This window comes from Streptomyces sp. NPDC056169 (assembly GCF_042268445.1).
Classification (GTDB): domain Bacteria; phylum Actinomycetota; class Actinomycetes; order Streptomycetales; family Streptomycetaceae; genus Streptomyces.
In genome coordinates this window covers 1-56,418 of the sequence record NZ_JBHJUO010000030.1, presented here as the reverse complement: position 1 = coordinate 56,418, position 56,418 = coordinate 1, and the positions used below count along the sequence as shown (strand labels likewise).

Below are 56,418 nucleotides of genomic sequence, written 5' to 3'. Positions count from 1 at the left end.
AGAGACCGCCCTGCGTCCGAAGTGCCGTGCTTCGTGGTCCAGTTGTGACACCTGGATGCGCAGGCCCGCACGTCCTCGGCTGACGTGGTCCAGGGTGGCGATCGCCTTGGATATGTGGAACGGCTCGGTGTGGGTGGCGGTCACGGTCGGGACCAGGCCGATGTGCCGGGTCAGCGGTGCGACGCGGGCGGCGGTGAGTACCGCGTCCAGCCGCCCGCGGACCTGGTCCGTGCGCCCGTCGGGTCCGTCCGCCGAGGACGACTGGAGGGCGAGGGCGTCCTCGAAGGTGACGAAGTCGAGCAGTCCGGCTTCGGCCTCGGTCACGACGTCGGACCAGTAGCGGGCCGTGAAGAGCTCGCCGGGCCGGGCACCCGGCTCGCGCCAGGCGGCAGGGTGCCAGCCCGCGCCGTCGAGCGCGACGGCGAGGTGCAGCGGTTCGGAAGACGCTGATGTGCGTCCGGATTCGGGCGGGGATGCGGACATGTCGAATTACGCCTTCCTGATCGGCCGTGCGAAAAGGAGGCCGATGCGCGTCGCGAATGTAAGGGCGTATGAGAGGAAGAGAAAGGGGCCCTCACCAGTATCTTTTCGAAACGCTACGCCCGAGAGCGGCGCCATACAATGACCGGAATATTAAGAGGACTTGGCAGCGGTGTTGCCGGGCGCGCGGACCGCCGTGAAGGACGGGCGGCGGCGCAGGGTGAAGCCGATCGACTCGTACAGTCGGATCGCCGTCGTGTTGCTCGCGGAGGTGTGGAGGAACGGGACGTCGCCGCGCTCCCGGATGCCCGCGGCGACGGCGCGGACCAGCCGTGTCGCCAGCCCCCTGCCCCGGTGTTCGGGATGGGTGCACACCGCGCTGATCTCGGTCCAGCCGGGCGGCCGCAGCCGCTCCCCGGCCATCGCGATCAGCCTGCCCTGATGCCGGATGCCGAGGTACGTGCCCAGCTCGACGGTGCGGGGCAGGAACGGACCGGGCTTCGTGAGCTCGATCAGACCGAGGATCTCGGGTACGTCGCCGGGTCCGAGCCGCACCGCCTCGGGGGCGGGTTCGGCGCGCAGCGAGGTGTCGACCAGCTGGACGCCGAGGACCGAGCCGACGGCCTCCCATCCGTCGGGCGGGGCCGGCACGCCGGAGAGCGTGGCGATGCCACCGTCGCCGACCAGCCTGTGCAGGTCGGCCCAGGAGTCCGGGTCGGCCGGGTCCGCGAGGGCGGCGAACGGCGAGACGTCCGACGGATAGCGGGCGGCCCGGGAGGGGAAGAGGCCGGTCTCGGGGCGGGCCGCCTGCTCGGCGAAGGCGGCGTGCGGGCCGGACAGCGAGGCCCAGGCTGGATTGTCCAGGACGTGCGGGGACACGAGGGCACCCAGGCTCGTACTCGTACTCGGACCTGCGTTCGTGGTCATGCTGCGGGGCTCTCCGTCCATGGGGCGGCCGGGGGGCCGGGGATTCCGGAGTGGTTACCGGCTGGCCCGCGGGTCGACCTCCGAGGTGATGACGGCCTCGTCGGACAGGTTCCGGGCGGCTGCGCGCACCGGCCGTTCCTGTCCAGATGAAGAGGCCGCTGATGTCGTTATCCGCGACGTAAGCTAGGCAGCCCGGAGAAGGGCTGTCAACGGGCCTGATATCGGTATTCGCGAAAGCGTGCGGCAATTTCATACGCCGTACACACAACGCCTTCCGGTGAAATAAACCGGGCCGCCGTTCACGCCACGGGAGCCGGTCGTCGCCGCGGCCACGAAGCCGCTGCCGCCTGCGCCCGCAGGGTGGCGACTCCCCCTGCCCCCGTTCTCTTGTTCGTGGCTCCGCACGGGGGCAACGAGGCGGCGGTCGCCGCCGGGATCGGTGTCGTTGCAGCCGGCGATGCGCATCATCGCCCTTCCGGCCTAGGCTCCCTCTCATGGGACTTCCTGTGCGCACCGACGACGGCAGGCTCCTGGTGGCCGAGGAATGGGGCGATCCTTCGGGTACCCCGGTGCTTCTCCTCCACGGGACGCCCGGTACCCGTCTCGGCACCCTGCTCCCCGGGCTCGCCGCGCAGCACCCCGGCTTCCGGTTCCTCGCCTACGACCGTCCCGGCTACGGGGAGTCCCGGCGCGCCCCGGGCCGCCGGGTCGCCGACGCGGCCGGGGATGCGGCAGCCGTCGCCGATGCCTTCGGCGTCGAGCGGTTCGCGGTGGTCGGCCGGTCCGGCGGGGGCCCGCACGCGCTGGCGTGCGCGGCGCTGCTGCCGGATCGGGTCCGGGCGGCCGCCGTACTGGTCGGGCTCGCCCCGCCGGACGCGGACGGTCTCGACTGGCACGCGGGCATGACCCCGTTCAACGTGCACGAGTACGGCCTGGCCCGCGCCCATCTGGACGGGCGGGACCCCGGTGGGCTCGAACGGGACCTGGCCGCCCGGGCCGTCGCCATCCGGCGGGACCCGGCACGCCTCCTCGACGACCTGCGTGCCGATCTCTCCCCCCATGACCTCCCGGTCGTCGAGGACCCCCGGGTGCGCGCGGTGCTGCTGCGCACCTATCAGGAGGCCCTGCGGGGCTCGCACCACGGCTGGCTCGACGACTGCCTGGCCTTCGTCCGCCCGTGGGGCTTCGACGTCTCCTCCGTCACTTCGCCCGTGCTGCTGTGGCACGGCCTCGACGACGCCTTCTCACCCGTGGCGCACACCCGTTGGCTGGCCGGCCGGATCCCCGGCGCCGAGCCCGTCCTCGTACCGGACGCCGGTCATTTCGCCGCCCAGTTGGCGCTGCCCGACGTGCTGCGCTGGCTGGACGGTCAGGGCGCGGGGCGCTGATACGAGGTCGAGCGGGCGCCCTTCAAGGCGTCGAGGATCCGCTCGTGGCTGTCCCCGACGACATCGCCGACGCGGACCCTGATGTGGAGCGCCTCGACCTCGTCGACGAAGCGCTGGGAGAAGGCGCCGAGCATCGTCGTCTCGTAGGAGCCGGTGCCCACCAGGGGAAATCTCCCCATGACGACCAGCTGAAAGTCCTCCCCGACGGTGAGCCCGGCCCCGGTCAGCACCTCCGCCACGCCTTGGACGTCGGTCCACGGGGCGGCGGGCTGCGGGTCCTCGCCGCGCAGGACGGCACGGCACTCGTAGGCCTCGACCACCACGGTGTGCGAGCCTCCGTTGAGCAGTCCGACCTGCCATTCGAGTACGCCGCCCCGCAAGTGCCCGGTCGTCCAGTCGGCGCGCCAACCCAGCATCGGCCGTACGGTGCGGGCGTACTGGGCCCTGGCGAGGACCGCGCCGGCCGCGACCGCGAGCAGACTGCCGAGCGGCTCCATGTCGAGCAGCTCCAGCCGCCACGGCCATTCGGCCTGGGCCGCCGCCGTCATGTTGGCCCGGACGACCTCCCAGCCGAGCACCGCCGTCAGGAGGACGAGCAGCACGATCGGCACCGTGAAGAGCAACGGGCTGCGTCGCACCCGCCGTTGAGCATCCGCCTCGATCGTCGGCCCACCCCGCCTGAACCTGCCCACGGCCACTCCCCCGGTTCTCGCACAACGGTCCCCCGGCCGCGCGTACGGCCCGGGGGGCCTCGACCGGCTCATGGTGCCCGAACCGGGGCGCGGCCGACTAGGGACTTGTCAGGCCGATCGACCGGAGGATCTGCCGTTCGTACGGCACTGAACCTCTCCGACCTCGCGAGATCCCGCTCCCTGGGCGTCCCGTAAGGCCGGCGCGAGCCGGATCCTTCGCGCACCCCTCACCGACCAGGACTTGGCCAGACCGTGGTCGGAAACGGATGCCTGCGCCTGAGCCAACGCCAGCTCCTCACCGGCCAGGACCCGCTGCGCCGCTGCGCTCGTGGATGCCCGTGTCAGTGACCGACCCGCCGGAAGCAGCGGCAGCATCGGTCTACGGGACGGGGCCTCGATGTTCTCGGGGCCGGGTCGGCTGAAACCTTTCGGCCGTCTCTTCCGTCCCCCTCTCCGGGAGAGCGTAGAGAACCGGCGAGGAGTGGCAGCACATGGGGCTGAAGGGCAAGTACACCGCGCACATAGCCGTGGCGGCATCGGCGGTCGCGATCAGCCTGGCGGCGTGGGGAGCCACCGCGCTGACGGGCACCGAGGCCGCCGCCCGGATCGGGGCGGGCTCGGAGGGGCGGACGAAGGAGCCGGCACCGGGACCGCCGCCGGTGTCGAAGGTGAGGATGCCCGAGGGGATCGCCCATGCCGCCGAGGCGGGCGGGAAGGCCGTGAACATCACCATCGACGACGGGCCCGACCCGCAGTGGACGCCCAAGGTGCTGGACGTCCTCAAGGAACACGACGTCAAGGCGGTCTTCTGCATGGTCGGGCCGCGGGCGAAGGAGTTCCCCGACCTGGTCAAGCGGGTCGTCGCGGACGGGCACCGCCTCTGCGACCACACCACGTCCCACGACACCACGATGGACAAGAAGTCCGTCGCGTACCAGCAGCAGCAGATCCTGGACGCGAAGAAGATGATCGAGGACGCCGCCGGAGGAGCGAAGGTGGAGTACTACCGGGCGCCGGGCGGTGCGTTCACCCCCGACAGCCGGCGCATCGCCGCAGAGGCGGGGATGCGGCCGCTGGGGTGGAACGTGGACACCAAGGACTTCGAGAGGCCCGGCACGAGCGCCATCGTCGGCACGGTCAAGAACGAGCTGTCCAACGGGCCGACGATCCTCTTCCACGACGGCGGCGGCGACCGGGGTCAGACCGTCGAGGCCCTCAAGCAGGTTCTGCCATGGCTCAAGGAGCAAGGACGCACCTTCAGCTTCCCCGTGCGAACCACCCCCTGAGGATCTGTCTGCCGACAGGTGTGCAACCGGCCGCAGGCCACCGGCACCCGGCGACCGGCACCCGGCGCCTGGCACCCGGTCATCGGCGGCCCGACAGCGGACGGCGGGCGGAGACCGTCGTCGAGTCGCCGCCCCGGCCGTCCGCCGTCATCAGCTGCCGCCGGACGTCAGCCCCTGTCGCCCACCTCGATCACCTCGCTCCTATTCCTGGGTCGGTGTGCGCGGCACCACGAACCCGGGCTCGTCACCAGACCGCCTGGGGGCGGGCAGGGCACGTCGGTCAAGCTTGCCGTTGGCACTGATCGGCCGGCTGTCCAGAGTCAGCACCTGGTCGGGGACCATGTGCCCGGGCGCTCGGTCACCGAGCCACCCCCTGAAACGATCAGATACGCAACCCGCTCGCCGCGATGGCCGGGGCGGTCGAGATGATCGCTCCTCAGGGGCGGCAAGTCGGGGCTGCAAGTCAGAGGCTGCGAGCGGTGATGTCGCCGTACGCGGCGGTGGCCTGGATGCTCAGGCCGGGAGTGCCGTCGTTCGTCAGGGAGTTGCTGATGCGGCCGTATGCGGTGCCTGCATCCAGGGAGGCGGAGACGCCGGCGGCGGCGCCGACCGAGATGTCGCCCTTCTGGGTGCTCAGGGTGACCGTGCCGCTCACCACTTCGGCGATGCGGATGTCGCCCCGCGCGGTGCTGATCTCCGCGGAGCCGCCCAGCCGGCCGACCTCGACGTCGCCGTCGGTCGCGGTGAGGCGGAGGCTCGCGGCCTCGTCGATCTTGATCTCGCGGTACGCGCCCTCGAAGGTCACGTCGCCGAGCCGCCCGACGGCGCGGAGTTCGGCGGCGGCCTCCGCCTCGACGCGGGAGCCGGCGGGCAGTTGGACCGTCACCTCGATGGATCCGGTGTTGCCGAGGATCCCGTTCCTCGTCTTCGGGACCTCGATCCGCAGGACACCGTCGGTGTAGGTGACTTCGGTCTGCTCGGCCGTGTTCACGTCGCGGCTCTTTGTGAGGGCGATTTCCGCGGAGGTGTCGTCCCGGCGGAGGCAGACGTGTCCCTCCACCGACTCGACTTCACGAAAGCCCAGATGGATGGTGAAGAACCGGCAGGAAGCGCCCACGTCCTCCACAGTCAACGCCCCCTTGGTAGCGACGACGTTCATGCACTGAGCATCCGTTGTGGACGAGTTGATCATCAATAGTCGATCATGCAACGCTGGTTAAGCCAGGGGTTGACGAACAAGCGGGGGCGTGGGGGCGCGTGGAGCTGCGCGATATCGAGATCTTCCTGACGTTGTCGGAGGAGCTGCACTTCGGCAGGACCGCCGAGCGGCTGCACGTGTCGGCGGCGCGGATCAGCCAGGCGATCAAAAAGCAGGAACGGTCGATCGGGGCGGAGCTCTTCGAGCGGACCAGCCGCCAGGTCCGGCTCACGCCGGTGGGCGAACAGCTGCTGGGCGATCTACGGCCGGTGTTCCAGAGCCTGAAGGCGAGCGTGGACCGGGCCCGGCTCACCGCCCAGGGCAAGAGGGACATCCTGCGGATCGGTCTCATGGTCACCAACGGCCACGAGCTGAAGCCCTTCTGGGATGCCTTCCGCTCGCAGCACCCGCAGTGGGGCCTGCGGCTCAGCCACAACGGCTACATGGACCCGTTCGCCCCGGTGCGCAACGGCGAGATAGACCTGCTGCTGTCCTGGCTCCCGGTGGAAGAGCCCGACCTGACCGTGGGACCGGTCCTCTTCGTTGAGCCCAGGATCGCCCTGGTGGCCACCGACCACCGGCTTGCCGGCCGCTCGTCGGTGCCCCTGGAAGTGTTCGCGGACCACGGTGTCGTGGGGCCGGATGGCTTTCAGCCCGAGTACTTCCAGGAAATCTTCGTTCCCTCATCAGCGCCCAGCGGTCGTGCCATCGAACGGAAGATCCAGGTCTCGACGCTGGACCAGTTGTACACGCACGTTGCGGACGGGGAAGTCATCCACCTCCTGGGCAACCAGGTCACCCGCTTCTACGTCCGCCCCGACGTCACGTACATCCCCGTCCGTGACATGCCCCTCCTGCGGTGGGGGCTGGTCTGGCGGTCGGACAACGACAGCCCGATGGTCCGGTCGTTCGTCCGCATCGCCCGCGAACTCGGGACGATGTCCTTGTGAGGGGCCATCCGGCCGGCGTTATGCACACCCCTCGGCCGGGGCAGCCCTACGACCACCTAACGAAGCACTGAGCCTTTCCAACCTCAGGTTGAGGCGTGGTGCAGGGCGAGCCGCGGTCAGGTACTCGCCGACATGGCCGCCGCCCCCGACCGGCCCCGACTGACCGGACCGGCCGACGCCGAAGCCGACGCCCGCCTCACGCCCTGGCCCAGCACGCCGTCTTTGGCGGCCAGGTCGTCACCGGCGAAGCCCGCCTGCGCCGCATCATCGCCCGCCAGGACCCTCCTCTCCCCCGGCCGCTTCCTGACCTGGGGCTACTACCCCGACCGCGCCCTGTGCCGCACCCCGGCCAACTCAGCGGACACCCCAGCCATGGACGACTGCCATCCCCTGGCTGCCTCAACACCGCACTGACGCCCGACAACCACCGCGCCCTCACAGAGCACCTGGCAGAACTGACGGCATCCACCGCCAACGGCGACCGCCTCGCCCCCTACCTCCGCCGCCGGCTCACCGAACAGCGCACCGCAACCGAAGGCTTCCTCACCCGCCACACCTCGGAGACCAGCCCGTGAAACGCCCGCTGTCAGATGCCGACAGATCGGTCAACGGCGCACCTGATAGCGCAGGTGAAGCACCCGGTTGCCCTGAATCACCACGTCAGGATCCTCCAACAGCTGCTGCGCGTGGACCGACCCGAAGTAGCACTTGCCGGACCCGAACACGACGGGTACGACGTCCATGCGCACCTCGTCGAGCAGCCCCGCGGCAAGCACCTGGCCACCGACGTCGCCGGCGGCGACCTCGACCAAGCGGTCACCCGCAAGCTCCTGCGCCTTGGCCATGGCTGCCTCGACGCCGTTCACGAAGTGAAACGGCGCCTCGAGGTCCCAGCCCTCGGGCTCCGGCCGGTGCGTCACGACGACCACGTGGTCGATCCCGCCCGGCGGCTTCCCGTCCCAGCCGTCCGTCAGGTCGAAGACGTGGCGACCGACGATGGTGACTCCGATCCGGTCCCAGTACGGCCGGGTGTAGTCGTAGGACGTCTGCGACACCCTCAGCTCGCCGCTCTCGTCCAACGGGACGTCACCGCTGGACAACCAGTCGAACAGCGGACCGGGCTGGTCATTCTCGTCCGCGATGAAGCCGTCCACCGACACCGAGCCGTACATGACCACCTTGCCCACGGGGCTCTCCTCTGCTTTGGGATCCCCCAAATTAGCGTGTCGTGAGCTGTCGCTCATATAAGAAATCAATCGGCCGGCGGCGACCGGCCGTCCAGCGCGTGGCCGGGATGTTCGCGCAGGAACCGTCGCCGGGCTTCGATGTACCGGATCGGCGTGAGTCCGGTGAACGCCCGGAATTCGTGGCCGAAGTCGGCCTGGTCGAAGTAGCCCGCACCACCGGTGAGGTCGCCCCAGTCGATCGGTCCGGCGGGGTTGATCGCGAACACGGTGGCGGCGAAGCGGTGGGTGCGAGCCAGCCGATTCGGCGTGACGCGCTCGGCCATTCGGAGGATCGGCCGGCGACTCGGCGTCCGCGCGAGCGCGATGCGCAACGGCGAGGAGCCCGCTGGCCGGGCCGGACGTTCCGGCGGCCTGAGGACAACTTCGGCGGCGAAACGGCCCGCCAGATCGTCACACAGGCCTGGAAGGAGCTCGCCGAGAAGGGCGTGACCGGGGGCCTGTTACTGCCCGCGATCATCGAGGTCCACGCCAAGCAGGGTAGGCGTCTGCGCGCCGAGCCGATCGCGCAGCTCTACGCCCAGTGTCTCGTCCACCACGTCGGCGAGTACCCCCGGCTCGAGGGCCGGCTCGTCACGTGGATTTCCGGTATGGACTCCCCGACCGCATGGACGCCGCCGTGCACGCCCTCACCGAACTTGCCGACCCCGCAGCCGTGCCGGCCTGGACCGGTTCGTACGACGACCAGCATCTCGCTGGCCGCCGCTGAAACCGGGTCAGGCAAGCATCCACCAGTAGTGGTCTCGCTGGCTCCCGCACGTGTGGATGATCGCCTGCGCTGCGTCGGACATGCTGCCGTCCAGGATTGCCAGGCATTTCTGGCTGTTCAGGTTGGCCATCCAGTTGACCTGGTTGCCCGGCGCGTACCTGAAGTACCAGTACTGATCTTTGTAGAGCCCGCAGGGGTACTGCGTCACCCGTGAGAAGTCCGCCGTCCCCGCCGAGTCCACTGACCGGAGGCACAGGTGAGACTCCGCGTCCCCCGGTCGTGGTGTCGGTGCCGCCGCCGAAGGGTGAGGTGGTGAGACTCGGACGGCGGTCGTGCCGGGCGGTCAGTGGGCGTCGGCGGCCTTGGGGGTCGGCATCAGCGCGTCCCAGAGGGGCCGTGGATTCACCTCGGGTGCGGGCTCTGAACTTCTGCACCCGCACAATGAGTGCGCCTCGTGCGCAGCGCCGTCGTGCGTCCACTCCGCGCCTGCGATGGCGGCACCGCCCGACAGGTTGGGCCCCCCACCCCACCTCGCACAAATGGCACTGTTCGAGCCCGAGGCAGATGACCTCCGCCAGCCGCATTGCCTCGTAGGGCGTGTGTCGGAAGTGCTCTAGGTTGGCTGATGTGAGCACGCGGGGGCGGAGTTACCGATATGTCGGACCGGTCGAGCTGAAGGCTGCGGTCCGGCCTGGCAGCGGCGGGTTCCGGATCCGCTCGGCCGCTGAATTCGGCGACTGGATCGCTGGGCGATCGGCGGCGGAGCTGGCCGAGCCGTTCACCTTCGTGGTCGGCGCGGACGGTGCGCTTCGGCTGGCGCCGCGGCGGAGCGAGCACGTGGCCTGTGCCGGCGGAGCCATGGTTTTGAGTGCTGGCGAGATCGGTTTCGTGCGAGAGGCGGACCGGTGGGCTGTGAGCGAGGTCAGCAACCAGTCCACCGGGTACTGCCCCGACATCGGCTCCTGGTCGGAAGTCGCTCGCGCTCTGGACGACGTAGGGCTCGAACGGCCCTCCGGCTTCACCCATGAGGTGGTGTTCCGGCGGTGTCCTGGTTGCCAGGAGCACAACATCGTGCGCGAGGACGACTTCGTCTGCGTCTTCTGCGGCAGCGATCTGCCGGAGACGTGGAACGTGGATCCCACCGTGTGAAGGCCGAGAGTCACAGCCACTCGTTGATGGCCGCGTCGAGGACGGTCGCCCCGTAGCGGGCGGCGAGCTCGTCGTATCGCGTGGCGACAGCGCGGTTCCTCTTGAGGCGGTTGATCCCGCACTCGACCGCATGACGCTCGCGGTAGTCGACCGGGTCGAAGTGCGGTGGTCGGCCACCGCGGGAGCCGAGCTTTCTGCGGTTGTGCGCCTGGTCCGCCTTGTCGGGGATGGTGCAGAGGATTCCACGTCGGCGCAGGTAGGCATGTTCTTGCGGGAGGCGTACGCCTTGACCGCGCGGCCCCGGTTGGGGCGGACGCGTGGCCGGCCCGGCCCGATGCGGGGCACGCGGACCTTTCCCAGTACGGGCTCGAACTGCGGCGAGTCGCCGCGCTGCCCGGCCGTGACCACGATCGACATGGGCTTCTGACCTTGTTCGACAGCCAGGTGCAGCTTGGTCGTGAACCCGCCGCGCGAGCGCCCCAGTCCGTGATCTCCGGGCTCGGTGAACACACTGCCCGGTGGTTCCTTCTGCCCCGGTCAGGGCCTGGAGCCGGGTGCGGATGTGGTGCCAGGTGCCGTCCCGCTTCCACCGGCGGAACAGGTCGTAAACCCGGCCCCACGGCCCGTACTCGACGGGCACGTACCGCCACGGGAACACCGGTCCGGAGGGACCCTCTACTGGCGTTGGCCGGAGTTCGAAAAGGGAGAGGTCTTCTTGATCGAGCCAGGGCCGGACGGACACCGTTCGATCTTCATGATCCGCAGTATCTGGCCACGGAGATCTGCCGTGCTGACTTCGAGGCGGTATGGCTGCGAGTTCAACGCGAGCCCGTTGGTTGATCAGTCCCCGCGCTTTCCGCGCCGTCACGGGGAAACATCGGTGTATCGGCCGGCCGGGCAGGGCCCTCCTGGGGCTGGAGGGTTTCGGCCGTGGCGACGACGATCAGGATGTCCTCGTGCGACCAACGGCGCGTTCCGGTCTTCGGCGGGTTGAGGAGCGGGATCCGGGAGCCGCCGGGGCGGTAGCCGAGGGCGGTGGCGCCCTGCCGTCCGGCGGCCTCCACGAGCGTGGCGAAGGGCGCTTCGGTCCCGGCGGGGACGTAGTCGGTGGCGGGGCGGAGGCGGACCGCGTTGCCTTCCGGGGAGAAGAGCTCGTCGAAGGCCGCCGCGAGTTCGACGGTCTGCGAGACCTGGGCCATGAGCAGGCCGACGAGCCGTCCGCCGACCACGAGGTCCGTGTGCGGGCCGGCCGGGGCGAGGGGGCGGTGCTGGGCGTCCGTCAGTTCGGCGATGGTGGGGTTCCGGCGGCCCGACTCGCGCTCGGCGGCGCCGAGCTGGAGGAGGGTGACAAGGGTGTGTTCGTCGGGGTCGGGGTGGCCGTCGGGGCCGCCGAGGACGAGGACGCGGTGTCCTGGGTCAAGGGCGGGGAGGGTCTTCTCACGGACCGTCTCCCAGCCGTTGCGGGCGAGACCGTCGACGATCTCGGGGCCGCGCCGGTTCCAGCCGAGGACGAAGACGCGGCGGGGGGCGGTGCGCATGTCGTCGGCGGTCGCGGGCTTCGCGGACGAGGGGGGCGGGAGCGGTGTTGCCTGGGGCGCGGTCCAGGTCGGTGGGGTCTCGTCCTCGGCCAGGACGACGACGGCGTCGCCGGGGCCGAGGGCTGTCTGCGGCGGCGGGTTGAGGAGCGGCGAGCCGTCCGGGCGCACGAGGCCCACCACGCACCCGTCCGCGCAGGCCGCCCGCAGCTCGGCGAAGGTCCGGCCGCCGAGCCCGGGGACACGGTGGACGTGCAGCTCGGCGCCGGCGAAGTCGAGCAGGTCCTCCAGGACGCGCGACAGTCCGGGTTCGAGGACGCACTGGACGAGGGTCCGGGCCGCGATGCCGTCGACGTCGAGGACGACCGCGCCGGGCCCGGCGGCGAGCCGGGCGGTGGTGACGTACCGGGTCTGCCGGACCGCCGCCACGACACGTACCGGGCTTGCATCACCGACCACGGCTCGCAGCGCGAGCAGCGTCTTGACGACCTGGGTGTCCGCCTCGGGGGTGTCCGGCGGCAGCACCACGACCGCCCCGGCGGCGGCCGGACTGACGCGGGCGAGCGCCGCCGGATCGGCGGGCCGGCCCCGGCGACAGAGCAGCCGGACACGTCGGCCGCCGACGGCGGTGACAGCCGCCCGCAACTCCCGCTCCATGTCGAACTTGTCACGGTCCGCGAGAACCACGACCGCACCGTGCCGCCGCTGGGCATGAGCGGCGAGCAACTCGGCGACAAGCGTCGGAGTCTGCTCGGACCAACCGAGGACCAGTGAGTGGCCGCGCTCCACTACCGTCGACTGGCCGCGCTGGAGCTCGGTCAGCCGGTCGGTGATCGCGGTGGAGACGAGGCCGACGAGGGTCGAGACGTAGAGCAGGGAGACGAGGGCCAGCAGGACGGAGAGGACCATCCGCAGTGGCGGGCCGACCTCGCCGCCGAGCCGGAGGGTCTGGCCGACGGTCCGCCAGACGGTCGCCACCTTGCCCTGGACGGTCTCGGGCGAGCGGCTGTCGGTCCAGACGAGGAGGGCGCTCGCCGGTGCCACCACGGCCAGGCAGACTAGCGCGAGCCAGCCCGCGACCGTGGTCATGCCCTTCACCACGGTCCGGTCCACCCAGTACCGCGTCCGGTCCCGCAGCGACGGCGCGGGCCGGTGGCGGGGCGGGGCGGGGGTAGGAGGCGGGGCCGGGACGGCTGCCGGACGGGACGGCCGCTGGGGCGGGACCGTGTATTCGAGCTCTTTGCGCACGTCAGCAGGGTGACGGCGGCACCGGGGCGAAACGCCGTCGACGGGCGCCGTTCATCCTTTCGGGCAGGCGGCCGGGAGTCAGGCGTTCGACCCGCAGGCGCCACCTCGCTCCTCCGTGCGCCCGGGGCGCCGGGTCGGGCCGTGGTTCCGTAGGCGGGGAGGTACGAGGCTCCGCCGAGGCTGAGGCTGAGGCCGAGGCCGAGGCCGAGGCCGAGGACGGTGCCGGGGCCCGTTCGGCGGCGGCGATGGGGCTATATGGAACACACAGATCGAGACCAGGTACACGCGCTCCTGCACGGCAAAACTGCCGACACCGGCCTGCCACATGAGTGACTACAGGGCACCTGCCTCGCAGTGGACCTGCCACCCGTCGCGGACGAGGCGCCCTTCGTCGAGGCATGGGAACCCCTTGCCCAGGCCGGCGCCCTCCACTGGGAGATCGGCTCCTGACCGAAAGATCATTCCGCTGAGAGTTCGACGGACTGCGCTCGTCGAGCAATGTCGGCCCGTCCTCGCGGGCGAAAGGACGGAAGCCGTTCAGGATCTGCCGGCTGAACGCCGCATGAGCCTCATCCAGAGGTGTCGCAAGTGGGAACGGGCGTAGCGGAGCCACCTGGCCGCCGAGGTGTGGAGACGCCTTCGGCAGGTCGTCGGTCTTCATATAGGTGTGGTCGCGAGGGTGACCAACTCTGGCTTCACACACTGATGTGGGACGCCTTCGTCCCATACGCGCAGCCGATGCCGAGGAACCGGTCGCCTAACATCCCGTGTCATGGCGATGTTCGTGCACTTGACCTCAGCGGCGAACGCGCCGCGCATCCGGCGGTCCGGGATTCGGGCGGCCGGCCACGGACAGGGCAGCGCGCGGGGGGTCTACTGCTTCCCGGTCCTGCCGTCGTACACCCTCACCCACCAATGGCTGCGCGAGCTGGCCCGCTTCGGCAGCCGGGGCGGGCTTGTGGCAGTCCACGTACGACTCGACGACGCCCAGGACGTGCTGGTCGGACGCTATACCGACCGGGCGCAGCATGCCCAGACCACCGTTTCCGCGTCAGAGGCAGTACGGCGGATCGCGGCACTGGAGGACCCGCGCGGGTGGGAGGTGTTCGTCCCCCGGGCGATCCGGCCGCGTGAAGTACACCGGGTCCGCACCGCGCCGCAGGTGGCGGGCTGGCGATACCTGCCGGACGCACACGGTGTGCGCCCCTGCACCTGTTTCGGGTGCCGTGTGCGCGGCGGATACGGGGCGCGGCGCCTGCGCGAGCGGTTGCCGCACCCGCTGGATGGTCCGCCGCCGCCCGTCAAGGTGCTGCTCAGCCGGGTCGCGGCCGATGACCCCGGGGACCCGGCCGCGCTGCGGGAGGTACTGCACTGGTTCGGAATGCGTCGGCGCGGCCCGCTCGCCCAGTTGAGCCGCCTCGCCGCCCACCCCGACCCCGGGGTGCGGGAGGAGCTGGTGTGGGCGGTCGCCCGCTGGTCCACCCCAGGGGTCACTGAGCTGCTGGACGGCCTCGCCGACGACCCGCACTCAGACGTCCGGGAGGCAGTGGAAGCAGCCCGAGATCCACAGTGATCGCCGACCCCCGGGAATGAGCAGATCGTCTAGGCGGTGCCGGTCGTGCCGGTCGTGCCGGTCGTGCCCGTCGTGCCCGTCGTGCCCGTCGGCGGAGCCTGCTGGTAGAGCGCCACCAATACGCCGTGCACGGGCTGGTCCTCTGCGTTCTCCTCGGCTTCGTCGACCAGTTGGGTGAGGGTCTCGCCGAGTTCTCTCGCCTTCGCGGGGCTGAGACGCAGGTGGCGCAGTGTCAGGTGGGTCTCGGCGGGAGAGCGGCCCAGCTCGTGGGCGACCGCGGCGAGCATCGCGGCGGTGCCTGCCGCTTGGGGTTCGGCGACGACCATCTGGCGGGCCGTGCGCTGGTGGTACTGCTCGGTGCCGCCGCGGACCTGGCGGGTCTCGGCGATGTGGACGAGCCCGGCTTCGCGGAGCACTTTGAGGTGGTGGGCCACGTTGCCCTTCTTCGCGTCGAGCTGCGCCGCGAGTTGGCTGGTGGTGGCAGGCCGGTGGCCCAGGGCGAAGAGCAGCCGCTGACGCAACGGGTGGGCGAGTGCCGCGAACTGCTCAGGCGCACCGATCTCCAGGACGTCCTCAGGGGGTGGCAGGTAGGGAGGCTGATCACGCATACCGAAAGTGTCTAAACTCTTTGACGCTTCCGCAAGGGTAATGCTCTACTCCCTGTCATGACGACTTCAACGAAGCTTCCGCCGGCCCCTGTTATCGACGAGACAGCCCGGCTCCTGAACGAGCACTACGTCTTCCCCGAGATAGCCGAGCAGCTCTCCGGCCTGCTGCAACGACGCCTCGCCGAGGGCGCGTACGACGTCGACGGCGCCGAGGAGCTCGCCCGTCTGGTCACCGCGGACCTGCAGTCCGTCAACGGCGACCGACACCTGAGGCTGAAGCACCACGCCGACCCGGTGTCCCCGAAGCAGGGCGCGGCCACCCTGGACGCCATGCGCCGGGACTTCGACACCTCGCTGGGCGGTGCGCCCCGGGTGCAGTTGCTCGACGGCGGGGTCGCCGTGGTGGAGCTGGCGCCGATGCTGTTCCCGCTGGAGTGGGCCGCCGAACCGCTGGGCGCCGCGCTCACCGTGGCCTCCCGCGCCCAGGCGCTGATCGTGGACCTTCGCACCAACCGGGGCGGCGACCCGGACACGGTCGCCTTCGTCTGCAGTTACCTCCTGGACGAGCGCACCCATCTCAACACCATGCACTGGCGCAGCGACGAGCGCGTTGAGCAGTCCTGGAGCCTGCCGCTCGTTCCCGGCGCGCGGTTCGGTGGCAGCAAGCCGTTGTACGTGCTGTCCAGCAGCAGCACCTTCTCTGCCGCTGAAGAGCTGGCGTACAACCTCCAGCAGCTCGGCCGCGCCGTAGTCGTCGGCGAGCCCAGCCGCGGCGGCGCACACCCGTGCAGGGGCTGGACGGTGCACCCGCACCTGGAAGCCACCATCCCCGTCGGCCGCGCCATCAACCCCGTCTCCGGCACGAACTGGGAGGGCACCGGCGTGCAGCCGGACATCCCTTGCGCTGCCGCTGACTCCCTCGACCACGCGCACACGCTGGCCCTCGCCCGCCTGGCGGGCTGACCCGGTCCGGCTCATCGACAGCACTGCGCGCAGCGCCTCCCCCTGGCCCCGTCAGCGGCTGACTTCGGCGGCGAGGGCCCCGGCTCTCCGGCGGCGAGGTGGCCGGCCCCGGCGTTGTGGTCCGCGCGGGTGGCGCGGCCCGTCGGGGGCGACGGGGCGCTACACCGTGTTGAAGAGGATCTTGTGCTTGGTGGGGAAGAAGGGGTCGGCCCGTGTGAGTTTGGCCTGGACGCTCGCGCCCAGGTCGAGCGTGGCGCCGGACGTGATCTTGCCCATCACGGCGGGTTCCGCCAGGTACACGGTGCCTTCCTTCGGTTTGTTGTCCTCCGCGTCGGTGTTGATGACCAGGCCGCCGAAGACCTCGCCCACCCGGTTCTTGAGAACCGCGGCCTCCGCCAGGTCCACCGCGCGCCGGTCCGCCACCTTCCCCTTCCCCCGCGCCATGTCGCACGGCAGGCAGTACAGGGCGTCGAGCACCCAGTTCGGCGGGGCCTGGCCGGTGCACGCGGCCACGCACAGTTCGCCCGTGTACCGGTCGATCAGGCGCCGCAACGGGGCCGTGCAATAGGTGTACGGGGCCGCGATCGCCGCGTGGAGCGTGTGCTCCGGGACGTGGTGGTCGCGGAAGGTGGTGTACTCCGCCTTGAGCAGCATGGCGGTGGCCTCGCTGAGGAAGGCCATGTGCTTGTGGTCAGCCGGATCGAGGGAGTTGACCAGTGCGGCGTACGAGACGCCGGGCTTCCAGTCGATACCCACGTGCTGTGCGATGTCGTGCACGCGCCGGACCACGTCCTGGTCGGCCTGTTCCTTCTGGGTCCGCAGGATCCCGGTACCGCTCTCCAGCATGATTCGGGCCGCGGCCATTCCGGTCATGAGGGAGATCTGCTCGTTCCAGCCCTCCACGGGCAGTGCCGCCACGTAGCCCAGCCGGAACGATCCGCCCGCCAGGGTGACCTCCTGGTCCGGCAGGTTCACCGCGACCCCGCCGCGCGCGGCCTCGACCGCTTCCCGCAACTTGCCGATCTCGCGCAGCAGGGCGACGGACTCCTCGGCCGTACCGGCCTCGATGTCCTGCTGGACCCCCTGGTAGCTGAGCTTGGCCCGACTGCAGACCTTGGCCCGGCTAACAGTCGAGTCGGTCACGTTGCCGTCGGCGTCGAGGTCGTGCTGCCACAGCAGGGCGGGGACGACCTGGTCCGGAAGCAGGCTGGCCGGCCCCTCGGAGATCGAGGGCGGGTAGAGGGGCACCTTGAGGTCGGGGAAGTACAGCGTCTCGATCCGGTCGTGAGCCTCGGCGTCGAGCGCGCTACCCGCCTTGACGAAGGCGGCCACGTCGGCGATGGCGTAGTGCACGCGGTACCCGCCACCGGGCCGCCGCTCCAGGTACATGGCCTGGTCGAGGTCCTTCGAGGTCGGCGGGTCGATCGTGAACAACGGCAGGTGGGTGGCGTCCTTGTCGGGCAGTTGGAGCCCGGTTTTGGCGTCCTCCGCCGCTTCCAGCACATGCGCGGGAAATTCCGTAGGGGTCTTCAGCTCTGCCCGGAGCTGCTGCAGTGCCTTGAGCAGGGCGTCCTGGGCCTCGCGGGACATGTGCATCTGGCGGCGTCGCATGTCGCGAGCGTAAGGCGGCGACCACGGGGTGGCTCAGTGAGCGGGTCCGGGCGGGGGAAGGAGCAGCGGCCCAGGGAGGTCGTCCCCTGCGGACGCGGGGAGCGGCATCGGCCGGACGGCTCTGCGGCAGAGGTGACACCATGCGGCGTCATGGCAGATGACAACACCAGTGCGTTTCAGGCGGGCCAGACGGGCCTCATCGTCCGGATCCCGGAGGCGGAGCCGGCCGTCGGGCGGTGGCGTGAACGGCTCGACCCCTCGGCCCCGGCCGGGGTCCCCGCCCACATCACCGTGCTCTTCCCGTTCCTCGACGAGAGCCGAACAGACGCGCTTGTCCACTCCGCACTCGCGGACGTACTCGGCCGCCACCAGGCCTTCGACCTGCGGTTCGAGAGATGCGGGCGGCTCCCGGAAGTCCTGTATCTCGTCCCCGAGCCTGACACACGGCTGAGGCAGCTCACGGAGGCGATCGCTGACCGCTGGCCTGAGGCTCCGCCGTACGGCGGCCGGTTCGCCGAGATCGTGCCGCACCTGACCATCGCTCAAGGACAGGACGACGCCGTCCTGGCGGAGATCGAGGCCGACCTCGCCGACAGGCTTCCGTTCACGTCTCGCGTCTCGTCGGTTGAACTCATCGTGTACGACGGCACGAAGTGGCACGTACGGGCGTCGTTCGCGCTCGGAGAGTGAAGCAGGCCATGAGGCTTGGCTGTCCGCTGGTCCGCTGTCCCTCGGGCGGCGGACCAGCGTGGGGCCAGTCGGCCGGCTGCACACCAGGGGCCGAGGACGCAGTCTCCTGAGCCCCCGCGCGGCCCCGGATCGCGGTCGCGGTCGCCCGGCAGGGCGATCCCTCAGGGCGATCCCTCAGGGCGATCAAAACCGACGCCGTTCCTTTACGCGAACGCGTTGCAAGTCAACTATCGCCGAATCCCGATCGGGAGATGCATAAAGGATTCATATAAATCCGCTATGCTTCAGGCATGAGTCTCCGAGACGCCGCGCACGGCGCTTCCGATGCCATCGGGTCAGCCCTCTACGGTCTGGCCACCAGGGCCGTGAGACGCCTTCCCCGCGACATGAGCCTGACGTCCGCCGCCACCTTGGCCACCCTGGACAAGACCGGCCCGCGACGGATCACCGATCTGGCGGTGGCCGAGGGCGTCACCCAGCCCGCGATGACCGTCCTGGTGCGGGTGATGGAGGAATCCGGGCTGGTCGTGCGGAAGGGCGATCCGTCCGACAAGCGGGTCACGCTGGTGTGCCTGACCGAGGCCGGCGCGTCGTACGTCCGGACGCGACGCCAGGCGGGCGTCGACGCGTACGCGCGGTTGATCGACGAACTCACCGGTGACGAGGTCGAGGCCTTGGCAGCAGCCCTTCCGGCGCTGCTGCATCTGGCGGAGCTCGAAAGCCACGCCCGAGAGGAGTCGGACCGGTGACCGCGGCCCAGGCTCGTGACCAGCCCATGAGCACTGCCCTGATACGTTCCGAGGCACGTCTGCTGGTCCCCGCCCTGGTGTTCATCGCCCTGGTCGTGGCGGCGGTCGCCAGCCTCGGGACACCGCTCATCACCAGCGTGGCGACCACGTTCCACGTCTCCCTCGACAGCGCGCAGTGGACGCTGACCATCGCCCTGCTCAGCGGCGCCGTCGCCACGCCCGTCCTCGGCCGGCTCGGAGCCGGTCCGCACCGGCGGGCCACGATTCTCGCCACGCTGGCGATCGTCGTCGTCGGCAGCGCGCTCACCGTGCTGCCGCTGTCGTTCGCCTGGCTGCTCGTGGGCAGAGCGGCCCAAGGCGTCGGACTCGGTCTCACGGCGCTGATGATGGGCGTGGCCCGCGACCATCTTCCCGAGGAGCGCAGCGCGGCCACGATCGCCCTGATCTCAGTGGTCTCCATCATCGGAGCCGGCGTCGGCTACCCGCTGGCCGCGCTGCTCGCCGAGTTCGGCGGACTGCGGGCCGCCTACGGCCTCGGCCTGCTCGTCACCGCCATCGCCTTCGTGACCGCGTGGCGCTCCATGCCCGCAGCTCCCGAAGGCCGCTCCGCTCACGTGAACGTGGCCGGTGCGCTCGTCCTTGCGGGTGGACTGCTCCTCGTCCTGTTCCTGGCCGGCGAGAGGAGCCTGTGGAGCCGACACCTCGCCGTGGCGGTGACCCTTGCCGTCGCCGCCGTACTCCTGCTCTGCGTCTGGACGGTTTCCGAACTGCGAACCAAGACGCCCCTGGTCGACGTCCGGGCGGTTCGGCACCCGGCGGTCGCCGGGGCGAACATCGCCATGTTCGTCGGCGGGAGCGGCATGTACCTCCTGCTCACGCTCATCACCCGCTACGCGCAGACGCCGCACAGCGCCGGCTACGGCTTCGGACTGACCACCTTCGTGGCGGGGCTGGTCCTCATCCCGTTCTCCGTGCTGGGGTTCGTCGCCGGCAAGCTCACGCCGCGGGTCCGCGAACGGATCGACGGCCCCGTGCTCCTGGCCGGCAGCGCCGCCATCGTCGGCGGCGGGTTCGTCCTGTTCGCCACCGCCCGGTCCAACCTGGCCGAACTGCTCTCGGCCATGGGTGTGCTGGGCTTCGGCGTCGGCAGCTTCTCGGCCGCCATGCCCGGCGTCATCCTGGCCGTCACCCCCAAGAGCGAGACGTCGAGCGCCATGAGCTTCAACTACGTCGTCCGCAGTGTCGGGTACTCCCTGGGCAGCGCCATCGGCGGTCTGGTCCTGGCCGCCGGCACCGCCACGGGCCGCCTCTTCCCGAACGACGACGCCTACACGACCGCGGCGCTGGTCGGCGTCGCCGCGATGGCGATCACGACGATGGCCAGCCTCGCCCTCGCCCTCCGACGCTCACCCGAGACCCATCCGATCACAGCCCCAGCCGGTGTGCCGGGCCTGGGCGGGTCGAGTCGAACCGGAAGCTGAGGATCGAAGCCGTCCGACTTCGACGCCGTCTCCGTCGGCTCGCTGACCCACAGCGCGCCGGCCATGGATCTGAGCATGCTTCTGAGCATCAATTCCGAACACAGGAGGCACCGTGGTCAAGGGTTATTGGGTCAGCGCCTACCGCACCATTGCGGACCCCGAGAAGCTGGCTGCCTACAACAAGCTGGCCGGTCCAGCCGTCGAGGCCGCGGGCGGGCGGCTGCTCTCCCGCGGCAGCCGGGTCGTCGCACACGACGCCGGAATCGCCGAGCGCACCGTCCTGATCGAGTTCGACAGCTTCGAACAGGCGGTCGCCGCACATGCGAGTGCGGCCTACCAGGAGGCGCTGGCCGCACTCGCTGACGGCGTCGAGCGAGACTTCCGCATCATCGAAGGCCTCGACTGACGCTCGGGGCTGCGTCGGCGACGGACACGAAGCCGACTGCGGGGATCGCCCCGGCTCGTCAACGCGCCGCACCGTCGCGAAGAGCGTCAGGCCAGTGGCATCGGCGGTGATGTCCAGTCCGGCGACGGTTCCAGGCAGCGCGGCGGCACGGCGGCACGGACGTCGTCCTCGATGTCGGCGGGGGTGCGTTCGACGAGGTTCCAGCGGCCGATGTGGGTCAGAGCCGGGCGGACTCGATGAGTACGGTCTGGTGGGCCACGGCTTGCCGGAAGAAGTCGGCCAGCGCGGTAGGGCCGACGGTCTGATCCGCCGTGATCGCCTGATTCAGCGGTCCCGGCGGCGCGCACGGGTAAGTCCGACGGTTCGGTCGTCTCGACGTCGATGGCCGTCATCGCGGATCCCCTCGCTGCTCAGCTCCCCTGGTACGGGGCCTAAAGCGTGTTGTAGAAGGCCGTGAAGCGGGCATTTTCCCTGTATGCGTGGGGTGTTGAGGGCTGAGCCGTTGTGGGTGGAGACGTTCACCGGGCTGCGGAGGCGGCAGTTCGAGCGACTCTTGAAGGTCGTCCGTGAACGGGGCGGGAACGGTCCCGGTGGTGGCCGTCCATGGTGTCTGCCGCTGGCGGAGCGGGTGCTGCTGGTGGCTGTGTACTACCGCACGAACCTCACGATGCGACAGCTCGCGCCGCTGTTCGGCGTCTCGCCCGCGACGGTGTGCCGGGTGATCCAGCGGCTGCGTCCGCTGCTGGCGATCGAGCCGGCCACCCGGCCGGCCGACGCGGTGGAGCGGTTGTGGATCGTGGACGGCACGCTGATCCCGGTCCGCGACCGGAAGGCCGGTGCGTCCTCGCGTAACTACCGGTTCTCGGCAAACGTGCAGGTCATCATTGATGCCGACACCAAGCTGGTGGTCGCGGCTGCCCGTCCGGTGCCCGGCAACACCGCGGACGCGAGGGCATGGCGGGACTCCGGCCTGGCTGAGGCGTGCGAAGGCGTGACCGTGCTGGCTGACGGCGCGTACATCAACACCGGGCTCGTCGTCCCGCACCGCAAACGCCCCGGCCGGGCCCTGCTGCCCGGCGAAGAGGAGGACAACGCCGAACACCGCAAAGTCCGGGCCCGCGTCGAGCACGCCTTCGCCCGCATGAAGCACTACAAGATCCTGCGCGACTGCCGCCAGCGCGGCAACGGCCTCCATCATGCGGTCCAGGCCGTCGCCCACATGCACAACCTCGCCCTCGCCTCATGAACCGACCGGCCACGACCCCGGCTCTGACCTGCCCAGACAACACCTTCTGCAACACGCTTTAAGGGCCGTCCCGTAAGGATCCCGCTTGCCTATCCGGTGAGCGCGAGGTTGGGCATCCGGGCGATGCCGAGCATGGCGTGGTGGACGCCGTCGCCTTTGAGGCGGCAGTCGCGGAGGCTCTTCCATGTCTTCATGCGGGCGAAGACGTGCTCGACGCGGGCCCGGACCTGCTTGTGGGAGCGGTTGTGCTCTTCCTTCCAGGCCGGGAGTTCGCGCTGGCCGCTCTGTCGGCGGTGCGAAATAACGAGTCCGGTGCCCGGGTAGCCGCCGTCGGCGATCGTGAGGGTCCTACCGACGGCGGCCTTGGCGCCGGACTCCGCCCATGCCTTGCAGTCGTTGCGGTTCCCGGCGAGCGGCCGGCCGACCACGACGACCAGCCGGGTGTCGGCGCCGATGACGACCCGGTGGTTGGTGGAGTACCGGTAGTTCTTCGACCGCTCGGCGACGGTGTGGTCGCGGGTGGGGACCAGGGTGCCGTCCACGATGAGTACGGGGTCCTTGGCGAACCGCTTGCGGGGCTGGAGTGCGAGCAGGGGGCCGAGGTGGTTGATGACCCGACCGGCCGTGGACTTCGAGTTGCCCAGCAGCGGAGCCAGCTGCCGCAACGTCAGATTGGTGCGCCAGTAGGCCGTGACCAGCAACACCCGGTCCTCCAGCGGCAAACTCCATGGCCAGGCTCGGTGGACCACATCTGCTCCATCGCGCCGCGGCGTGGTCAGCAGTTTGCCGAAGCAGCGCGGACTCAGCCCCGCGAACGAGGTTATCCAGGAAGGCTCCGATGCCGTGATCACACTCGCCACACTCGTGATCATCACTCAGGCCGGCCCAATGCCGAGGCAATCCCACAGTTACGCTGATCGGGGCAGTCCACTGCGCAAGACCGGGGGAAACCGTGAACCGACCACTGCTGTTCCTCGACGTGGACGGGCCGCTCAACCCTTACGCGGCCAAGCCGGAGAGACGTCCCGACGGCTACACCACACTCAGAGTTCCCCGGAACGACGCCCATCAGGACAACAGAGGCCTCTCGTCCCGACGACCCCTGCGAGTCTGGCTCAACCCAGAGCATGGACGAATCCTGCTCCAGCTCGGTTTCGAGTTGTGCTGGGCCACCACATGGATGGACGACGCCAACCGGTGGATCGCCCCGGTCCTCGGCCTTCCGGAACTTCCCTTCGTGGACTTCGGCGATGTCCTGCTCCAAGAACGCCCTGATGGAGTCCACTGGAAGACCGGGCCCCTGGTGGACTACGCAGGCGGCCGTCCCTTCGCCTGGGTGGACGACGAGCAGAGCGAGCTGGATCAGACCTACGTGACCGCCCACCACCAAGGTCCTGGGCTCCTGCACCACGTCAACCCGCGGATCGGCCTACGGGAGAACGACTTCCACACGCTCGCCGACTTCGCCCGGTCCCTGGACACCTCACGAACCACCGGCTAAGCACCTCGCCAGCTCTTCAGGCTGCTCCGCACTCGGAGCCAAGATCTTTGCGGGACAGCCCTTAAAGCGGCGGTGCGAGCCTTTCACCAGGCATCGGGAAACGGCACGCATATGATCCGGCGTGACGACCGACGTCTCACGCGATGACTCGTTCGGCGACCGAGAAGTCGGCTTCGCAGTCTGGGCAGGTCGCGTTCCCGAAGACGTAGGTCAGTACGTGGGCGACTTCGTGTTGGCCGTCGGTGAGTGCGATGCCGTGGAGACGCGAGCCGATGCCTTCCAGGGTCGCAGGGCTCGTCGGGCGGAGCGGGCGGGATTCGACGGCGTCGTCCGACAGGGCGTAGTCCTCGCTGGTGCAGAAGAACCCGCGTTCACCGAGGACGATGAACAGGTCGGTTTCGCAGCCCGGGCAGGAGACTTCGTATTCCTCGTTCCCGAGCCCCCAAGCCAGGTGCTCGCTCCATCCCGCGACGCCCTCGAAGCCGAGCATGGATTCCAGGAGGCCGACGTACTCGGTGTGATCGGTCGCGGTCCGGAGATGGCGGTTCGCTGATGCCAGCAGGGCCGCGATTTCTGCCGAGTGCCGTGCGCGAACTTCCTCCACTCCATGCGGCTGCTCGGCGCCCGCCATGATGGCGCCGGCCAGGCCCAGGGCGTTCACGGCTTGTCCCCGGTCTTCGTTCTCGGCCATGCCGGCCAGCCAGGGCAGCGCGGCGAAGCTGGCCGAGTAGACGCTGCCCTGATGACAGAGTGCGGACCACAGGTCACTCCAGAGCTCTGGCGTGGGCTCGGAAGCGATGTGTGCCAGCAGGGCGGGTATGTCTTCGGCGGAGCCGTAGGCATGGCTGAGTTGTGGCCAATCTGTCATGCCAGGAATCTCATCACGCCTGTGGCTGCCGGAAACGACGGGATGGCCGCCGTCTCAAGCGCATTGCACAGACGGCGACGGATGGGCGCGCGTCTCATGCCTGAGCAGGGCTGAAGAGAACGACGGTGTCCGACCACGATCGTGTCGCGCCGCGAGGCCGCACGGGCGACGCTGGAAGCAGGTGCGTCACGGCTGAGCTCCTTACTCACCGGCAGCAAGGAGTGGCGTACTGTGACCGTTTCGGTTGTCGCCTCAAGCAACTCGTGGCCGGCTCGGTGGACGCGGGCGACATCGGCAGGGGAAAGGTCGTGGGTGCGGTGCTCGGAGTCGCAGGCACGGACGATGTGGAGCCGCCGGCTGCGTACGTCGGCCTCGGCAGCAGCCCGCAAGACCGGCGTCCAGGACTGCCCTCACCCTGCCATCGAATCGCGGCGGCCGACCGAGGCCACAGGAGCCAGGACTATGCCGTGGCGGTCTTGGAACCCCTGCCGGCGTGGACGGGCACCTCGCGTCTCACAGCCCTGGGCATCGCATGGCATTTCCTGTGACGACGCACGTTCACCGCTGCGCAGCTGAGAGGACCGGTGCATGCCCGTGGGACGCGACATTGACTACACGGCGTTGTTCGCGGCCACGCCCAGTCCCTATCTGGTGCTGGGTCCGGACCTGGTGATCGTCGACGTCAACGAGGCCTACCTCCGCGCCACCGGTCGGAGCATGCAGGACCTGGTCGGTCAGCACCTGTTCGACGCGTTCCCGGACAACCCGGCGGACGCGAACGCGGACGGAGTGCGGAACCTGAACGCCTCGCTGCAGCGGGTCCTGCGGTCGAAGCAACCGGACACGATGGCGGTACAGAAGTACGACATCCCCGTCGTGGCCCGGCCCGGGACGTTCGAGGAGCGGTGGTGGTCACCGATCAACACCCCCGTACTGGGCCCGGACGGGCAGGTGGCGTGGATCATCCACCGGGTGGAGGACGTGACCGACTTCGTCCGCTCCCGCCCGCCCGGACCGGCAGGGGGTCTACTGGCCAGGCGGCAGGTGATGGAGGCCGAGCTGTACGCACGGGCACGGGAGCTGCAGCGGCTGAACGAGGAACTGCGGCAGGCACACGCCCGCGAGCGCCAGGTCGCAGTGACTCTCCAGGAGGCCATGCTGCACTCGCCTGACCTGGAGCACCACCGGAATGTCGCGGTGCGCTATCTGCCCGCGGTCGGGTCGCTGAACGTGTGCGGCGACTGGTTCGACGTCGTCGATCTGCCCGACGGCTGCTTCGGCGTCGCGGTCGGCGATGTCGTCGGCCACGGCCTGGAGGCCGCCGCCGTCATGGGCATGCTGCGCAGTGCCCTGAGCGCCGCCGTCCGAGCCGTGCACGAACCGGCCAAGTCGCTCGAAGTCCTCGGCCTGTACTCACGGTCGGTCGAAGGCGCGCTGGCCACCACCGCCTTCCAAGCCGTGATCGACACTCGTCGCCGACACATCGCGTACAGCAGCGCCGGACATCCCCCGCCCGTTCTGCTGCACCCCGACGGCACCTACGACCTGCTTGTCCGAGCGACCGACCCGCCGCTCGGCGCACGCCCCGAACACGTCACCCGCCCGCAGGCCGGCCTCCCCTACAGCCCCGGTGACACCCTCGTGCTCTACACCGACGGACTCATCGAACGCCGCGACGAGGACATCGACGCCGGACTGCACCGACTCGTCGACGCCCTCACCGACCACGCCCGCACCGGCCCGGACATCCTCGCCGACGCACTACTCGCCCGCCTCGGCGTGGCCGGCGGCGCCCGCGACGACATCGCCCTGGTCGTCGTCCGCCTCTGACCACGCGCACAGGCAGCCGGCTCAGAGGCAGCCGGCTCACAGCGATCCAGGCTCAGCGTCAGAGGACCTCTGCTGCCTGTGCCTGCGCCTGTGCTGGTTCTGAGGCAGGGCTGAGGACGAGTTCGGCGGTGAGGGGCGGGGCTTTCGGTCCCGCCCCCCATGGCCGTCTACCGCTGCGAGAGCGCCGGCGTGCGCTCGGAGCCCGCCGAGCGCCGCGCGCGCAGCGAGGGCTCAGGCTTTGGCCGTCAGGTCGAGCTCGGGCGATCCGGCCGGCAGGGCCCGGACCGCGGCCTCGGGGGTGGTGAGGCCGGGGAGGATCTGTTGCCACCAGCTGGTCAGGCGGTCGTGCAGGTCGCGGCGGTCGCAGGTGACGTGGGAGAGCATCTGGATGCCGGTGAAGGAGCCCACGACGCTTGCCGCCACGTCCTCGGGGGCCAGCTCCTCCCGGAGTTCGCCTGCGCCCTGGGCGCGCGCCAGGTCGCGGGTGAAGGCTCGTAGCCACCAGTCGTACACGTCCGAGTCATGCGGCTGGAACGTTCCCTGTTCGACTGTGAGCCGTATGCTCGCGCGGAAGAGGGTGTCGGTGCGCAGCCGGTGGGCCAGCTCGTGGGTGAGGTCGATCACCTGCTGCATCGGTGACGAGGAGAGACTGTGCGACTCGAGTGCCACCTCCAGCTGAGAGGCCATCACACCCTGTGCGATCTCCTCCTTCGACTTGAAGTGGAAGTACATCGCCCCCTTTTTGACGCCGCTGCGCGCCTGGATCTCGTTGATGCTGGCGGCCGCGTAGCCGCGCTCGTCGAAGACTTCGGCTGCCCCCATCAGCAGTCTCCGTCGTGTGGCAATCGCCCGCTCCTGTTGCGCCATGCGAGTGTGTATTCCTTGTTTCCGGGGCGTGTCCGCCGAATGAGAACAGTGACCGATCGCTTCAAAACAAAACGTACGTTGGGTATTGTATGCGGTGCCCGGCGGCGTCGTGCCGCTCCTGGGGAAGCAGCGCAGACAGGAACCGCGACATGCCGATCGACCTTCCGCTTCCACCCACTCTCCCGGACACGCTCCTGCCCGTGGACGAGAACTTAAGCCCCTTCGTCTACGAGCGGTCGGCGTCCCGCGAACTGGTCCACCGGACGGCCATAGGCGAAGTACTGCTGACCGACGACTGGTTACGCATGGGCCCCCACCGCTTCAAGGTGGGGGCGCAGTGGCCGCGTGGGCACGGCTTCTACGAACCTGTCGGTGGCCACTGGCACGACCCCCTGCTGGCCGCCGAGAGCATTCGGCAGGCCTCCTCTCTTGTCAGTCATGTCTTCTACGACCTGCCCCGCGATCATCCGTCCCTGATGACGGAGCTGAGCATCGACCTCGAGCCGGACGCGCTCCTCCTCGACGACCAGCCGGCCAACGTCGAGCTGGCCATCACCTGCACGGATGTGACGTTGCAACGCAATCGCCTCGCGGGGATGACGATGGACGTCGGCCTCACCCGGGGCGCGGTGCGCCTGGGGCGGGGCCGGATGACACTCAACTGCATGTCGGGCTCCGTCTACCGGCGATTACGCGGCGCGCACGCCGAGGTGCCCGCGACCCTGCCCGAGCAGGCCGTTCCCGTGCCCGCGCACGAGGTGGGCAGGGCGCGCGGAAGCGACGTGGTACTCGGGCGGCCGGCGGACGGCGAGGAGGGGTGGCCACTGCGCGTCAACTGGACGCACCCCACGCTCTTCGACCACCCGACCGACCACGTGCCGGGGATGCTCCTGCTGGAGGCGGCGCGCCAGGCGGCTCAGCACGTGCTGGGGCCCGGCGCCGTGCTGGTGACCGGCATGGCCAATCGCTTCCACCGGTACGTGGAGTTCGACACCCCCTGCTTCGTCCGGGCCCGTTCGGCCCCCTCCCCGTCCGGTGACGGGGCGTACGAGGTTCGGGTGATCGCCGAGCAGAACGGCACGGCAGTCTACGAGTGCGTCCTGACGGCCCGCGCCGAGCCGGCGCCGTCGGGCGGTCGGAGATGAACCGTCCCCGCATCCTCGTGACCGGCGCGTCCGGATTCATCGGCGGCGCGGTCCTTCCGCTCCTGCGCTCCGCGGGGGCCCACGTGCGCGTGCTGGCCCACCGGCGTTCGGTGACGCCGGGTTCGTACGTCGAGATCGTGGACGGCGACCTCACGGACCCCGCGAGCCTGCGCGGCATCTGCCGCGACGTGGACGTGGTCCTGCATCTGGCCTCGTACATCGGCCAGGAGGAGGAACGGTGCGTCGCGGTGAACGTCGAGGGCACGCGCCACCTGGTGGAAGAGGCCGAGCGCGCGGGCGTGGCCAAGTTCGTGCAGCTGAGCACCGCGGCCGTGTACGGGAACGGGCCGTTCCGCGCCCTGCGCGAGGGCGACGTGGAGCCGAGCCCCGTCTCGCCGACCAGCCGCAGCCGACTGCACGGCGAGCAGTTCGTCCTCCGGGCGGGTGGGGCGGTCCTGCGCCCCTACCTCGTCTACGGCACCGGTGACCGGTGGGTGATGCCAGCCCTGCTGCGCATGGTCCGCGCCCTGAGCTCGGGGCTGCCCGAGCGCGGTACCGCGATGCTCTCCCTCACCGAGGTCGGCAGCCTCGCCGCGTCCCTCGCCCACATGGCGGTGAGGACACCGCCGCGGCGGGCGGCCGGAGTCTTCCACGCCTGTCCGTCCCGGCCGGTCAGCCTGCGCGAACTGGTCGTGGCGGCGCACCGGCAACTCGGATTCCCTCTCGTGGCCGGCGAGCAGTCGTTCGAGCGTGCCCGCGAGGAGCTGGTGAGCGCCGGGTGCGACGGGCATCTCCTGGATCTGTTCGGTGTCGACCACTGGTTCGACGCGAGCAGGCTCGAAACCGTGGGGGGCCATGCGCCCGAGACCGGCCTCTCGGCCGGCCTGGCGGCCCACGCCGCCTGGTACCGGGAGCAGTTGCTCTGAGTTAGGGCCCCGCTCACCCTCCGCGGGGGAAACCGCCCGGGGGGTGACGCAGAACACAAGGGTCACCCTTCCTTCCAAAACAAACCAAACGTTAGGCTTGCTTCAGAAACAAACCAAACGTTTGGCTTTGAAGACTGACTGTCCTGCTTCCTCTAGGAGAGCTCCATGCCTTCACCGATCGTGATCTTGAGCGACGTCCTTCCCGACGACGCCATCGCCGCACTGAAGGCCACTTGCGATGTCCGCCATGTCGACGGCCGTGACCGCCCGGCTCTGTTCGCCGCGCTGTCCGATGCGGACGCCCTGATCGTGCGCAGTGGCACCCGGGTCGACGCCGAGGCGCTCGATCGGGCACCTCGGCTGCGTATCGTCGGACGCGCCGGCGTCGGCCTGGACAACGTGGACACCACCGCTGCCGCCGAGCGCGGCATCATCGTGGTCAACGCTCCCGACTCCAACACCGTGAGCGTCGCCGAACTCACGGTGGGCCTCATCCTCGCCTCCGCCCGCCACATCACCGCCGCGGCGCGCTCCCTCGCGGCCGGCGAGTGGCGCCGGGCCGACTTCACGGGCCTCGAACTGGCGGGCCGCACCGTGGGCATCGTCGGCTACGGCCGTGTCGGCCGGCAGGTCGCGCGCCGACTGGCCGCCTTCGACATGCGGATCCTGGTGCACGACCCGTACGCCGACACCGCCGGCGACGACGTCCACCTCGCCGGACTCGACGAACTCCTCGCAACGAGCGACGTCGTCACCCTGCACCTGCCGAAGACCCCCGGCACCGCGGGGCTCATCGGGGCCAGGGAACTGTCTCTGATGCGGCCCACCGCGTACCTGGTCAACACGGCACGGGGCGGCATCGTCGACGAGACCGCGCTCGTCGAGGCGCTCCGCAAAGGCCACCTGGCCGGAGCGGCGTTGGACGTCTATGCCACCGAACCCCCTGGTGCGTCACCGCTGTTGGCCCTGCCGAACGTTCTCGCGATCCCGCACCTCGGTGCCAGTACGCCCGACGCCCAGCTCCGGGCCGGCCGGGACGTCGTCCGCAAGGTCCTCGCGGAACTGGCTCCGCTGTCGACCCCGGCGCCCACCGCCGCCTGAGCACCCGTCACCCGCACCCGCATGCCGGAGACTCCCTTGTCTGCTCCCTCGTTAGCCGAAACCGTGCGCTCCCTGATGCCCAGAGCCCGCGACGACCTCGCGGAACTGGTCGCCCTGCGCACCGTCGTCGGCGTCTCGCCCCCGGACCAATTCGACCGCGCGGCCGACCGGATCGCCGCTCTGCTCACGGACGCCGGCTTCCCCGAGGCCCGCCTGCTCTCCACCGACGAGGGCCCCAAGACGGTGTACGCCCGCCGCCCCGGCCCACCCGGCGCACCGACCGTGGTGCTCTACGCGCACTACGACGTCGTCTCCGCGCAGGACGAAACCTCCTGGCGTACGCCCCCGTTCCAGCTCACCGAACACGACGGACGCTGGTACGGCCGCGGCAGCGCCGACTGCAAGGGCAACGTCGTCACGCATCTCACGGCGCTGCGCGCCCTCCAGGAGGCCCAGCCGCACGAGCCCTACCCGGACGTCGACCTGGTCGTCCTCGTCGACGGCTGCGAGGAGCCCGGCGACGGCAGCATCGAGAAGGTGCTGCGTGCCCACCCGGACCTGATCGCGCCGGACGTCGTCATCGTCGCCGACACCGGGAACGTCGCCCCCGGCGTCCCCACCCTCACCACCTCCCTGCGGGGCATGGCAGTCGCGGAGATCGAGCTCTCCACACTCTCCACGACACTGCACTCGGGCCAGTTCGGGGGGCCCGTGCCCGACGCGCTGACCGCCCTCGTCCACCTCCTGGCCACGCTGCACGACAGCCAGGGAACACCCCGTGTGCCCGGCCCGCGCAACGCCACCGCCACCGCCACCAGCACCGGCACCGGCACCAGCACCAGCACCAGCACCAGCACCGGCGAGAGCGCCCCGCCCCGCCGCTCCGACGACTACTCCGAGGCCGACCTGCGTGCCGACGCCGGTGTCCTGGACGGTGTCGCGCTCCTCGGCACGGGCAGCATCGCCGAGCGGCTGTGGAGCCGGCCCGCCGTCACCGTGCTGGCCATCCAGTCACCGCCCCTCGACGACGCCGTGCCCGCGTTGCTGCCCTCGGCGAAGGCCCTGGTCAGCGTCCGCACCCCGCCCGGCTCGGACATTCACCGGGTCCACGAGGAACTCGCCGACCACCTCCGCGATCACGCTCCTTGGGGTGCGCACCTGGCGATCCGGCGCGTCACCAGCGGCCCGTCCTTTCTCGCCGACTCCGCGGGACAGGCCTACGCCGTGATGCGCGATGCCCTGCACGACGCCTTCGGCGTGCCGCCCCGTGACGTGGGAGCCGGCGGCTCCATCGCCGTCTGCTCCGCCTTCCGGACGCTCTATCCGGACGCCGAGATCATCTTGTGCGGTGTCGAAGACCCGCCGTCGCACATCCACGGCACCGACGAGAGTGTGAGCCCGCGCGAGATCGCCTCTCTGGCCCATGCCGAAGCCCTCTTTCTGCGCCGCCTGCCCACCTTGCGGACGGACCCGCACGGCTCGGGCCACCACGCTCCCTGCATCCCGTCGACCGGCCCGCAGGAGGACCGATGATCTACCAGCACGCCTGCGACATCGTCACCGACGAGGTCTTCCTCGAACTGGACGGCGTCCTGCCGGACCGGCACCTCTTCCTGAAGCTGGAAGGGATGAATCCGGCCGGTTCGGTGAAGCTCAAGTCCGCGCTGGGCATGGTGGAGGACGCCGAACGCAAGGGCGTGCTCTGGCCCGGCGGCCGGATCGTGGAATCCTCTTCCGGCAGCCTCGGCATCGCCCTGGCCGTGATCGCCGCCTCCCGGGGATACCACTTCACCTGCGTGACCGACCCGAACGTCTCCCCGCAGAGCCTGGCGCTCATCCGCGCCCTGGGAGCCGAGATCCTCCAGGTCACACAGCGGGACCACAACGGCGGCTACCTGGGCACCCGCATCGCCCGCATCCGTGAGATGACCGAGTCCGACCCGGGCCTGGTGTGGCTCAACCAGTACGCCAACCCCGCCAACGCGGAAGCGCACGCGAGACGGACCGCCACCTCGATCCTCAAGAACATCGGGCACGTCGATGTCCTGCTGGTCGGCGCCGGAACCACCGGCACCCTCATGGGCTGCACGCGTCACTTCCGCGCGTTCTCCCCCTGGACGAAGATCGTCGCCGTGGACACGGCCGGATCGGTCACCTTCGGCGGCCTGCCCGGCCCGCGCCACATCCCCGGCCTCGGAACCAGCCGCCGTCCCGAACTGTGCCGGCCCGACCAGGTCGACGAGGTCGTCCTCGTCGACGAGCGCGATGCCGTACGCATGTGCCGACGCCTGGCCCGCGAACACGGACTGCCGCTCGGGGGCTCCACCGGATCCGTACTCGCCGCCCTGGAGTCGATCGCCGACCGGATCCCCGCCGGCTCGCGCGTCGTGGCGCTCTCCCCGGACATGGGAGACCGCTACGTGAAGACGATCTACGACGACATGTGGGTGGCCGACACCTTCGGTACGGGCGTCCTCGACGAATCCGGCAGACGTCCCGTCGCCGCGTGAGCGGACACCCGAGCCCCTGCCCCGACCCCGGACCCGGCCCACGCCGGCGTCCCCGCTCAGACCACCAACGAGACAAGGGATCACCCCGCATGTTCGACTTCCACGTCGTGGGCGGCACCGCCCTGCGCACCCTCATCGACGCCTCCCGTCCCGACATCGTCGAGACGGTCCGCTCCGCCTACCTCACCCACGGCGACGGTCAATCGGTCAACCCGAACAGCTACTTCCTGCGCTTCCCGGAGAAGCCCGACGCCCGCATCATCGCGCTGCCCGCCCACCTCGGCGGCGACTACGGCGTCTCCGGGATCAAGTGGATCGCCAGCTACCCGCGCAACATCGAGCGCAACATTCCCCGTGCCTCGGCCACGCTGCTGCTCAACGACTACGAGACGGGTTACCCCTTCGCCTGCCTGGAGGCGTCCCAGATCAGCTCCGCCCGCACCGCCGCGTCCGCCGTCCTGGGTGCCCAGGAACTCACCGGCGGCCGCACCGCGGACCGGATATGCCTGGTGGGGGCCGGCGTCATCGCGCGCAACATCGCCGAGTTCTTCGCCGCGCAGTCCTGGTCCGTGAACCGCTTCGTCGTCTTCGACCAGAACCCTTCGTACGCCGCCTCGCTCACCCGGCGCATCGGCGAACTGGGCTACGGGGCCGAGCAGGCGGACTCCTTCGAACAAGCCACGGCCGACGCCGACATCGTCGTCTTCGCCACCACCGCGCCCGAGCCCTGGGTGACCCGGACCGACGCCTTCGCCGCCGGACAGACCGTCCTCAACATCTCGCTGCGGGACCTCGGCGCTGACGTCATCGCCGGCGCGCAGAACATCCTCGACGACGTCGACCACTGCCTGACGGCCAACACCTCCCCGCACCTGGCCGAACAGCAGCTCGGGCACCGCGACTTCATCGACGGCACCCTCGCGGACGTGCTGCGCGGCAAGGTCGCCCTCGCGGACGACCGGCCGCGGATCTTCTCGCCCTTCGGGCTCGGCGTCCTCGACCTCGCCGTGGGACAGCGCCTCTTCCAGCAGGCCGTCGACAAGGGCCTCGCGGTCCCTGTGCCGGGCTTCTTCGGCGAGACACAGCGATGGAGCTGACGCCGGCACGCGCCCACTCCCCCGCCTCACGAAAGGCCGCCATGCCGGACACCACCACCACTCTTGCCGACCCCAAGACCCCCGCACCCGTACGGGGAGCGGAACTGGCCGCTCTCGCCGCCGGCCATGCCCAGCGCTTCCCCTGGTACCGCGAACTCCTGCTGCGCCGAGGCGCCCTGGGCTCCGGAGACCTGTCCGACCTCCCTCTTGTCGGCACCGGTCTGCTCGGCGCGCACTACTACACCGCCGAGTACCCGCAGCTGCCGGACGCCTCCGCGTACCACACCTCGGGAACCTCCGGCGGACAGCGCAAGCGCATCCTCTACTCGGCCGCCGACGACGACGCCTACATCGCCCAACGCCGCATACTGTTCGGCGAGTTCACCGCATCGGTGCCGCGTGGCGCGGTGGCCGTCGCGGACCTCGGCACCGGCCATGCCGCCGCCTCGGCACGACGCGTCTTCCTGGAACTCGGCTACGAGGCGTACGACATCGACTTCACCAGCCCCGTGGACGAGCACGTCGCGAAGCTCAACGCGTGGCGCCCGGACGTCTTCTTCACCATGCCGATGATCCTCGACCGGCTGCTCCAGGCCCGGCCCGCCCTGGACATCCAGCCCCGGAAGATCATGGTCGTGGGCGACGTCGCGCCCCCCGCATGGCGCGCCCACGTGGCCGAGCGGTTCGGCTTACGCCCCGAGGACGTCCTGGACGTGTTCGGCTCCATCGAGATCGGGGCCATCGGCTACTCGTGCGCCGAGACCGGCCTGTACCACTTCCACGACCACATCGTCCCCGAAGTCCTGGCTCCCGAGGAGCTGAGCCGACACACCGAGAACGACCGGGTCCCGTCACGGCAGGAAGGCAGTGGGGCGCTCCTGCTCACGTCCTTCACCCGCGGCTACTTCCCCGCCGTGCGCTACGTGACCGGCGACGCCGTCACCGGTCTGCGCCGCATCCGCCACGCCGGCCGCGAGGTGTTCGCGTTCGAACGCATCGACGGGCGGCTCGCCGGCGACTTCAAGCACGGCGAGCGGATCAGCAACCACGACCTGGCGCAGATCATCGCCGAGGTCTTCCCCGGCCACCCGTTCGAGGCGGGTGACGACGACGGCCTGGTCATCAGGGTCGTCGCCGACACGGTGGACGACGACCAGGTCGCCCGGGTGCGCGCGGCCGTGGACCGGCGGGCTCCCGACGTCGCGCAGATGATCGCGTCCGGCCTGGTCGGACCGGTGCGTGTACAGGCCGTCGCGCCGGACGGGCTCCGGTCCGGCCAGGCCAAGCGCCGTCTCGACCTGAAGGAGGGCTGACCGATGTGCGGAATAGCCGGAACGGTGTCCCTGGGACACGCTCCCGTCCACGCCTCCTATCCCCTCGCCGCCTGCGCCGCCATGGCGCATCGCGGCCCGGACGAGACGGGGTCCTTCACCACGCCCGACGCGGCCCTGGCGATGTGCAGGCTGAAGGTCATCGGCCTGCACGACGGCTCCCAGCCGGTCTTCAGCGACGACGGCACGGTCGCGTGCGTCCTCAACGGTGAGATCTACAACCACCAGGAGCTGCGCGCCTTCCTCGCCTCCCGGGGGCGCCCGGTCCACGGCGGCAGCGACGCGCAGGTCCTGCCGCACCTGTACCAGGAGCTGGGCGAGCAGTTCGTCGAGCGGCTGCACGGCATGTTCGCCGTCGCCGTGTACGACACCCGCAACGACCGACTCGTCCTGGCCACCGACCGGGTCGGCAAGAAGCCGCTGTTCTACGCGAAGCCGGGCGCCGACTCGGTGGCGTTCGCGTCGGAGCTGCCCGCGCTGATGCTGCATCCCGGCATCAGCCGGGACACCGACCCCCTCGCCATCGACCAGTACCTCGGTTACCGGGTCGTCCCCGCGCCGCACACGATCTACCAGCAGGTCCGCAAGCTGGAGCCGGCGACGATCCTGGTCCTGGAGCGGGGCCGGCCCGAACGCCGGAGCAGGTACTGGAAGTTCGACTTCACCGCCGAGCTCACCGACCTGCCGCAGGCCGATATCGACGACCGTATCGACGAGCTGCTCCAGCAGGCCGTGCATGACCGACTGGAGTCGGAGGTGCCGCTCGGCGCGATGCTCAGCGGCGGGCTCGACTCCAGCCTGGTGGTCGCCATGGCCTCCAGACAACTGGACAGGCCCTTGCACACGTTCTCCGTCGGGTTCGAGCACGCCGCCTTCGACGAGTCGGTGTACGCCCGCGCCGTGTCCGAGTACTGCGGCACCCGGCACCACGTCTACCGGATCGGGCCGCAGGACGCGAAGGATGCCGTCGACACCATCCTCAGCCACATGGGAGAGCCGTACGCCTTCCCCTCCGCGATCGCGGCCTCGTGCATGTACAAGCTGGCCAGGCAGCACGTGACCGTCGTGCTGACCGGCGACGGATCCGACGAGATCTTCTGCGGTTACGGCCGCTACCGACGTCTGCGCGACCTCTCGGGCGACGGCGACCTCGCCGACCGCTACGAGCGCATCCTGCTCGACGGCGTCCCCCACGAGCTCAAGAACCGGCTGTACACGGCCGACTTCGCCGCGCGGCTGCCGCGCCAGCCGCACAACTACCTGCGGGCCCGCTTCGACCGCACCGATCCCTCGGTTCCCGACCTGGACCGCGCCATGCAGGTCGACAGCGGATTCTGGCTGTCCGACGCCCAGTTGGTGAAGATCGACCGGATGTCGATGGCGCACTCCGTCGAACCCCGCAGCCCGCTGCTCGACCACCGGCTGATCGACTTCGTGACGCGCATCCCCGCGGACCGCAAGCTCGTCGGCGACCAGGAGAAGGCCCCCCTCAAGCGGGTGGCCGCCCGCTACCTGCCCCGGCAGATCCTGGACCGCCGCAAGCAGGAGCTGGCCGTGCCCCTGGAAAGCTGGCTCGGCACGGAGCTGCGGTCCACCATCAGCGACACCCTGACGTCCGAAGCCGCCCTGGAACGCGGCTACTTCCGCCCGGACGCCCTGCGCTCCACGGTCGCCGAGTTCCGCCCCGAGCACAGCTACGCGCTGTGGACGCTCTACATGCTCGAGCGCTGGCACCAGCTGCAGGAGGACAGCACGGCCCGCGAGACGGCTGCCGTCGTCCACGCCTGACACCCGTGCCTGACGCCCGCGCCCGCGCCCCTGAACGGACCACCCGCCCGCCCGTATCCGTACACAAGCGAAGGAACCACTGTGTCGTCTGCCACCTCGCTCCTGGGTACCCCTCCCATGCCGGCCGAAGGCATCCGGCTCAAGCCCGCGTTCGACGCCGACCGCCTGCTGCGTGAACTCACCTCGGTGCGTGAGCACACCTGGGACCAGCAGCGCGTCTACACCGAGGACGGCGTCGGCGCCTCGACCGACGTCGACTGGCGCTGCCTCGCCCTGCGCAGCCCCGGCGGCGACGGCGACCGCACCGACCCCGGTGGCCCCGGCCCGCAGGACTTCGCGGACACCGTCTGGCTCGACCGCATCCCGTACGTCCGCGACATCCTGGACTCCATCCCGGCCCCGCTGCACGCGGTCCGGTTCATGGCCCTCGGCCCGGACACCGTCGGCATCGACCACACCGACCCCAAGTACGGGCCGCGCTGGGGCGTGGGACGGTTGCACGTTCCGGTCGTGACCAACCCCGGCGCCGTGCTCGTCCTCGACGGTGTCGAACACCGCTGGCAGCCGGGCGAGTTCTGGTTCGGCGACTTCAGCCGCACCCACCGCGTTCAGAACTCCGGCAGCGACCCCCGGGTGCACCTGGTCATCGACGTCCTGGTCACCCCGGGCCTGGCGGCCCTGTTCCCGGAGACCTGGCAGGAGTACTTCCGCGACGGCGAGATCCTCTTCAACCGGCAGGAATCCCCGCAGACCGTCGCCGAACGCCGCCGGCTCGGCACCACGCGCTTCTCCCTGCCCGCCACGTTCCACCTGTGGGAGGACGACACCGCGCTCTCGGCCGACCTGCCCCAGGAGACGGCGACGCTGACCGCGGACGGCGACCGGATGGTGCTGCGACTGCCCGGCGACCGGGTCTTCGCTCTGGTGCACCTCGGCGAGAACGAGTACCGCTTCGCCGGCTGGAGCGAGGAGCGCACGCTCCAGATCTTCCCCGACGGCCCGGACCCCAGGGTCGTCCTGCGTACCCGTGAGGGCGGTCACGTGCACGAGCTGCCCCTGCCCGCCGAACGCCTCTCCGCCTGATCCACCACCGTGCGGGGCGTGACACGCTCGCGCCCCGCACCCGACTGAGGGAAGCCATGACAGCCGTCGTCGTCATCACCGACCTGGTCGTGCTGGCCAAGCATCTACGTCTCCTGAGCGCGGCCGAACAGCGCGGTGTGACACCCCTGTTCGTCTTCGGACCCGAGACGCCCGCCAAGGAACTCGCCCGGCACCGCGGCGACCCGGCACACCCGCTCTCCCACCTCCCGGACGAGAACCTCCGCCACGTGACGGACACGTCGCTCGACACGCTGCTGCGCGCGGTCACGCCGTGGCTGCGCGAGCGCTCGGTGCGTGCCGTGCTGAACGTCGGCGAGGTGTTCGTGGAGGCTGCCGGAGCCCTCGCCCAGGCCCTCGATCTGCCCGGTCCCGGCACGCACGCGGCACGGGTCTGCCGCAACAAGGTGCTCCAGCGCCTGGCGGCCCCCGCCCTGGCGCCGCGCTGGACCCTGCTGGACGCGACCCGCAGCACCGCGGCGGACGACTGGGACGCGTTTCCCGCCGTACTCAAACCGGCCTCGCGCATGTCGAGTTCGGGCGTCCGGGCGGTTGCCGGAGCGGCCGACGTGCCCCCGCTCCTGCCCGACTACGGCGCGGACGAACTGCTGTTGCTGGAAGAGCGGATCGACGGCCGTGAGTTCTCCGTCGAGTCGCTGGTGCGCGGCGGACGCGTGCTGTGGGCGGGCATCACGGCGAAGGACACCAATGAATCCGGCACCTCGTTCTTCACCGAGACCGGCCACACCTCGCCCGCGCCCCACCTCACCCCGGAGCAGGAGCGGCTGCTGCTCGGGGCCAACGCGGAGTTCCTCCGGTCGGTCCTGTTCGGCACCGGCATGAGCCACACCGAGTTCCGGCTGACCGCCGACGACCGGGTGGTCCTGATGGAGGCCGCCGCGCGTCCGCCGGGCGACGCCATCACGCGCCTGTGGCGGCTGGCCACCGGTATGGACCTGGACGCCGCCCTGCTGGACCTCGCGCTCGGCATCGAACCGGCCACCGCGCCGCCGCGCCGCCGGGCCCGGCAGGTCTACCTCGACCACCCCCGAGGCCTCCTCGCGGACGTGACCGCGGGCGAGGTCCCCGTGCACTGGGTCAGCGAGCAGGGGCGGTGGCCGGATCTGCCGCCGGTCCCGCAGGAGGCACCGCCCCGCGGCCACGCGGTCCTGGTGAGCCGGCACCACGGCGATGTGCTCGGCGACCTGTCCGACTCACAGGGCCGGTCGGTCTCCGTCGTCCTGGACGCCCCGCTCGACGAGGACCTCGACGCCGCCGCGCTCCGGACGACCCGGTCCGTGACGATCCACACCGTGCAGGCTTCACCCGTCACGGTGCACGAGGAGGCCGTACGGTGACGGGCCACGCTGGCCACACTGGCCACACCAGCCACACCGGCACCGCCGACCGCACAACCACCGCCGACACCGTGCGTACGGTGCGCGACGCCGCGAACGCGCAGGCCGTGGCCCGTCTCGTCGAAGCCCGCCCCGTCCTGGAGGCCGTCGCCCCCGCCGGCGACGTCGTCCCCGGCATGACCGCGCGGACGATCCTGGTCTCCGGGCCGCCCATGCCGTGGCGGAGCTACGAGGGCGGGCAGCGCCGGGCCGTCATCGGCGCCGCGCTCTACGAAGGCCTCGCCCGGGACGAGACCGAAGCCGACGCGCTGCTCGCCGACGGCACCCTCACGGTGCGGGCCTCCCACAACCACGCCACCGTCGGATCGCTCACCGGCGTGTGCACCGCCTCGATGCCCGTGGTCGTCGTCCGCGACGAGTCCACCGGCAGACGCGCGTTCTGCCGGATGAACGAAGGGGCCGACCGCGCCTCGCTCACCTTCGGCGTCTGGGACGACGGGGTCGGCACCCGCCTGCGGCACGTCTGCGAGGTCGTGTCACCGGCCCTCGCCGAGACGCTGGACCACATGGGAGGGCTGCCGCTCACCCCGCTCATCCGCCGGGCCCTCTCCATGGGCGACGATCTGCACAGCCGCCACAAGGCCGCCGGCGCGCTCTTCCGGGCCACGGTGCTGGATGCCGTACTCGACCTGTCGGCGCGCCGGGTCGAGGAGCGCCATCGGGCTCTGGCCTCCTACCTGCGCTCGGCCGAGTACCTGTTCCTGCACGTCGTGATGGCAGCCGCCAAGGCCGCCGCCGACGGTGCCTCCGGCATCGCCGGCAGCACGCTCGTCACCGCGATGAACCTCAACGAGAGGCAGTTCGGGCTGCGGGTCTCCGGACTCGGGCAGCGCTGGTTCACCGCTCCCCTGCCGCCCGAGTCCACGCTGCGGGGCCGGCTCTACGACGGCTGGACCACCGACGACCTGGCGTACGTCGGCGGCGAGAGTCTGATCACGGAGACGATCGGCCTCGGCGGCATGGCCGCGGCGGCCGCCATGCCCTTGCAGGACCACTCCGCCGGCACACCGGCCGAGATGATCCGCCTCACCGAGCGCATGTACGACATCACGCTGACGGAGCATCCCGAGTACCGGATCCCCGCCCTGGCCTACCGCGGTGTGCCGTGCGGCATCGACGTGCTGCGCGTCGCCGAGACCGGCGTCGTCCCCGCGATCCATCTCGGCGCGACGCTCCGCTCCGGAGGTCACGCCGGGGCCGTCCTCTTCCGTCCCCCCATCGAACCCTTCCAGCAAGCCGCACGGCTGCTGTCCGTACCGACGGCGTCCTCGACGCCCGGCACCTCATCCACCCCCGCACGACCCGGGAGAACTCCGTGACACCCTCGCCCCCGTCCCGCCCGGACACGGCGACGCCGCCCGCCGCCGTCCCGGAGGGTACCGACCGCCCGGCCGCAGCCCCCGCCGGTTCCGGTTCGCTCCGCAGCTGGCTCGCCGTCGTCGCCGTCGGCATGGGCGTCTTCGCCTTCACCACCACCGAGATGGTCCCCATCGGACTGCTCCCCGCCATGAGCCGCGACCTGGGCGTCTCCGAAGGCACCGTCGGCCTGTCGGTGACCCTGTACGGCGCGATCGCGGGCCTGTTCGCGCCCGTGCTGACGGTGGCGACCCGCAGGATCGACCGCCGGCTGCTGCTTCTTGTGGTCCTCGGCATCTTCGTCGCGGGCAACGTCTTCACCGCGCTGTCGTCCTCGTACGCGGTCCTCATGGTCTCGCGGCTGCTGACGGGCTTCGCCCACGGTGTGATGTGGTCGATCGCCGCGAGCATCGCGATCCGCCTGGTGCCCTCGGGGCAGGCGGTGCGGGCCACGGCGGTCGTCTTCAGCGGCATCTCCATCGCGTCCGTCGTCGGCGTGCCGTTCGGCGCCTTCATCGGCCAGTCCGACTGGCGTACCGCGTTCTGGGCGATCTCGGGGATCGGCGTCCTGATCCTGGCCGCCGTGGCCTTGCTCCTGCCCTCCCTGGAACCACGCAGCGTGGCGCGCCTGTCCGAACTCCCCAAGCTGTTGCGGGACGGCAATCTCCGCATCGCCACGCTCGTCACGGCGGCGATGGTGATCGGCCACTTCGCCGCGTACACCTACGTCGCGCCCTTCCTCGAACAGGACGCGGGCATCCCGTCCGCATGGGTCAGCGGCCTGCTGCTGCTGTACGGGGTGGCCGGCGTCATCGGGAACTTCGCGGGCGGCGCTGCGGCGGCGCGTGCGCTGCGCACCACCACGCTCGCCTGCATCCTGCTGCTCGCCACCGCTGTCGTGCTCCTCGTGGTCAACGGCCGGTGGCATCCCGGAACGATCGTCCTGCTGCTGGTCTGGGGCATCGCCTACACGGCGCTGCCGGTCTGCCTGCAGACCCTCGTCTTCGCCAGTGCACCGCAGGCCCCCGAGGCCGCGACGTCGCTGTACATCGCCGCCTTCAACGTCTCCATCGCCCTGGGTGCGATGGCGGGTGGCTGGGTCGTGGACGCGTCCGGTCCGTCCGCGGTGATGTTCCTCGGAGCCGGATTCAGCGTGTTCGCCGCCCTGCTCATGACCCGTTACCGCGTCGCGCGCTCCGAGTAGCGCGCCCCCTTCCGGAGGCTTTGATGACAGCATCCCCGGCCGGACCGGTGGTCGACCTTCGGTCCGACACCGTCACCCGGCCCGATGCGCGGATGCGTGATGCCATGGCCCGCGCGGAGGTCGGCGACGACGTCCTCGACGGCGACCCCACCATGCGGGCCCTGGAGGCGGAGGTCGCCGGGCTCCTGGGCACCGCGGACGCCCTGTGGGTGCCCAGCGGGTCCATGGGCAATCTGATCGCGCTGTGCGTGCACCTCGAACGCGGCGACCGCTTCCTCGTTCCGGACCGCGCGCACCTCCTCGACCTCGAGGTGGGTACGGCATCCTGGCTGGCCGGCGGCATGCCCCAGGCCCTCCCCTGGTCCGACGGCCCCGGTACGCCGAGTCCGGCGGACATCGAGCGGGCGGTCACCCGCGGCGGACCGTACTTCGCGCTGCGGGACCGGCTGCTGTGCCTGGAGAACACGCACAACGCGGCGGGCGGCACGGTCACCACGCCGGCGCAGCACCGCCGGCTGGTCGACGCCGCCCATGACGCCGGGCTGCTGGTGCACCTCGACGGAGCCCGCCTGTGGAACGCCGCGGTCGCCCTCGGTGTGCCGCTCGCGGACCTCGCCGAAGGCGCGGACACCGTCCAGGTCTGTCTGAGCAAGGGGCTGGGCGCGCCTGTGGGTTCGGTGCTGGCGGGCAGCACCGATTTCGTACGGGAGGCACGGCGGCTGCGCAAGATGCTCGGGGGCGGCGTCCGGCAGGGCGGCGTGCTGGCGGCGGCCGGACTGGTGGCTCTGGAGCGCGTGGACCGCCTGGCGGTGGACCATCGCCACGCGCGCCTGCTCGCGGACGGTCTGGTCGACCGCGGGTGGAAGGTCGACCCCCCGCAGACCAACATCGTCATGGTGCCTGCCGATGATCCGCAGGCCACCGTCGCGCTGCTCGCGGAACGCGGTGTTCGCACCGTGCCGACGGGCACCGGCGTCCGCATGGTCACGCACTGCGATGTCTCGCGCCCAGACATTCTGCGGGCCGTCGAGTCGTTCCCGCAGCCCAGCTGAGCCGTGCCCCGCCGATTCTCTTCACCGGAGGCCCCATGCCGTCGCCTCGTACGCCGCGAAGCCGCCCGCACGACACCGCACCCGGGCTGTCGACCCGGCCGTTGACCCGGCCGCCGACCGATCCTGGGGTCGAGCCGGTGGTGGAACCTGCGGCCGAGCCGGGGGTCGAGTCGGTGGTCGAGCCGGCGGGTGCGCTCCGGTCCGGTGTCCTGCCGCTGGCCGGGGCGGTCGCCGGAGGCGCCGCGCTCGCCCTGGAGTCCGTGGTCAACGGCCGGCTCGGCGCGCACACGGGTTCCGTGGCCGCGGCGGCCTGGTCGAACACGCTCAGTCTGGGCGTCGTGGCGGTGGCCGCGTTCTTCCTCACGGGACTGCGCCCGGCGTTCGCCGCTCTGCGCGCCCGGCTGCGGTCCGGGACCCTGCGGGTTCGGCACTGCCTCGGCGGTGTCGCGGGCGGCAGCATGGTCCTGACCCAGGCGCTGACCGCCGCGACGCTCGGCCCTGCCTCGTACACCCTGGCGCTGGTCTCCGGCCAGACGCTGTGCGGGGTGCTCGTCGACCACCTCGGCCTGGGTCCCGGCGCGCCGCGCCGGGCCACCCGGCGCCGTCTGACGGGTGGTCTGCTCGCCGTGTGCGCCGTGGCCCTTCCGATAATGGCCGCGCCGGAGGAGGGGCGTACCTTCGCGCTCGCCGCCTTGCCCTTCCTCGCCGGCTGCGCCCTGTCGTGGCAGATGGCGGTGAACGGCAAGGTGGACGAGGCCGCCGGAGAGCACCCCTACCCGGCGGTCCTGCTCAGTTTCGCCACCGGCTGCGCCCTGATGGTCGCGGCGGTGGCGGGACTCGCGGCGTTCTCCCGGCTTCCCCGGCCCGAGTCCGGACCGCTGTGGCACTACACCGGAGGCCTGCTCGGCTGTGTGGTGGTGTTGTCCGCCGTGCTGGCCGTGCGCCGCATCGGTGTCCTGGCCGCGGGGCTGGGGATGATCAGCGGTCAGGTACTGGGTTCGCTCGTCCTGGGGCCCTTGCTGGGGCAGCCACCGTCGTACCTGGCTCTGGTGGGGGCGGCGCTTCTGATCGGTGCGGCGGTGCTGGCGGCCCCTTCCGCGACCCGGGCCCGTACCGGGTCCCTCCCCCGTACCGCGACCCGGGCCCGTACCTCGTCCCTCCCCCGTACCGCGTCCCTCTCCCGGGCCCGGCCTGACCGCTTGTCCGACGGGCCGGGCGCGGGAGGGAACTGACTCCCTGTGGAAAGACAGCAACGTGCCATCCGGTCACGCAACGTCATCCTGCGCGCCGCGGCACAGGTCGTCGACCGGCACGGCCTGACAGCCGCGACCCTTGCCAGAGTGAGCAAGGAGGCCGGGCTCTCCACGGGCGCGATCTACTTCCACTTCGCGGACAAGGACGCGCTGGCGTCCGCGCTGGAGGAAGGAGCGGCCCACGCGCTCGACGAACTGGCTGCCGGCCGGGCCCGCGAGATCGCCCCCGCACTGACCGCCATGGTCGAGACGACCCGCGAACTGGCCCGCCTGCTGGCCCGTGACGTGGTCGTGCGGGCGGGGTTCCAGGTCAGCTGCGACCGGGCCGAGGGAGGCGTGCCGGTCCTGCGGCGCCGTCTCGCCGCCCTCCTGACGCAGCTGCTGGAGGACGCCCGGAGCGACGGAAGCCTCGCGCCCGGCGTCGCGGTCGACGAGGTCGCCGCCACCGTGCTCGCGATCACCGTCGGCGTCCAGATCCTCGCCCGTCAGCCGGACAGCGCCCGGACGGTGGCCGTGGCTCTGGAGCGGTTCTGGCAGACGACGCTGCCGGCGCTGACGGACGGTGTGCACGACGCCGGGACGTAGCAACCGGCGACTCGCTCACGACAGGCAGGTGTCCGTTTCGCAGGCGCGGCTGCCCGCCCGGCCGAGGGCCTGCTGGAGGTGACGGGCCAGGCTCTCCGGATCCTGCACGTGTGCGAGATGCCCCTGGCCCGGCATGACGACGACGCGGGCACGCGGCAGGGCCGAGGCGATGCGGGCGAATACGTCGCCGTAGGGCGGGACGCCCTCGTTCTCGGCTCCGAGGAGCAGGGTGACGGGCATGGGGAGCTCCCCCCACGCGTCGGGTTCGGTGGGGTGTTCGTTGAGGGCCGTCAGTTCCTGGGCGAGCGGGGCGGCCAGTGGGCGGAGGACCTCCCACGCGGCGCTCTGGCGCAGTCGCGCCACGTACTCCGCGGTGAACCCCGATACGTCCCGGTTCACGATCTCCACCGCGCGGTCCAGGTCGTCGGCCGCGGCGGCTTGCCGCAGCGCGTCGAGCACATGGTGGCCGAAGGGCCGTACGACCGGTTCGTACAGGGTGAGCGAGTGGACGGCTTCGAGTCGCTGCGCGGCCGACTCCAGCGCGACGAGCCCGCCGAAGCTCCAGCCGAACAGGTCCACTCCCTGCTCCTCGGCCTGCTCCGCGCCCTCGGCGGCGACGATCGCGTCGAGCACATGGACGAGATCGTCGATCTCTGTGCGCAGCGTGTAGTGCGGACCCAGTGCGCCACTGGGCTGCCGCCCGCGCCGGTTGAGCACGTAGACCGGTCCGGCCACGTCCAGTGCGTCGACGACCGGCTGCCAGCCGGCGGCATCGGCCATGACACCGGGCACGATGAGAACAGGCCTGCCCGAACCTGCGCGTCGGGTCAACGTCAGCGTGACCCCCTCGCGTTCCACACACTTCAGCACAGCGCCGCAGCCTCCTATGTCGATCCGCTTGCCCGTGAACGGGCGGTACACAGCAGGCCCAACGAGGTGTTCGGATGCGGGAAACGCCGAGTTCACGCCGGACCGGAAACCCACCTTCCGCTCAACCCTCACCACCGGCACGTACCGGCGGTGAGGTTCGCGAGCAACAGGTGAACGCGCGGTGCGCTTCGTTCCCTACGGCATCGACCGGCTCGACGGGTGTTGATCGGCGTGTCTCCGCCCCGGCTCAGGCCGGTCGGTTGGCGGCGTAGGCCTCGATGGCGTCGCGCTGGTACGCGGCCAGACCCGGGGCGATCGCCTCGTACGCGGCGCACCAGACCTCGTTGTCGACGCAGGAGCGTCCGATGGCCCGGAACTCCTCGGCGGAGACGGTACGCAGCTCGGTCAGGCTCCGGTACTGGTCGTCGATCTCGGCCTGTACCGGTTCGGCGTCGGCGGGGTGGCCCGCGGCCATGAGTTCGGCCAGCCGGATCATCTGCGCGGTACGCGCACGGTGCGCGGCGTCGGCGTCGGCCTGGCTCATCGTGGCGGCGCGCTGTGCGACCTCGTCGGCGAGTTCGGGGAAGTCGCGCATGTTGTGCGCGTACTGGGAGGGCTGGACGCCCTCGAAGAGGTTCTCCGGTCGGTTGATGGTCATGGGGTGGCCGTCCTTTCTGGACTGCTCCAGGTCGGCGATCGTGCGGGAGACGGTGTCGGCCAGGGCGTCGATGCGGTCCCGCTCCGCGAGGAGCCGCCGGTGGTGGCCCCGCAGGGCGTCCACCTCGTCGACCTGCTCGGACAGGATCCGGCCGATCTCCGGCAGTCCGACGCCCAGCGCCCGCAGCACAAGGATCTGCTGCAGCAGCAGGAGCTGGTGCTCCTCGTAGTAGCGGTGACCGTTGGTGCCGATCCTGGCCGGCGTCAGCAGGCCGGTCTCGTCGTAGTGGCGCAGGGTGCGGGCGGTCACGCCCGACATCCGGGCCACCTCCGCGATCGGCCAGTCCATCTCCACTCCCGCGTGTGTGTCTCGCCGGGCCGGTCTCTCCGGCCCTGGTCACGACGGTAGAAGCTGCCGCAGCGGCAGCTTCAACCCCGGCGTCCATGTTCCTCCCAGCCGGGCCCGCGAAGGTCGTGGACCGGAGCGGGGCGCGGCTTCGCGCGTACTTCCCGGGGAGTAGTCGGCGGGGTGTGCCGCCCTTGGCAGTAGTCCTCGACTCGGTCTTCGGTGCGACGAATCGGCTTTCGGAGGGCGGGAGTCTGAGGGAGGCCTGAAGAGGATCTATGGAGGGAGGCCTGATGGACGGGCGTAAGAGGATCGTCGGCTGGGGGGTGCTGGCGTTGTGGGTGATCGTGCTCGCTCTCGCCGCGCCGCTGGCGAGCGGGCTCGGTGAGGTGCAGCGTGACCGGGCTGTCGACTACCTGCCCGCGAGTGCCGATTCGACGCAGGTCGCGAAGATCGCCGAGCAGCTGCCCGGCGGGGACTCCACCGACCTCGTACTCGTGTACCACCGTGAGGGCGGGCTGACCGCCGCCGACCGGGCGAGAGCCGCTCGGGAGGTGGAGGAGGTCGCTGCCGACCACCCGCTCACCTCGGTCCCGCGTGCGGTTCCTTCCCAGGACGGGACGACCCTGCTGTACGCGGTGTCCAGTACCGGGCCCGGTACGGACGAGGTGGCCAGGGACACGTTCGTCCGCGAGGTCCGCGAGACGGTGAGCGGTGAGGTCGGCGGGCCCGGTGCGCTGGCCACGGACGCGAGCGAGGTGTACGGCTCGCTCGACGGTCCGCTGCTCTACACGACCGTCGCCGTCGTCGCTGTTCTCCTGATCGTCATCTACCGCAGCCCGTTCCTGTGGCTCGTGCCGCTGGCCGTCGCCGGAGTCGCCGACTATCTGTCGATGGCCGTCACCTACGCCCTGCACCAGGGGTTCGACATCAGTGTCTCCGGCCAGAGCACCGGCGTGATGACGATCCTGGTCTTCGGCGCGGGCACCGACTACGCGCTGTTGCTGGTGTCCCGCTACCGCGAGGAGCTGCGCCGGGTCCCGCGCCCGTACGACGCCATGGTCGCCGCCCTGCGCGGCTGCGGGCCCGCCGTCCTCGCCTCCTCGGGGACCGTGGCGCTGGGCATGCTGTGCCTGCTGGCCGCCGACATGAACAGCAGCCGGGGCATGGGGCCCACCGCGGCCGTCGGTGTGCTGTGTGCGCTCGTCGCGATGATGACCCTGCTGCCGGCGCTGCTCGTCGTGCTGGGACGGCGGGTGTTCTGGCCGCTGGTCCCCGCGTACGGCAGCCAGGTGAAGGCGGCGCGCCGTTCGCTGTTCGCCGCCATGGGTTCGTCCGCAGGCCGGCGCCCCCTGCCCGTCCTGTTCGCGGGCGCCGCCGCACTGGCCGCACTGGCGCTCGGGGTGCTGAACCTGCCCGGAACGCTGAAGCAGGAGGACTCCTTCAGCTCCACCCCCGAGGCCGTCACCGCGATGAAGACGCTGGCCGCCGCGTATCCGCAGATGGGCACGCAGCCCATCACCGTCGTCGCCCCGCAGGCCGATGCCGCCTCCGTGCTGGAACGTGCACGCGGCACCGAAGGGGTCGCGCGCGTCGAACCCGGACGCAGCGGGGGCGGCTGGAGCGAGATCTCGGTCGTCGCGGCGCATCCTCCGCAGTCCGCTGGTGAGACCGCGACCATCCGGGAGCTGCGCTCGCGGCTCGGCGAGGGGGTGTACGTCGGTGGGCCCAGTGCCGAGCAGCTCGACATGGCCGACACCAGCGCGCGGGACCGCAAGGTCGTGGTGCCGCTCGTCCTCGTCGTCGTACTGATCGTACTGATCGCGTTGCTGCGCAGTCTCGTCGCACCGCTGGTCCTGGTCGCCGCGGTCGTCGCGGTCTGGGGAGCGGCCCTGGGCGTCGGCGGCCTTGTCTTCGAGTGGCTCTTCGGCTTCGAGGGCACCGATCCGGGTCTGGCGCTGCTTTCGTTCGTGTTCCTCGTCGCCCTCGGCGTCGACTACGGCATCTTCCTGATGCACCGGATGCGCGAGGAGTGCCTGGGCGGTCTGGAAGCGGGGCCCGCGGCCCTGGCCGCGCTGCGCACGACCGGCGGGGTGATCGCCTCGGCGGGTCTCGTGCTCGCCGCCACGTTCGCGGTGCTCGTCAACATGCCGATGGTGCAGCTGGCCGAGCTCGGATTCGTGATCGCGGTCGGCGTGCTCCTCGACACGTTCCTGGTCCGTACGTATCTGGTGACCAGTGCGAGTGTGCTCCTGGGCCGCAGGGTGTGGTGGCCCGGTCCGCTGGCGAAGAAGCCTGCGGAAGACGTCGGTTCGGGATCCGATCGGCTGCCCGTAGGGGTGTGATCAGGGGCGGGTGGGGGCTCTGCCGGACTGTCAGGAGCCCCCGCTCGCAGGGAGGATGGACACCATGGACTTCGCAGCGGCTTTCACGCGTGACCCGCAGGCGGCGCCGTATCCGGTCAGGTGCGACGCGACGGCCGCGGCGTTCTTCGCCCTGCTCGCGGCGGTGCTCGCGTTCACGGTCGACGACGGACGGCGCCCGGACCTTCTCGGCTGGGCGCTGCTGGGCGCCGCGCACGTGCCGCTGGCCTGGCGGCGCAAGGCGCCCCTGCCGGTGCTCCTCGCCGTGGTGGCCTGCGTCGCCCCGTATCACGCACTCGACTACATGCACCTGGCGCCGATACCGGCGTCCATGACCGCGCTGTACACGGTCGCGTCCACCGGGCGCCCGAAGCGGACGGTGACCGTGGGGCTCGCGGTCACCTCCGTCACGCTCACCATGCAGCTGTTCGTCAACCCGCACGAGATGGTGGAGCTGCTCAGGGTCTCGGGCTGGGTGATCGCGATGCTGGTCTTCGGTGCGAGCATCCGGCTCTACCGGCAGCTGGTGGCCGGGGTGGTGGAGCGGGCCGAACGGGAAGCGGAGCAGAAGGTCGTCGAGGAGCGGCTGCGGATAGCCAGAGACCTGCACGACCTCCTCGCTCACTCCATCACCCTCATCGGCGTGCAGACATCAGTCGCCGCGCACGTGCTGGTCTCCACACCGGACCGGCTCGACCGGGAGGCGCTCGCCCGGGCCCTGGAGGAGATAGCCGAAACCTGCCGGGAAGCCCGCGCCGAGGTCCGCACGACCCTGGATGTGCTCAGGGCCGCCCCCGAGGGACCGCTGCCGGACCTGGCCTCGCTGCCCGATCTCGTACGAGCCTCGGGCGCGGAGCTGACCACGCGGACCGAGAACTGGGCGGAATTGGGGGCTGGGACTGGGGCTGGGTCCGGGACTGGGGCTGGGGCTGGGACTGGAGCTGGGAGCGGGATGGCGAAGGTTCCGGCGGCGGTCGGCGCGGCGGCGTACCGGATCGTGCAGGAGTCGCTGACCAATGCCGTACGCCACGGGGGCCGGGGAGCGGGTGTACGGGTCGACGTCGGCCTGGTGGAGGACGTGCTGACCGTGCGGGTGACCAACGGGGGTGGCGGATCGCATGGTGTCGGCGGTCCGGGACGTGCCGATACGCCCGAGGGTGCTGGTGGCAGTGGTGGTTCGGGGTACGGGATCCTTGGGATGCGGGAGCGGGCCAGGAGCGTGGGCGGCACCCTGAACGCGGGCCCCCGAGAAGGCGGGGGTTTCGAGGTCTCGGCGGCGCTGCCGCTCACGGTGAAGGAGGTGGCGGTGTGATCCGGGTCCTGCTGGCGGACGACCAGACGCTGGTACGGGCATCGTTCGCGATGCTCGTCGAGTCGGCACCGGACATGGAGGTCGTGGGCCAGGCCGCCAACGGCAAGGAGGCCGTGGAGCTGGCCCGTTCGGCACGTGCGGACGTGGTCGTGATGGACGTCCGGATGCCCGAGCTCGACGGGATCAGCGCGACCCGGCTGATCGCCGCCGACGAAGACCTGGCCGGAGTGAGAGTGCTGGTCCTGACGACGTACGACACCGACGAGCACGTCATGGACGCCCTGCGGGCCGGCGCGTCGGGCTTCGCGGTCAAGGACATCCGCCCGGCCGAACTCCTCGCCGCGATCCGCACGGTGGCAGCCGGGGAGGCCCTGCTGTCACCGGGCCCGACGTCCCGGCTCATCGCCCGCGCCCTCGCACTCCCCCAAACCCCGGTGACGGGCGGACCGGAAGGACTGTCGGACCGTGAACGCCAGGTCCTGACACTGGTGGGCCGGGGCCTGAACAACACCGAGATCGCGGAAGCACTCGGACTCTCCCCCCTCACCGCGAAGACCCACGTCAGCCGCATCATGGGAAAACTCACGGCCCGAGACCGCGCCCAACTGGTCATCGTCGCCTACGAATCAGGCCTGGTGACCCCCGGCCACTGACACAGGGAATGAGGTTCTCTCACAACGCGGGCAGGACGTGCGGCCGGGATGGGTGCACCACGCTGTGGCGCGGGACATCGAGCGTGGCAGCATGGGTGACCAATCGCCAAGTATGGACTGGAGGTTCCGGTCGGCGGCGGAGGCCCCACACCAATGATCACCGGAGTCACCAGGGAGCCCGCAGCATGACCGGCACCACGGAGGCCCTTGGCGGGTCGGCCGCAGTCGACAAGGCGGCACGAGGCGTCACGCGCCCGTTCTACGTATACGCCGTGCTCGCCAACTCGCTGTTCCAGCGCGGCGTATTCGTCCTCTTCCTTTATCAGCGAGGCTTCTCCGTCGGGCAAGTGGCCTTGCTGCAGACACTGCTCTACCTGGTCAGCGGACTTGCGGAGTTGCCGACGGGAGTCATCGCCGACGCAATCGGCAGGCGTGCCAGCATCGTGATCGGCCAGCTGCTGATAGCTGGATGCCTGCTCGGCCAGGTGGCGTTCTCCGACTACTGGGTGTTCCTGACGTTGTTCATCGGGCAGGGTGTGGGCATGGCATGTGTGTCCGGTTCGGACACCGCCCTGCTGTACGACCTGCTCGTGCGTCGTGGTGCAACGGCCGGCTACGTCAAGATCAAGTCCCGGTTCACCATGCTCGGGACGGTCACCTCGGGAGCCGCCATCGTCCTCGGCGGCCAACTGCAGCAGATCTCCTGGGGAGTCGTCTACGCCGGTTCGGCGGCGTGCCTCGTCCTGGCCGTGGTGGTGCTGATGTCACGGGTGCCCGAGGTCCGCGGCGCGGACGCGGTGGACGAGCAGGACGGAGCCGAGGAGCACGCCGACGCCACAGCGTGGCGGGCGATGCTTCGGGTCGCCACACCGGCGCTCGTGACGCTTGTCGTGGTGTCCGGACTGATGCATGCGACGTTGACGCCGTACATCATTTTCACGCAGAAGACCCTCTCCGATCAGGGAGCGGGCACCGCATTGGTCAGCGTGGTCATATCGGCGGGATTCTTCGCCGGCGGGCTCACTCCGCTGCTGTCGGACCGCGCGGACCGGCGCATCGGGTATCGGGTCATCGTCCCGGTGTCTCTCCTGGCGCTCGCCGCGGCACTCGGCCTGAGCGGCCTCGGCCTTGTCTGGGTCACCATCGCCGCGTTCCTGGTCCTGGTCGGGGTTCCCGAGATCACCGCCGTGATCGTGGACAACGTGTTCAACGAGGCAGTGCCGTCGCGCCACCGGGCGAGCCTGCTGTCGATGATCGCCTTCGTGGAGTCGGTGCTCATCGGCATCGGCTATCTCGTCCTCGGCGCGCTCATGGACGGGTTGGGCTCCAGTGTGGGCATGGCCACCTACGCCGCGGTCCCCCTGCTGGCATGTCTACTGTGGCTCCCGGTGCTCTTCCGAGGGGCGCGGGTGACCACCGAGATCGAGAAGTCCTCCGAGTAGCACCGCGCAGGCTGCGACAGAGAACAGGCCGCCGGCGAGGAAGGTGCCCCGCACGTCGGAAAGCGGCAGTACGAGTGCCCCGAGCGCGGCGCCGGCCGCGATACCGGCGTTGTAGGCGCCGGAGTTCGCCGCGAGCGCGATGTCCGTGCGGCGCGGAGCGTAATGCAGCATCGCGTTCTGCGTGGCCATGAACACCGGCCCGAGTGCACCGCCCATCAGCACCAGGAACACCACCGCTGCCACCGGATCGGTGCCGGCCGTGTACAGGCCGAGCATGCCCACTGCCTGAGTGGCCAGGGCAGTGGTCAGCGCGGCATGCGGAAAACGATCCAGCAGAGCCCCGGTGATGCTCACCCCGGCCAGGCACGCAACGCCGAAGGCCATGAACAGGGTGGTGACCGTGCCCGGAGGGAATCCGCTCACGTCGCTGAGGAACTTCGCGAGGTAGGTATATCCCGTGAAAGCCCCGGTAGCGGACAAGGCTCCGGCCGCCAGCACGAATCCGAAGCGGCGGGCATCGGGGCTGATGCCGTAGGCGGCGTGCGCTTCTTCCGGACGTGAGGTCGGCAGCAGAACGGCGATCGTCACCAGGGAGATGATCCCCAGACCCGCAAGCATGGCGACGGGAACGCGCCAGTCACTCTGCCGCCCCAGCCAGGTCCCGGCGGGCACACCGAGCACGAGGGCGAGCGAACCGGCGACGGACAGTGCCCCGATCACACGCCCACGGAGTGCGGGCGCGAACAGACCCACCGCGACCGGCCCCATCACGGCCCAGAACAGCGCTTGAGCGAGCGCCGTCAGCAGCCGCGCCACGAGAAGCAACCAGTACGAGGACGCCAGCGCGGCGACGAGACTCGACACGACCAGCGCGGCCAGGAGTCCCGTGAGCACGTGGCGTCGGGGCACTGCCCGCATGGCGTACGCGAGCGGCAGCGACGCGACGGCCACCGTCACGCCATAGCCGGTGACCAGAAGACCGACCGCCGACACTGACACCCGCAGGCTTTCGGAGACGACTTCCAGGAGACCGATCGGCAGGTTCTCCGCCGTGTTGAAGGTGAAGGCGGCCAGCATCAGGGCGACAAGAACCGCCGGCCCGCGCCATGGAGCCGGTCGTGGCGCGACCATACGGCCTTTTCCCGACCTCGCCCGTTGCGCCTGCTGCGCCTGCTGTGCCTGCTGCGTGGCACCGTCCATGGAAGTACCTCACCGGGCTCATCGGGCCACCGCAACCCCCTTGAGCTACCTCAGGTGGTCGCGGTGGCTCGCCGGGCTATTCGTGCGGCGTTCCTGGCCCGGCGGGGTCCGGTGTCCCGGCGAGTTCCGCGAGGACCTCCTCCAGCCAGCGCACGTGGGTGACCAGGGCCCTGTCCTTGCTCTCGTGGACGTGGTCCAGGACGCGGGCCATGCGATGCGGGTCCACGCCCGGCAGCCAGGGCTCCTCGCGCATGTCCCGGGCGCGGAAGCGGTCGAGCTGGGCCCGGCGCGCTTCCAGTTCGGTCCGTACGAGGGCGATCCGCTCCTCCTCGGTCACGAAGACGGAGAGGAGGTAGCGCGTCAGGAACTCGGGGTCGCCGAAATCGACCGGCGGCTCGTACGGCTCGGCGAGGCGGGCGTGCAGGACGCGTTCGCCGGTAGCGGTGACGCGGTAGACCTTGGAGTCCGGGCGTCCCTCGTTCCGCTCCACGTCGTACGTCAGCCAGTCGTCGGCGGTCATCCGGGCGAGGGTGCGGTAGATCTGGCTCTGCTGGCTGGGGAACCGGCTCATGCGGCCCATCTCACTGCCCAGCCAGCGCTTCAGGTCGTACCCCGTACAGGGACGCATCGCCACGAATCCGAGCAGAACGTGCTCGAACTTCATCTCTCTCCTGTCACCTTTCGACCGCGAAGCGATAGGTGACTAGTCACCTATGACACTCGGCATCTATGCTCACGGCGCCCACAGCTGGGCCTTCCCCTGCCTCAGGAGACCCTATGACCCTGCCCGCCAGGCGTCTGCCCGCACTGCTGCGGCGCGCGCGCCGCATCGCCCTGCCCCTGGCCGCCGCCGTCGCCGCCTCCCTCGTCCCCGCCGGCGCCGCCCAGGCCCACGACGCCACCGGCCCCACCCTCGTCCGCACCGACAACGGCTGGGTGCGCGGAGCGGCCACCGCCGAGGGGCGCCAGTTCCTCGGCATTCCGTACGCCGCAGCCCCCGCCGGCCCGCTGCGCCTGCGCGCCCCGCAGCCCGCCTCCGACTGGGCGGGCGTCAGGGACGCCACCCGGTACGGCGCGTACTGCGCCCAGAACACGTACTGGGCTCCCGGCTTCGAGCAGCAGCGGACCACCGAGGACTGCCTCGACGTCAACGTCTACGCCCCGCCCGCCGGCCGTCACTCCAGCACCAAGCGTCCCGTCATGGTCTGGATCCACGGCGGCGGAAACGTCGGCGGCACCGCCCGCGACATCGTTCCCGACGCCTTCGCCCGCCGCACCGGCAGCATCGTCGTCACCCTCAACTACCGCCTCGGCGCTCTGGGCTTCCTCACCCTGCCCGGCGCCGGCGGCAACTTCGCCCTCCTCGACCAGCAGCAGGCCCTGCGCTGGGTCCGGACGAACATCGGCGCCTTCGGCGGCGACCCGGGCCGTGTCACCCTCGCCGGCGAGTCCGCGGGCGGCAGCGCCGTGTGCAACCAGCTCGCCTCCCCGGCGAGCCGCGGCCTCTACCGCGGCGCGATCATCATGAGCGGCACCTTCGGCAACTGCGCCGGGACCCCGCGCGAGCAGGCCGTCGCCTCCTCCCTCGCCTTCGCCGCCGGACTCGGCTGTACGGAAGCGGCGACGGCCGCCGACTGTCTACGCGCGAAGAGCACCAAGGAGATCCTCGACGCGCAGGCCTCCACGCGCCGCTCCTGGGGCTACACGGTCGGCACCCCCCAGCTGCCCGTGCAGCCGGCCGACGCGTTCGCCTCGGGCCGCTCTTCCCGCGTCCCCGTGATGAACGGCGCCACCAGCAAGGAGGGGCTGGTCTTCGCGTACGACTCGTTCGACCGCTGGGGCAACCCCCTCACCGCCGACGCCTACCCGGCGGCCCTCTCCGCCTCCTTCGGCCCGGAGACCGGGGCGCGAGCGCTCGCCCGCTACCCGCTCACGGCGTACGAGCGCCCCGCGTACGCCTACGGCACGGCCTTCGGCGACCAGCTCTTCGCCTGCCCTGCCCTGGCCGTCGACCCGCTCCTCGCCAAGCGGGGCAAGGTGTACGCGTACGAGTTCGCCGACCGCACCTCGCCGCTGTTCGCCTCGCTCCCCCAGGACACGGACTTCGACTTCGGTGCCACGCATGCCGCCGAGCTGAACTACCTCTTCAAGCCGTACGGCATCCCCGCACCGTTCAACGCCGAACAGCGCGCGCTCGCCGACCAGATGACCGACTACTGGGGCTCGTTCGTCCACGGCACCCCGCCCCGGGCCCGCGGACAGCAGCCCATGCCGGAACACGGATCGCGGCCCGGCCAGGTGCTCCAACTCCGCACCGCGTCCGCCGGCGGCAACGCGCCCACCGGCACCCTGAGCGAGCAGCACAACTGCGACCTCTGGAACGCGTCACGCTGAGGCGACGACGACGGGGTGGGTGTCCGCGCGGGGACCCCCACCCGCGGGGGGGGGTAGGGGTTTGGGGGGGGTATGCGGTATCGGTTTTAGCGGGGCGGGGAGCCGACCCCCCCGG

General features: G+C 70.7%; 53 protein-coding genes and 1 pseudogene (1 of these 54 only partly in view). 35 read left to right on the top strand and 19 right to left on the bottom strand.

The window, feature by feature from the left end:
• On the bottom strand, positions 1-483 hold the start of the coding sequence (locus tag ACFC0G_RS36650; RefSeq protein ID WP_376412485.1) for an LLM class flavin-dependent oxidoreductase. 741 nt of this gene lie to the left of the window's left edge; only the first 483 of its 1,224 coding nucleotides appear in the window; its start codon is at positions 481-483; its stop codon lies off the left edge, out of view.
• A gap of 150 nt (positions 484-633) precedes the next feature.
• Positions 634-1,407: a GNAT family N-acetyltransferase gene (locus ACFC0G_RS36645; protein ID WP_376412482.1), complete on the bottom strand. Its 774-nt coding sequence runs from the start codon at positions 1,405-1,407 to the stop codon at positions 634-636.
• 494 nt (positions 1,408-1,901) lie between these two features.
• On the opposite strand from ACFC0G_RS36645, the gene ACFC0G_RS36640 reads away from it, so the two are divergent.
• A complete protein-coding gene (locus ACFC0G_RS36640; protein ID WP_376412479.1) occupies positions 1,902-2,795 on the top strand; it encodes an alpha/beta fold hydrolase in 894 nt (297 codons plus the stop codon).
• Here the strand turns inward: ACFC0G_RS36640 and ACFC0G_RS36635 are convergent.
• A complete protein-coding gene (locus ACFC0G_RS36635) occupies positions 2,777-3,433 on the bottom strand; it encodes a hypothetical protein (RefSeq protein WP_376412476.1) in 657 nt (218 codons plus the stop codon). The two genes, ACFC0G_RS36640 and ACFC0G_RS36635, sit on opposite strands and share 19 nt — an antisense overlap.
• 545 nt (positions 3,434-3,978) lie before the next feature.
• On the opposite strand from ACFC0G_RS36635, the gene ACFC0G_RS36630 reads away from it, so the two are divergent.
• Entirely contained in the window at positions 3,979-4,773 is a 795-nt protein-coding gene (locus ACFC0G_RS36630; RefSeq protein ID WP_376412473.1) for a polysaccharide deacetylase family protein, read from the top strand.
• A 463-nt stretch (positions 4,774-5,236) separates the two neighbouring features.
• Here the strand turns inward: ACFC0G_RS36630 and ACFC0G_RS36625 are convergent, their stop codons facing one another.
• Positions 5,237-5,932 carry a DUF4097 family beta strand repeat-containing protein gene (locus ACFC0G_RS36625; protein ID WP_376412470.1) on the bottom strand — a complete coding sequence of 232 codons (696 nt, stop codon included), beginning with the start codon at positions 5,930-5,932 and terminating at the stop codon, positions 5,237-5,239.
• A gap of 98 nt (positions 5,933-6,030) precedes the next feature.
• On the opposite strand from ACFC0G_RS36625, the gene ACFC0G_RS36620 reads away from it, so the two are divergent.
• The gene (locus tag ACFC0G_RS36620) at positions 6,031-6,921 is read left to right on the top strand and encodes a LysR family transcriptional regulator (RefSeq protein WP_376412467.1); all 891 of its coding nucleotides are present in this window, start codon (positions 6,031-6,033) and stop codon (positions 6,919-6,921) included.
• Between the two features lie 132 nt (positions 6,922-7,053).
• Positions 7,054-7,335 (top strand): hypothetical protein, encoded by a 282-nt coding sequence (locus tag ACFC0G_RS36615; protein WP_376412464.1) that lies wholly within the window; start codon positions 7,054-7,056, stop codon positions 7,333-7,335.
• A 191-nt stretch (positions 7,336-7,526) separates the two neighbouring features.
• Here the strand turns inward: ACFC0G_RS36615 and ACFC0G_RS36610 are convergent, their stop codons facing one another.
• Positions 7,527-8,108: a dihydrofolate reductase family protein gene (locus tag ACFC0G_RS36610; protein WP_376412461.1), complete on the bottom strand. Its 582-nt coding sequence runs from the start codon at positions 8,106-8,108 to the stop codon at positions 7,527-7,529.
• 65 nt (positions 8,109-8,173) lie between these two features.
• Positions 8,174-8,431 carry a hypothetical protein gene (locus ACFC0G_RS36605; RefSeq protein WP_376412458.1) on the bottom strand — a complete coding sequence of 86 codons (258 nt, stop codon included), beginning with the start codon at positions 8,429-8,431 and terminating at the stop codon, positions 8,174-8,176.
• A 311-nt stretch (positions 8,432-8,742) separates the two neighbouring features.
• Between ACFC0G_RS36605 and ACFC0G_RS36600 the strand changes: the two genes are divergently transcribed.
• Entirely contained in the window at positions 8,743-8,874 is a 132-nt protein-coding gene (locus ACFC0G_RS36600) for a hypothetical protein (RefSeq protein WP_376412455.1), read from the top strand.
• Positions 8,875-8,881: 7 nt separating this feature from the next.
• Here the strand turns inward: ACFC0G_RS36600 and ACFC0G_RS36595 are convergent, their stop codons facing one another.
• Positions 8,882-9,130, bottom strand: a complete 249-nt coding sequence (locus tag ACFC0G_RS36595) for an RICIN domain-containing protein (protein ID WP_376412518.1) — start codon at positions 9,128-9,130, stop codon at positions 8,882-8,884.
• Between the two features lie 371 nt (positions 9,131-9,501).
• Between ACFC0G_RS36595 and ACFC0G_RS36590 the strand changes: the two genes are divergently transcribed.
• Positions 9,502-10,023, top strand: coding sequence for a hypothetical protein (locus ACFC0G_RS36590; RefSeq protein ID WP_376412453.1), 522 nt, complete (start codon positions 9,502-9,504; stop codon positions 10,021-10,023).
• A gap of 10 nt (positions 10,024-10,033) precedes the next feature.
• Here ACFC0G_RS36590 and ACFC0G_RS36585 read toward each other — a convergent pair.
• Together ACFC0G_RS36585 and ACFC0G_RS36580 are read right to left on the bottom strand one after the other, a co-directional pair.
• A pseudogene (locus tag ACFC0G_RS36585) lies at positions 10,034-10,751 on the bottom strand (IS5 family transposase).
• Between the two features lie 90 nt (positions 10,752-10,841).
• Positions 10,842-12,806 (bottom strand): NAD-binding lipoprotein, encoded by a 1,965-nt coding sequence (locus ACFC0G_RS36580; RefSeq protein ID WP_376412450.1) that lies wholly within the window; start codon positions 12,804-12,806, stop codon positions 10,842-10,844.
• A gap of 772 nt (positions 12,807-13,578) precedes the next feature.
• Here ACFC0G_RS36580 and ACFC0G_RS36575 point away from each other — a divergent pair.
• On the top strand, positions 13,579-14,379 hold the full coding sequence (locus tag ACFC0G_RS36575; protein ID WP_376412447.1) for a HEAT repeat domain-containing protein: 801 nt from the start codon (positions 13,579-13,581) through the stop codon (positions 14,377-14,379).
• A 29-nt stretch (positions 14,380-14,408) separates the two neighbouring features.
• Here ACFC0G_RS36575 and ACFC0G_RS36570 read toward each other — a convergent pair whose 3' ends face one another.
• Positions 14,409-14,987 carry an ArsR/SmtB family transcription factor gene (locus tag ACFC0G_RS36570; RefSeq protein WP_376412444.1) on the bottom strand — a complete coding sequence of 193 codons (579 nt, stop codon included), beginning with the start codon at positions 14,985-14,987 and terminating at the stop codon, positions 14,409-14,411.
• 57 nt (positions 14,988-15,044) lie between these two features.
• Between ACFC0G_RS36570 and ACFC0G_RS36565 the strand changes: the two genes are divergently transcribed.
• Positions 15,045-15,950 (top strand): S41 family peptidase, encoded by a 906-nt coding sequence (locus ACFC0G_RS36565; RefSeq protein WP_376412441.1) that lies wholly within the window; start codon positions 15,045-15,047, stop codon positions 15,948-15,950.
• A 159-nt stretch (positions 15,951-16,109) separates the two neighbouring features.
• Here ACFC0G_RS36565 and ACFC0G_RS36560 read toward each other — a convergent pair whose 3' ends face one another.
• The gene (locus ACFC0G_RS36560) at positions 16,110-17,561 is read right to left on the bottom strand and encodes an RNB domain-containing ribonuclease (RefSeq protein ID WP_376412438.1); all 1,452 of its coding nucleotides are present in this window, start codon (positions 17,559-17,561) and stop codon (positions 16,110-16,112) included.
• A 150-nt stretch (positions 17,562-17,711) separates the two neighbouring features.
• Here ACFC0G_RS36560 and ACFC0G_RS36555 point away from each other — a divergent pair, with 150 nt between their 5' ends.
• The 4 genes from ACFC0G_RS36555 (at position 17,712) to ACFC0G_RS36540 (ending at position 20,887) form a co-directional block, all read left to right on the top strand.
• Positions 17,712-18,251 (top strand): 2'-5' RNA ligase family protein, encoded by a 540-nt coding sequence (locus ACFC0G_RS36555; RefSeq protein ID WP_376412435.1) that lies wholly within the window; start codon positions 17,712-17,714, stop codon positions 18,249-18,251.
• A gap of 290 nt (positions 18,252-18,541) precedes the next feature.
• Positions 18,542-19,000 carry a MarR family winged helix-turn-helix transcriptional regulator gene (locus ACFC0G_RS36550; protein WP_376412432.1) on the top strand — a complete coding sequence of 153 codons (459 nt, stop codon included), beginning with the start codon at positions 18,542-18,544 and terminating at the stop codon, positions 18,998-19,000.
• A 26-nt stretch (positions 19,001-19,026) separates the two neighbouring features.
• A complete protein-coding gene (locus tag ACFC0G_RS36545; protein ID WP_376412429.1) occupies positions 19,027-20,481 on the top strand; it encodes an MFS transporter in 1,455 nt (484 codons plus the stop codon).
• Between the two features lie 112 nt (positions 20,482-20,593).
• Positions 20,594-20,887, top strand: coding sequence for a DUF1330 domain-containing protein (locus ACFC0G_RS36540; protein WP_327700538.1), 294 nt, complete (start codon positions 20,594-20,596; stop codon positions 20,885-20,887).
• Positions 20,888-20,973: 86 nt separating this feature from the next.
• Here ACFC0G_RS36540 and ACFC0G_RS36535 read toward each other — a convergent pair whose 3' ends face one another.
• Positions 20,974-21,279 carry a hypothetical protein gene (locus tag ACFC0G_RS36535; protein ID WP_376412426.1) on the bottom strand — a complete coding sequence of 102 codons (306 nt, stop codon included), beginning with the start codon at positions 21,277-21,279 and terminating at the stop codon, positions 20,974-20,976.
• A gap of 83 nt (positions 21,280-21,362) precedes the next feature.
• On the opposite strand from ACFC0G_RS36535, the gene ACFC0G_RS36530 reads away from it, so the two are divergent.
• Entirely contained in the window at positions 21,363-22,133 is a 771-nt protein-coding gene (locus tag ACFC0G_RS36530) for a transposase family protein (RefSeq protein WP_376412423.1), read from the top strand.
• Between the two features lie 89 nt (positions 22,134-22,222).
• Here the strand turns inward: ACFC0G_RS36530 and ACFC0G_RS36525 are convergent, their stop codons facing one another.
• A complete protein-coding gene (locus ACFC0G_RS36525) occupies positions 22,223-22,993 on the bottom strand; it encodes a transposase (protein ID WP_376412420.1) in 771 nt (256 codons plus the stop codon).
• Between the two features lie 92 nt (positions 22,994-23,085).
• Here ACFC0G_RS36525 and ACFC0G_RS36520 point away from each other — a divergent pair, with 92 nt between their 5' ends.
• Positions 23,086-23,634 carry a hypothetical protein gene (locus ACFC0G_RS36520; protein ID WP_376412418.1) on the top strand — a complete coding sequence of 183 codons (549 nt, stop codon included), beginning with the start codon at positions 23,086-23,088 and terminating at the stop codon, positions 23,632-23,634.
• 136 nt (positions 23,635-23,770) lie between these two features.
• On the opposite strand, the gene ACFC0G_RS36515 is transcribed toward ACFC0G_RS36520, so the two are convergent.
• Entirely contained in the window at positions 23,771-24,502 is a 732-nt protein-coding gene (locus ACFC0G_RS36515) for a hypothetical protein (protein ID WP_376412415.1), read from the bottom strand.
• 588 nt (positions 24,503-25,090) lie between these two features.
• On the opposite strand from ACFC0G_RS36515, the gene ACFC0G_RS36510 reads away from it, so the two are divergent.
• Positions 25,091-26,332 carry a PP2C family protein-serine/threonine phosphatase gene (locus ACFC0G_RS36510; RefSeq protein ID WP_376412412.1) on the top strand — a complete coding sequence of 414 codons (1,242 nt, stop codon included), beginning with the start codon at positions 25,091-25,093 and terminating at the stop codon, positions 26,330-26,332.
• Positions 26,333-26,563: 231 nt separating this feature from the next.
• Here ACFC0G_RS36510 and ACFC0G_RS36505 read toward each other — a convergent pair whose 3' ends face one another.
• Positions 26,564-27,199, bottom strand: coding sequence for a ScbR family autoregulator-binding transcription factor (locus tag ACFC0G_RS36505; RefSeq protein ID WP_376412409.1), 636 nt, complete (start codon positions 27,197-27,199; stop codon positions 26,564-26,566).
• Positions 27,200-27,348: 149 nt separating this feature from the next.
• Here ACFC0G_RS36505 and ACFC0G_RS36500 point away from each other — a divergent pair, with 149 nt between their 5' ends.
• The 15 genes from ACFC0G_RS36500 (at position 27,349) to ACFC0G_RS36430 (ending at position 45,066) form a co-directional block, all read left to right on the top strand.
• Positions 27,349-28,344 carry a ScbA/BarX family gamma-butyrolactone biosynthesis protein gene (locus tag ACFC0G_RS36500; protein ID WP_376412406.1) on the top strand — a complete coding sequence of 332 codons (996 nt, stop codon included), beginning with the start codon at positions 27,349-27,351 and terminating at the stop codon, positions 28,342-28,344.
• Complete coding sequence (locus ACFC0G_RS36495) at positions 28,341-29,270, top strand: NAD-dependent epimerase/dehydratase family protein (protein WP_376412403.1); 930 nt, start codon at positions 28,341-28,343, stop codon at positions 29,268-29,270. Before ACFC0G_RS36500 ends, ACFC0G_RS36495 begins: the two co-directional genes overlap by 4 nt.
• A 165-nt stretch (positions 29,271-29,435) precedes the next feature.
• The gene (locus ACFC0G_RS36490) at positions 29,436-30,371 is read left to right on the top strand and encodes a hydroxyacid dehydrogenase (protein ID WP_376412400.1); all 936 of its coding nucleotides are present in this window, start codon (positions 29,436-29,438) and stop codon (positions 30,369-30,371) included.
• Between the two features lie 21 nt (positions 30,372-30,392).
• Positions 30,393-31,904 carry a M20/M25/M40 family metallo-hydrolase gene (locus tag ACFC0G_RS36485; protein ID WP_376412397.1) on the top strand — a complete coding sequence of 504 codons (1,512 nt, stop codon included), beginning with the start codon at positions 30,393-30,395 and terminating at the stop codon, positions 31,902-31,904.
• The gene (gene sbnA / locus ACFC0G_RS36480) at positions 31,901-32,881 is read left to right on the top strand and encodes a 2,3-diaminopropionate biosynthesis protein SbnA (RefSeq protein ID WP_376412394.1); all 981 of its coding nucleotides are present in this window, start codon (positions 31,901-31,903) and stop codon (positions 32,879-32,881) included. The genes ACFC0G_RS36485 and sbnA overlap by 4 nt, the downstream gene beginning before the upstream one ends.
• Positions 32,882-32,970: 89 nt before the next feature.
• Positions 32,971-33,978: a 2,3-diaminopropionate biosynthesis protein SbnB gene (sbnB, locus tag ACFC0G_RS36475; RefSeq protein WP_376412391.1), complete on the top strand. Its 1,008-nt coding sequence runs from the start codon at positions 32,971-32,973 to the stop codon at positions 33,976-33,978.
• Positions 33,979-34,019: 41 nt separating this feature from the next.
• Positions 34,020-35,291: a hypothetical protein gene (locus ACFC0G_RS36470; RefSeq protein ID WP_376412388.1), complete on the top strand. Its 1,272-nt coding sequence runs from the start codon at positions 34,020-34,022 to the stop codon at positions 35,289-35,291.
• A gap of 3 nt (positions 35,292-35,294) precedes the next feature.
• Entirely contained in the window at positions 35,295-37,097 is a 1,803-nt protein-coding gene (asnB, locus tag ACFC0G_RS36465; protein ID WP_376412385.1) for an asparagine synthase (glutamine-hydrolyzing), read from the top strand.
• Between the two features lie 81 nt (positions 37,098-37,178).
• On the top strand, positions 37,179-38,180 hold the full coding sequence (locus tag ACFC0G_RS36460; RefSeq protein ID WP_376412381.1) for an aspartyl/asparaginyl beta-hydroxylase domain-containing protein: 1,002 nt from the start codon (positions 37,179-37,181) through the stop codon (positions 38,178-38,180).
• Between the two features lie 56 nt (positions 38,181-38,236).
• The gene (locus tag ACFC0G_RS36455; protein WP_376412378.1) at positions 38,237-39,556 is read left to right on the top strand and encodes an acetyl-CoA carboxylase biotin carboxylase subunit family protein; all 1,320 of its coding nucleotides are present in this window, start codon (positions 38,237-38,239) and stop codon (positions 39,554-39,556) included.
• The gene (locus ACFC0G_RS36450; RefSeq protein ID WP_376412375.1) at positions 39,553-40,935 is read left to right on the top strand and encodes a DUF1116 domain-containing protein; all 1,383 of its coding nucleotides are present in this window, start codon (positions 39,553-39,555) and stop codon (positions 40,933-40,935) included. The genes ACFC0G_RS36455 and ACFC0G_RS36450 overlap by 4 nt, the downstream gene beginning before the upstream one ends.
• Positions 40,932-42,176, top strand: coding sequence for an MFS transporter (locus ACFC0G_RS36445; protein ID WP_376412372.1), 1,245 nt, complete (start codon positions 40,932-40,934; stop codon positions 42,174-42,176). The genes ACFC0G_RS36450 and ACFC0G_RS36445 overlap by 4 nt, the downstream gene beginning before the upstream one ends.
• Before the next feature lie 23 nt (positions 42,177-42,199).
• Positions 42,200-43,228, top strand: coding sequence for a GntG family PLP-dependent aldolase (locus tag ACFC0G_RS36440; protein ID WP_376412369.1), 1,029 nt, complete (start codon positions 42,200-42,202; stop codon positions 43,226-43,228).
• Positions 43,229-43,365: 137 nt separating this feature from the next.
• Positions 43,366-44,460, top strand: coding sequence for a DMT family transporter (locus ACFC0G_RS36435; RefSeq protein ID WP_376412366.1), 1,095 nt, complete (start codon positions 43,366-43,368; stop codon positions 44,458-44,460).
• Between the two features lie 6 nt (positions 44,461-44,466).
• Complete coding sequence (locus ACFC0G_RS36430; protein WP_376412363.1) at positions 44,467-45,066, top strand: ScbR family autoregulator-binding transcription factor; 600 nt, start codon at positions 44,467-44,469, stop codon at positions 45,064-45,066.
• Positions 45,067-45,081: 15 nt separating this feature from the next.
• On the opposite strand, the gene ACFC0G_RS36425 is transcribed toward ACFC0G_RS36430, so the two are convergent.
• Entirely contained in the window at positions 45,082-45,858 is a 777-nt protein-coding gene (locus tag ACFC0G_RS36425; RefSeq protein WP_376412516.1) for an alpha/beta fold hydrolase, read from the bottom strand.
• A gap of 325 nt (positions 45,859-46,183) precedes the next feature.
• Positions 46,184-46,942, bottom strand: coding sequence for a MerR family transcriptional regulator (locus ACFC0G_RS36420; RefSeq protein WP_376412360.1), 759 nt, complete (start codon positions 46,940-46,942; stop codon positions 46,184-46,186).
• A 290-nt stretch (positions 46,943-47,232) separates the two neighbouring features.
• Between ACFC0G_RS36420 and ACFC0G_RS36415 the strand changes: the two genes are divergently transcribed.
• The 4 genes from ACFC0G_RS36415 (at position 47,233) to ACFC0G_RS36400 (ending at position 52,709) form a co-directional block, all read left to right on the top strand.
• Complete coding sequence (locus tag ACFC0G_RS36415) at positions 47,233-49,284, top strand: MMPL family transporter (protein ID WP_376412357.1); 2,052 nt, start codon at positions 47,233-47,235, stop codon at positions 49,282-49,284.
• A 64-nt stretch (positions 49,285-49,348) separates the two neighbouring features.
• Positions 49,349-50,614, top strand: a complete 1,266-nt coding sequence (locus tag ACFC0G_RS36410) for a sensor histidine kinase (protein WP_376412355.1) — start codon at positions 49,349-49,351, stop codon at positions 50,612-50,614.
• Positions 50,611-51,267, top strand: a complete 657-nt coding sequence (locus ACFC0G_RS36405; RefSeq protein ID WP_376412352.1) for a response regulator — start codon at positions 50,611-50,613, stop codon at positions 51,265-51,267. Before ACFC0G_RS36410 ends, ACFC0G_RS36405 begins: the two co-directional genes overlap by 4 nt.
• A 185-nt stretch (positions 51,268-51,452) precedes the next feature.
• On the top strand, positions 51,453-52,709 hold the full coding sequence (locus ACFC0G_RS36400; RefSeq protein ID WP_376412349.1) for an MFS transporter: 1,257 nt from the start codon (positions 51,453-51,455) through the stop codon (positions 52,707-52,709).
• Here the strand turns inward: ACFC0G_RS36400 and ACFC0G_RS36395 are convergent.
• A complete protein-coding gene (locus ACFC0G_RS36395; RefSeq protein ID WP_376412513.1) occupies positions 52,641-53,840 on the bottom strand; it encodes an MFS transporter in 1,200 nt (399 codons plus the stop codon). The genes ACFC0G_RS36400 and ACFC0G_RS36395 overlap by 69 nt on opposite strands.
• Positions 53,841-53,985: 145 nt before the next feature.
• Positions 53,986-54,573 carry a PadR family transcriptional regulator gene (locus tag ACFC0G_RS36390; protein WP_376412346.1) on the bottom strand — a complete coding sequence of 196 codons (588 nt, stop codon included), beginning with the start codon at positions 54,571-54,573 and terminating at the stop codon, positions 53,986-53,988.
• A gap of 113 nt (positions 54,574-54,686) precedes the next feature.
• Between ACFC0G_RS36390 and ACFC0G_RS36385 the strand changes: the two genes are divergently transcribed.
• Positions 54,687-56,303: a carboxylesterase/lipase family protein gene (locus tag ACFC0G_RS36385; protein WP_376412343.1), complete on the top strand. Its 1,617-nt coding sequence runs from the start codon at positions 54,687-54,689 to the stop codon at positions 56,301-56,303.
• Positions 56,304-56,418: the final 115 nt, after the last annotated feature.

Bases quoted from the DNA above. Each gene is read 5' to 3' on its own strand.
- ACFC0G_RS36625 (WP_376412470.1), bottom strand. From the start codon at position 5,932: ATGAACGTCGTCGCTACCAAGGGGGCGTTGACTGTGGAGGACGTGGGC.
- ACFC0G_RS36565 (WP_376412441.1), top strand. From the start codon at position 15,045: ATGACGACTTCAACGAAGCTTCCGCCGGCCCCTGTTATCGACGAGACA.
- ACFC0G_RS36570 (WP_376412444.1), bottom strand. From the start codon at position 14,987: ATGCGTGATCAGCCTCCCTACCTGCCACCCCCTGAGGACGTCCTGGAG.
- asnB (WP_376412385.1), top strand. From the start codon at position 35,295: ATGTGCGGAATAGCCGGAACGGTGTCCCTGGGACACGCTCCCGTCCAC.
- ACFC0G_RS36500 (WP_376412406.1), top strand. From the start codon at position 27,349: ATGCCGATCGACCTTCCGCTTCCACCCACTCTCCCGGACACGCTCCTG.
- ACFC0G_RS36385 (WP_376412343.1), top strand. From the start codon at position 54,687: ATGACCCTGCCCGCCAGGCGTCTGCCCGCACTGCTGCGGCGCGCGCGC.
- ACFC0G_RS36555 (WP_376412435.1), top strand. From the start codon at position 17,712: ATGGCAGATGACAACACCAGTGCGTTTCAGGCGGGCCAGACGGGCCTC.
- ACFC0G_RS36530 (WP_376412423.1), top strand. From the start codon at position 21,363: ATGCGTGGGGTGTTGAGGGCTGAGCCGTTGTGGGTGGAGACGTTCACC.
- ACFC0G_RS36495 (WP_376412403.1), top strand. From the start codon at position 28,341: ATGAACCGTCCCCGCATCCTCGTGACCGGCGCGTCCGGATTCATCGGC.
- ACFC0G_RS36455 (WP_376412378.1), top strand. From the start codon at position 38,237: ATGACAGCCGTCGTCGTCATCACCGACCTGGTCGTGCTGGCCAAGCAT.
- ACFC0G_RS36400 (WP_376412349.1), top strand. From the start codon at position 51,453: ATGACCGGCACCACGGAGGCCCTTGGCGGGTCGGCCGCAGTCGACAAG.
- ACFC0G_RS36645 (WP_376412482.1), bottom strand. From the start codon at position 1,407: ATGACCACGAACGCAGGTCCGAGTACGAGTACGAGCCTGGGTGCCCTC.
- ACFC0G_RS36485 (WP_376412397.1), top strand. From the start codon at position 30,393: ATGCCGGAGACTCCCTTGTCTGCTCCCTCGTTAGCCGAAACCGTGCGC.
- ACFC0G_RS36415 (WP_376412357.1), top strand. From the start codon at position 47,233: ATGGACGGGCGTAAGAGGATCGTCGGCTGGGGGGTGCTGGCGTTGTGG.
- sbnA (WP_376412394.1), top strand. From the start codon at position 31,901: ATGATCTACCAGCACGCCTGCGACATCGTCACCGACGAGGTCTTCCTC.
- ACFC0G_RS36560 (WP_376412438.1), bottom strand. From the start codon at position 17,561: ATGCGACGCCGCCAGATGCACATGTCCCGCGAGGCCCAGGACGCCCTG.
- ACFC0G_RS36615 (WP_376412464.1), top strand. From the start codon at position 7,054: ATGGCCGCCGCCCCCGACCGGCCCCGACTGACCGGACCGGCCGACGCC.
- ACFC0G_RS36440 (WP_376412369.1), top strand. From the start codon at position 42,200: ATGACAGCATCCCCGGCCGGACCGGTGGTCGACCTTCGGTCCGACACC.
- ACFC0G_RS36535 (WP_376412426.1), bottom strand. From the start codon at position 21,279: ATGACGGCCATCGACGTCGAGACGACCGAACCGTCGGACTTACCCGTG.
- ACFC0G_RS36515 (WP_376412415.1), bottom strand. From the start codon at position 24,502: ATGACAGATTGGCCACAACTCAGCCATGCCTACGGCTCCGCCGAAGAC.
- ACFC0G_RS36420 (WP_376412360.1), bottom strand. From the start codon at position 46,942: ATGGACTGGCCGATCGCGGAGGTGGCCCGGATGTCGGGCGTGACCGCC.
- ACFC0G_RS36505 (WP_376412409.1), bottom strand. From the start codon at position 27,199: ATGGCGCAACAGGAGCGGGCGATTGCCACACGACGGAGACTGCTGATG.
- ACFC0G_RS36470 (WP_376412388.1), top strand. From the start codon at position 34,020: ATGCCGGACACCACCACCACTCTTGCCGACCCCAAGACCCCCGCACCC.
- ACFC0G_RS36630 (WP_376412473.1), top strand. From the start codon at position 3,979: ATGGGGCTGAAGGGCAAGTACACCGCGCACATAGCCGTGGCGGCATCG.
- ACFC0G_RS36550 (WP_376412432.1), top strand. From the start codon at position 18,542: ATGAGTCTCCGAGACGCCGCGCACGGCGCTTCCGATGCCATCGGGTCA.
- ACFC0G_RS36410 (WP_376412355.1), top strand. From the start codon at position 49,349: ATGGACTTCGCAGCGGCTTTCACGCGTGACCCGCAGGCGGCGCCGTAT.
- ACFC0G_RS36395 (WP_376412513.1), bottom strand. From the start codon at position 53,840: ATGGTCGCGCCACGACCGGCTCCATGGCGCGGGCCGGCGGTTCTTGTC.
- sbnB (WP_376412391.1), top strand. From the start codon at position 32,971: ATGTTCGACTTCCACGTCGTGGGCGGCACCGCCCTGCGCACCCTCATC.
- ACFC0G_RS36545 (WP_376412429.1), top strand. From the start codon at position 19,027: ATGAGCACTGCCCTGATACGTTCCGAGGCACGTCTGCTGGTCCCCGCC.
- ACFC0G_RS36390 (WP_376412346.1), bottom strand. From the start codon at position 54,573: ATGAAGTTCGAGCACGTTCTGCTCGGATTCGTGGCGATGCGTCCCTGT.
- ACFC0G_RS36640 (WP_376412479.1), top strand. From the start codon at position 1,902: ATGGGACTTCCTGTGCGCACCGACGACGGCAGGCTCCTGGTGGCCGAG.
- ACFC0G_RS36510 (WP_376412412.1), top strand. From the start codon at position 25,091: ATGCCCGTGGGACGCGACATTGACTACACGGCGTTGTTCGCGGCCACG.
- ACFC0G_RS36605 (WP_376412458.1), bottom strand. From the start codon at position 8,431: ATGGCCGAGCGCGTCACGCCGAATCGGCTGGCTCGCACCCACCGCTTC.
- ACFC0G_RS36575 (WP_376412447.1), top strand. From the start codon at position 13,579: ATGGCGATGTTCGTGCACTTGACCTCAGCGGCGAACGCGCCGCGCATC.
- ACFC0G_RS36490 (WP_376412400.1), top strand. From the start codon at position 29,436: ATGCCTTCACCGATCGTGATCTTGAGCGACGTCCTTCCCGACGACGCC.